The following is a 57,671-nucleotide window of genomic DNA, read 5'->3' on the forward strand; positions in this document are numbered from 1 at the left end:
TCCGGAGTTAATACCTGATCCGGAGCATATGTATGAACCGTTTCCGCTAACGGATGTGCAAATGGCTTATCTGATGGGACGCGAGGACCATTTTGAAATGGGCGGAGTGTCAACTCATGTATATATTGAGTTAGAAACTTCATTGGACATGGATCGGTTTAATCGAGCCCTACAAAAAGTTATTGAACGCCATGCTATGTTGCGAACGATTATCTTGCCGAGCGGACAGCAACAAATATTAAATTATGTTCCAGAATATCATATTGAGATTATCCAGATGAAGGATCTCTCCAAGGAAGCCCAGGAACAGAGAATACTGACGGAAAGAGAGCGCATGTCTCACTATATTTTCAAGACCGATCAGTGGCCTCTATTTGAGTATAAGGCTTATCAATGTTCTGCAGAAATGTTTTACCTTTTTATTGGTTATGACATGTTAATAACGGATGGGGCAAGCTTTCAATTCATTCATCAGGAAATTATGAAATTTTACCATGATCCAGATTTAGATTTGGAAGGCGTGGACATTACTTTTAGAGACTACATGATGGCTTATACGGGTTTCAAATCCTCGGAAATATATAAGAGGGATCGGCAATACTGGATGGATAAACTGGAATGTTTTCCTGATCCTCCTGCTTTACCGTATATTTCCTCACCAAGCCTGATTGTACAACCGCGATTCAAAAGGGTAACCAAACACTGCAATAGGGAACTTTACGAAAAGCTAAAGCAAGTTTCACAAAAAAATCACCTGACACCAACTGCAGTGCTGTGTACTGTATTTGCCAAAGTGTTGTCATACTGGAGTAATCAATCCCAATTGGCGCTCAATTGTACTATTTTTAATCGTTATCCATTTCATAAAGATGTATATAAGATGATTGGGGACTTTACATCCGTTATGTTGCTTGACATTACGCTTGAAGGAGGGAAATCTTTCTGGGAACAGGCTGAATCCGTGCAAAACGTGTTGATGGAGGCGCTCGAACATAGGCACTACGACGGAATTCAATTCATCAGAGAGATTATACGTCAACGTGGTGTTGAAACCCATAAGGCAGCGATGCCCATTGTATTCACAAGCATGTTACTGGATACAGGAAAAGGTACAGATGATTCTGTTTATTATATGGGGGATGTAAAGACAGCGGTTTCTCAAACTTCCCAAGTGTTTTTAGATTATCAGGTTCTGGAAGTAGATGGCGGACTCACGGTCACTTGGGATTATGTTGAACAACTGTTTGATTCGGTATTAATTAAAGCGATGTTTGACCAGTACTTTATGCTGCTGGAATTTTCCTTAAACTCAGATGCAGGAAATAGGTTCCCATGGGGACGTGAAAATCATCTGCTGATCTCAGCTTTTAATGATACTTGCGAAAAAATTCCAAGTATTACACTCCATTCCTTGTTTGAACAGCAAGTTGTTCGTTGGCCAGAGGCAATTGCAGTGATTTATAAGAATAGCCATATCACTTATCAGGAATTAAATGAACGCTCGAATAGGGTGGCTCGCTATTTACATGAATATGGCGTGTGCCGTGGTGATTTTATTAGTGTATTAGCCAATCGGAGTATTGAAACCATTGTGAATATAATAGGTATATTGAAAGCCGGAGCGGCTTATGTACCGATTGATCCTGATTATCCGGAGGAACGTTGTGAATATATTAGGGATCACAGTGGTTGTAAATTAACGTTGGAACCGGAACTATACGTTAAGAAAGGATTAGCAGTTTATTCTAGTGAAGCTCTCCAGGTCGAACATGATCCGGATGATGTAGCCTATGTGATTTATACTTCAGGCAGTACAGGCCAGCCTAAAGGAGTCATTGTTACACATGGGGCGGTAGCTAACACGGTGCAGGATATAAATCGTAAATTCAATGTGAATGAGCAGGATCGTATAATTGGATTATCATCCATGTGTTTCGATTTATCGGTTTATGATCTATTTGGAGCGTTAGCGGCTGGAGCGGCTTTAGTACTTATTGATGATCAACGTGATATTACAGAAGTCGCCAAGACACTGGAGGAACATAAAATTACAGTTTGGAACTCCGTGCCAGCTATAATGGACTTGATGTTGAACCATGTGCTTGGAGAAGAAGAGGAAAGCTGCTATTACTGGAATAGTATGCACCGGTCGTCTGGATCGCGCAAGAAAAACAGTTCTTTGCGTTTGGTCATTCTTAGTGGAGATTGGATACCTCTCAGTCTACCGGATAAAATTCGCAGACAATATATTCACGCGAATGTAGTAAGTATGGGTGGGGCAACAGAGGCTTCTATTTGGTCCATTTATTATCCTGTTTATGAAGTGCATGAAGATTGGGCCTCCATACCTTACGGAATGCCATTAGCTAACCAAACTTATTATGTATTGAATTATGATCAGGAACTTTGTCCAGTAGGTGTAAAAGGTGAGCTTTACATTGGAGGTGTTGGCCTAGCCAAAGGTTATCTTCATGAAGAAGACAAAACGGCATTTTCATTCTTAAATCATCCGAAGTTTGGCAGGTTGTATCGCACTGGAGACCAAGGAATTCTGAATTCAAAAGGATATATTGAATTTTTGGGACGTAACGATCAGCAAGTAAAAATCCGTGGTCATCGTGTAGAGCTTGGCGAAATTGAAAATCAAATTCTTCAAATTATTGGAGTAAAGGAAGCAGTGGTTTTGTATACCCCTGATTCGAGAGGAAATAAAATACTGTGCGCGTATATTGTGACCCAACCAAGTTTGAACATCCAGGATATTAAAGAAGGTATTAGTCGTGCATTGCCAAATTACATGGTGCCCACCCATTTTATTTGTCTTGAACAAATTCCTTTAACACCTAATGGGAAATTAGACCGAAAAGCACTGCCAGAGCCATCGGCTAAAACCATATTTCAAAAGAAATATGAAGCTCCAGTGACGGAGATGGAGTGCATTATGGTACGAATCTGGGAAGAGATTTTGGAGTACAGTTCCATTAGCGTAGACGATTCTTTATTTGAACTGGGGGTGGATTCGACAAGTGTAATTAAATTTGTGGCGAGACTAGCTACAGGGCACGGAATAGAGCTTCCGATTCGACAGATATTTGTGACACCGACTATTCGAGAGTTGGCCTCCCTAGTTTCTTCATATGAGATGCAGATTAGCGACCTTTCTAACGAAAGAATGTTGTTTAATCCACAGGGAGAAAGAGACCGGAACATATTTTGTTTCCCGCCGGTAGTGGCTTTAGGGGTTGTATATCAAAGGCTTGCTGAATTCCTTGGTTCCTATCGATTGTATAGTTTCAATTTTCTTGAGATCGAACAAGACCGTCTCATTGCAGAATATATCCGCCTTATAAAAGAAGTTCAGCCTGAGGGACCTTACGTATTTCTAGGGATTTCAGCGGGAGGCAATTTGGCATTTGAGATTACAAAGGCCCTTGAAAAACAGGGAGATAAGATTCGCCAGCTCATTTTATTGGACTCATTTTACATTACAGAAATAAATTCAGAGCGGCTTACAACGGAAGAGAGTCATAAATATGCGAAAGAAACGGTAGATCTTTTGTTGGAAAAATATCCACAATTGCAAAGTGAAGGAGATTTTTTTCATCTCCATGTTGGCGAGAAGATTCAAAGATACTATGCTTATTTGGATAATTTAATGAATTCTGGACAAGTTTCGGCTCATATTCATGTTATTAAATCTCTTCAGAGTCAAAGTAAACATATACGTGGAGATATCCGAATGTGGGAGCATTCTACAATTGGGGAGTATTCCATTTGTGATGGTTATGGAGATCATGAAAGCATGCTTGATGCTACATTTGTTGAACAGAATGCAGAGTTGATTCTAAACATATTGGAAAAATAAACGATAAAAAGAGGTGTTCCAGGGCTATTTTGCTTCCTGGAATACCTCTTTTTTTACTGGTTACATCCAAACAGTCTGTCAACTTGAAATCGTCTGAATAATAAGTACCACATTCAAGATGATGATGACAGCGGTCACGATCCAGGTTAATACTTTTTGCCACATTTTATTTGCAAATTCACCCATAATCTTTTTGTCACTGGTAAAGAGCAATAATGGAATGATGGCAAAGGGAAGCTGGATGGACAGAATAACCTGGCTCAGCACAAGCAGTTCTTCCGCACCTTTTTCACCTGCGATAGCAGTGACGATGACCGCTGGAATGATAGCGATAAGTCGGGTCACCAGACGACGCAACCAAGGTGAAAGACGAAGATTCAAAAAGCCCTCCATAACGATTTGTCCCGCTAACGTACCCGTTACGGTCGAATTCTGGCCTGAGGCGAGTAACGCCACGCCAAATAGTATACTCGCAAGTGTGGTTCCCAGTAGTGGCGAAAGCAGGTAGTAGGCATCACTAATTTCTGCTACATCTGTTCTTCCTGCCGTATGGAATACAGCAGCTGCCACGATCAAGATGGCGGCATTAATAAATAGAGCGAACATCAGAGCTATACTGGAATCCCAAGTTGCAAATGTAATAGCTTCCCGTTTCCCTGCTGAAGTCTGCTCAAATTTGCGAGTTTGTACAATAGAAGAATGCAGATACAGGTTATGTGGCATTACGGTTGCGCCCATAATACCGATGGCAATATACAGCATGCTTGGATTCGTCAAAATTTGCGAGTCCGGTACAAAGCCGCCCAATACGCCGCCCCATTCCGGTTGTGCCAAAATGAGATTCATGCCAAAACAGCCGGCAATCGTCGCCATCAGCACAATGACGAGTGTTTCCAATGCCCGAAAACCTTTGTTTTGCAGCAGTAAAATGAGCATAACGTCAAATGCGGTAATGATGACTCCGTATAGTAACGGTAGACCGAACAGCAATTTCAGCGCAATGGCTGAACCGATGACCTCGGCCAAATCCATGGCTGCAATGGCAATTTCGCATAAAAGCCATAAGCCGATCGCAACAGGACGACTATAGGCATCGCGGCACATTTGAGCCAAATCTTTACCTGTGGCAATACCAAGCTTGCCGGATAAGGCTTGCAGCAGGATGGCCATCAGGTTGGAGATCAGGATGACACTAAGCAGCGTGTAGCCGAATTTCGATCCGCCGGCGATGTCTGTTGCCCAGTTGCCGGGGTCCATATAGCCGACAGCGACCATATAGCCTGGTCCAGCAAAGGCGAGAAACTTCCGAAACCAGGTGCCGTCCTTCGGGACGCTCAAGGAACGATTCACTTCCGACAGTGAAGCGATTTCCGCGAAGTTGCCCTTTATATTTTTCATACGCTTCACCTTCTTTATTCATGTAGAAATATATTATTAGTGACATAACGATTGTGTTATTCCTATTGTACACCCACAATAGTTTTTGTCTAGTGCAACTTTTATGTGGTCAAGCAAGTTAATCGTATTTTTGAAGCAATAGGGCAATCTTATAAAGCTGAACAATGGAAAAAACCAAGCTATATCGCTCTAAGGAGAGCAGCTTGGTCGTTTGGGATTTTCTGAATTACATCTTTTAAATATTGCGGGAGAGCCGTGCAGCCAGTTCCTCAATTTCTTCCGAAGATAGCCCTGGGGAGAACATTTCTGGCTTTTCCTCCAGATCTGGGATAGGGGCTCCTTCGGGAGGACCGTCTTTAACATACAAAGGCTGTCCATCTTCTGGGTGTACGCCGTTCCATATTTTATCAATTTCCTTATAGTCATTCGGACTGAAACGATAAATAGCCCGGTGCAAACCTTTTTCTTCGAATTTACGTGTTTCAGAAAAGGCTTTATTCTCCAAGTTCGGAATCGGAAGCATTTTGGTCATTTCTACGCCAGTAAGCTTTTCCAACGCTTTAGCATAGGCCATCACATGGACTCCACCCCGTACCAGCAAGTAGCCTACGATCTCACGTGCGACAGGGTTGTCGGTCATTTCGTATACCCTCATTTTGTGAGTCCGAGCTCCGCATTCCAGGAAAAAGTTGTGCAGCAAGTCCAGCACCAGGTTACCACTATTAAACACATAATCCCCTGTCCAGGGTTGTCCCATCGAATTGGCAAGCATGGAAGTCTGGGCAGATGCGATAAAATGATGCGAGTTTCGCATATCCTTACCCTTCTTTAAAGGGGCGTCGTCCGGGTCTCCCGGCTTGGTGTAGCCTTCAAGACACATGTTGACGGCGGTGGTAACAAGCTCGACATGTCCCAATTCCTCAGCTGTAATATTAGCTACAAGATCATAAAATGGCCTTACCTTATTCCGTCCCCGAAAATTAAAGGATTGGTGGAGATAGTTGTTCAATGTAGACATTTCACCGAATTTACCGCCTAGCAGCTCCTGAATGGCAGCAGCCGCGTTGGGATCTGGTTCCTTAAGTCTTGGGATGTCGATCAATAAACGATCCATGCGCATGAACATAGTCTTTTACCTCCTAAATGGTGAATGTAGACGGCCCATCAAGTTAGGGGCTTATAACATATGATGTAAACACGATGAAGTGGAATTAAACGGTAAAATGCACTGGTTAACATCCATACTTCCAATGATTCATTTTGTGTGGTTCGTTTAAAGTACATACGAGAAGGAAATCATGTATTAACATGACGATGATACCGGGTATTGATCGTTCACAGGCCGAAGATTTGGCACGCCAAGCGCATGATTTTTGTCCGTACTCCAAAGCAACTCGAGGTAACATTGATGTCGAGCTCAACGTCATTTGACTGCATTGTTTATAAACTTCACACTCTGGTCGCCGATTCATAGGCAGCTTTTGCACATAGATATTGATTCGCAGAGATTCGCGACCATTTGACATCATCGCCAAAATTCATTAAGATGGCTTAGGTGATTCTGGTCATCAGGTACGAAACAAATTTGAAAAATACGGGTGATATGATGTCTTACAGACCGAATATTGTTAATTTCACGCTGGCTGGCAGCAACGAAAAAGAAGGGCTTTATGAGTTTAAAATGAGTTTGGCCGATGGAACGGAGTGCCGCGTTTTTTCTCAACGTAATCCGGAGTGGACCTTGACGAATATTAGTCGACTGCTAACGACGCCTTGCCCGGTATGCCATAAGGATTTTATCTGCAAGTGTATGGATAAGTTCCATGATGAGTTTTTAGAGCAAATTAATACGAAACAGCTGTTTGAGAAAGCATTAAGCTAGTTTTTCGAACAGGTAAAGACTAAACATTTCTAAACAAGCGTCGGATACTTTCGGCGTTTTTTTGTTTATATTCATATCGTTGTGCTGATTGTATTCATGCCGTTGATTTCCCTGGAGGTGAGATGCATTTATGAACCAGTCTGATCATTCTCATTCAGATCATTCAATTGTATTGGTGGATGGGGTATGCCACTTTTGTCAGGGAGCGGCCCGCTTCATTATCAAGCGTGACCCTAAGGGGACATTTCATTTTGGTTCCCTGCAATCCGAGGCAGGACAAGAACTTTTACGTGCAGGAGGACTATCTACAGATCAATTGGATACGTTCGTGCTGATTGAAGACGGTATGTATTATACAAGGTCAACCGCGGCTTTGCGAATTGCCAAACGTCTTCGTTTTCCATACCCCTTAGCCTATGTGTTCATCCTGGTTCCCCGCTTTGTGCGCAATGCTGTCTATAACTGGGTGGCGCGTAACCGATATCGTTGGTTTGGCAAGGATGAAGAGGATCAATGTCAGATCCCCCCACCAGAAATTAGGCAACGATTTTTTTAGTTGCTTTTTTATTTAACTCAGGATTCAGTATCGGAGGAGTCAGGCTTCTTTTTGGAGCGATGGCGTCGAATCAGTAATATCACAGTGACCACGATCAGTATCAGACCCGCAACAGCTACATACACGATATGTCGTAAATTGGGTACGTTAACGGACAATTTCAGCTCGTTAGACTCCAATGGAGCAATGTCCCAATACAGTGTTTTTCCGTCTTCCGACACACGGTCCGCATTGCTGGTAGCAGGTTGGATGGGGAAGGATAGACTAAAGTTGAGATCCAGTTGCCGCTCCAGTAATTTGCGTGCGAACACATTCATATGCTCTAATTTTTCACTCAGTCCCCGAGCTTCTTCAGGAAGCATCCGTGGCAGATCGAGCTTCATCGTAAGATCAATATTCGTTGTGAAAAAATGTTGGCTCACAGCGCGTTGTATCTCTAATCCCTCAGGCAGATTTAATCCCTGATCGGGATTTTTTTCGTTTGTACTCCAATCTCCCTGATAATGCCCCTTGATTTGATATCCCTTTCTTCCCTGTTCAGATAGTGGCTGAACGTCTACATTGTTGCTTTGAAAACGTTGGACTAATCGATCGAGCAGCCCGGGATTGTCCAACATCAACAGTGTCTGGTTGTTTACACTGAACGTTGCATCCATATCTACACTCTGATCGAGATGAACATCTACATGGATATCACCTCGAGCACAGGAAGTTAGGGCAAGTAGACAGCACACCAGCATAAAAATGAGCAGTATTTTTCGTGTTCGATATTGTCGGGGCTTGTCCCGGTAAGGGCTGTATCCTGTTGGCTTCATGACCTGCACCTTCTTTATATACATTCTTTAATTTAACGATTGGATATCTTCTATATATTACACATTCGGAGAGCCAAAATCGAACGGTATAACGAAATAGATAAGATTAATATTTTATAAAATGTTTCCTTAGGTAAAAACTTTAGTGTATACTCTAAAATATAGTACAGGTAAAAAATAATTGTCTCAAGGAAATAGTTTGTCCAAAAACGAATATTCGAAGGAGGTTTTTAAAACATGAACAAGCAGTTTAAGAAGGCTTTGCCGCGATGGGTAACGACGGTTGGAGTATTATCTCTAGTTCTGGTTCTAGCGACTGCATGTACCGATGCTAAGAAGATGGAGCAGGGAACTGAGAGAGGGGCGGGACAAAAAATAAAGGCTACGGCTACCATCGGTATGATCTCTGACATTGTCGGCAAGGTCGGCGGTGATCATGTGGAGGTCACGGGAATTATGAAATCAGGTGTTGACCCGCATTTGTACAAGGCTTCTCAGGGAGATATGCGCAAGCTGGATCAGGCCGACATTATTTTTTATAACGGGCTGCATCTGGAAGGAAAAATGCAGGACATTCTGGAGAAAATCAGCAAGCAAAAAACTGTCATACCCGTGTCCAAAAACATCGCCCAGGATCAGTTGCGTGCAGGTAGCCCGGAAATGGGGTCCGAGCATGATCCACATATCTGGTTTAACGTACAGAACTGGATGTCTGCGGTAGAAACCGTTAGAGATGAATTGTCGGCGCTTGATGCTGTTCATACGGAGGATTATAAGGCCAACGCAGAAGCCTATCTCGCTGAGCTGCGAGAGCTGGACGATTACACGAGAGAGCAGATTGCCAGTATACCGGAGGCCCAGCGCGTACTCGTCACGGCCCATGATGCTTTTGGCTACTTTGGAGACGCTTACCAGATTCAAGTAAGAGGACTTCAAGGCATGAGCACAGAATCAGAAGCAGGTTCTCAAGATGTGACCAAACTGCGAGATTATCTGGTGGAGCATAAAATCAAGGCTATATTCGTAGAATCCAGTGTTCCGAGAAAGGCCATAGATGCGGTCATACAAGGGGCGGCTCAGCAGGGCCATACAATAAAGGTTGGCGGTGAGCTGTATTCGGATGCGATGGGTGAAGAAGGCACGGAAGATGGCACCTATATTGGGATGGTCAAGCATAACGTCAATACGATTGTTAAAGCTCTTAAATAAGGAGGCAAAGATACATGGAGCATTCACCACTTGTGATTCGTGATTTATCGGTAGCGTATCAAAAAAAGCCCGTTCTGTTCGATGTTTCCTTTGAGGTGCCGGAAGGCAAGCTGATTGGTATTATCGGCCCGAACGGGGCTGGGAAATCTACACTGATCAAGGCAGCGCTTGGACTGATTCCAAAGCTCAGGGGCGAGGTGCTGGTCTATGGCAAGCCCTATAAGCAACAGCTGCTCAAGGTTGGCTATGTACCGCAGCGGGAGTCGGTGGATTGGGATTTTCCGACGAATGCACTGGATGTGGTTATGATGGGACGGTATGGCAGACTGGGCTGGTTTAAGCGTCCGGGAGCAGCAGATCGTCAGGCTGCGATGGAGAGTCTGGACAAGGTAGGTATGAGCAAATATGCAGACAGGCAGATCAGTCAGTTGTCTGGCGGCCAGCAGCAACGTGTTTTTTTAGCCAGAGCACTCGCGCAGGACGCTCAGCTTTATTTTATGGATGAACCGTTTGTCGGTGTGGACGCTGCAACAGAAAAAGCCATTATTTCATTGCTCAACGATCTGAAACAGCAGGGGAAAACCGTACTTGTCGTTCATCATGACTTATCTACGGTCACGGATTATTTTGACCAGGTTATGCTGTTGAACGGGCATCTGATGGCGTTTGGAGAGACGGCAGATATTTTTACCGAGGAAAATCTGCAACGTACGTATGGCGGACGTCTGAGTATACTCAAAACAGGCCCGGATTCGGGCACGATACTCGGAGTGAGGTGAGCGGTATGACAAGCTTGGCAACGCTTTTGACCGACCCGAATATGCAGTGGATTTTGCTGGGCTGCATTTTGCTCGGTTTAAGCAGCGGGGTGATTGGCAGCTTTATGTATTTGCGCAAGCAGTCGCTCATGGGAGATGCTTTGGCACATGCGGCTTTGCCGGGGGTATGTGTGGCTTTTATGATTACAGGTACAAAATCCGTGTTTGGATTTATGATTGGGGCCGCCATTGCAGGGATTGTTGCGACCTTTGCTATCAGTGCGTTAACTCGGTATTCGCGAATTAAAAGCGATTCAGCGATTGCAGCGGTGCTGTCCGTATTTTTTGGTTTCGGCATTATGTTGTTGACTGAAATTCAGCATAGTGGCGCAGGAAACCAAAGCGGATTGGATAAATTTTTGTTTGGCCAGGCTGCGGCAATGGTATTGTCTGATGTCTATACGATGGCGGCAATTTCGGTGGTGCTTATCGGAATATGTATATTATTTTTCAAGGAATTTAAGCTGCTTAGCTTTGATCCCGGCTTTGCCCGCGGACTTGGTTTTCCAGCAGGTTTGCTGGATAAGTTGTTGATGCTGTTGATTGTCATTGCGGTGATTGCTGGCATTCAGGCAGTGGGTGTCATTATGATGGCTGCCCTGCTGATTACCCCGGCAGTGTCGGCAAGATACTGGACAGAGAAGCTGGGTGTCATGGTGTGCCTATCAGGCTTGTTTGGTGCTATAGCGGGCCTTGGTGGGACAGTCATTAGCTCTCTGGGGCAAAATCTGCCTACAGGACCATTGTGCGTGTTGTGTGCGACTGTGGTGTTTGGTGTGAGCCTGATTTTTGCGCCGCAGCGCGGGATGATTTCCAAGGCTATCGTTCGGTTGAACGCCAGAAAAAATCTGGAGCAGGCAGTCGGAACACAGCCAAGAGAGGAGCGTGCCCTATGAGTTCATTTTATGTGATCTTGACGGGAATGTTAGTGGCAGGGGGATGTAGTATCGTTGGCTGCTTTCTCGTGCTTCGGAAAATGGCTATGATCGGTGATGCAATTAGTCATGCGGTACTGCCGGGAATTGTTATTGCCTTTCTAATCAGCGGATCAAAGGACTCGGTGTGGATGATGTTTGGCGCGGCCGTGCTGGGTCTTCTAACGGTGTACCTGATTCAGCTATTCCAACAAAGTGGTCTGCAAAGTGATGCTGCCATTGGTGTGGTGTTTACGACATTGTTTGCCATAGGTGTTTTGCTGGTCAGCGTGTTTGCTTCCAATGTCCATTTGGATATGGATCACGTTTTGTATGGGGAGATTGCTTATGTGCCGTGGAATACGTTAGAGATTGCTGGCTTCGATGTCGGTCCGAGGGCTGTGTGGATTACGGGCGCGATGTTTTTGATCAATATGCTCGTGGTAGGGGGCTTTTTCAAGCAATTTAAAATCACTTCCTTCGATCCCGCATTGGCAGCTTCGTTGGGCATTCCGGTTGTTTTTTTTCATTATCTGCTGATGAGTCTCGTCTCGTTAACGACGGTGGCGTCATTTGAGAGCGTGGGTGCGATTCTGGTGGTTGGAATGCTCGTTGTACCCCCCCTTACCGCTTATTTGCTGACGGAAAAGTTGTCTCGTATGATTGTATACAGCGTCGGATTTGGGGCCATCAGCTCGATCGTAGGCTTTTACACGGCAAGTGTGCTGGATGCCTCTATTGCGGCATGTATGCTGTGTGTATCGGGTGTGTTGTTGCTTTTGGCTTTTCTCTTTTCCCCGTCCCATGGTGTGGTATGGCAAAAGTTATTTCAACAACGGGGGATCGTTGGCGAAGATAGCAAGTGATTCCATAGCAAGTGACCCCATATGAGTTACCCAAAATAGCGTGCAGACGGGCATAAAGTGCCTGAATGCACGTTTTTTTGCGCTTATGCTATCCTATGCGGCCTTTTTTGGTGAAAGCTTGATTGATCATCTTGAATTGATTGGGACACGGGAGTACATTCATTACAACCATACAAGAATGGACGGAACGAGCTGTTACGTTGCGGGGAGGAACGAAAGTGGAGAGCTTCAAACGTAAATCACCAGAGGAAATACTGGATTCTATTAACAAACTGCATCGGGGCAGACTCAAAATATACATTGGTGCGGTCAGTGGCTCGGGCAAGACGTATCATATGCTGCAGGAGGGACAATCGCTGCAGCATGAAGGTATTGATGTTGTGATTTGTGCGGTCTCGACCATGCAGCGGCGTGAAACCGTGGAGCAGGTCGGTTCGCTAGAGCGAGTGCCCAGTATCCATTGGATGAAGGATGGCGAGGAGCAGAAGGATTTGAATGTGGAAGCTTTGGTGGCACGAAATCCCGAGGTGGTACTGGTGGATCATTTGGCACATCATAACCGGAAAGACGCCCCATTTCCAACACGGCTGGAGGATATTCGGTACTTGCTGGAGCTGGGAATTAGCGTCATTACGACGGTCAATGTTTATGAACTTGAAGGGATTACGGAGTGGGTGTATCAGCTGACAGGGTTTGAAGCGGAATATACGGTTCCGGTCGATACACTGGAGCTGGCGGATGAAATTCGTCTGATTGATGTCACACCGGAGACGATTTTGGAACGGCTGGCGAAAGGTTACATGCATACACCCAATCCTGAGATGTTTCACCGGGGAAATCTGGGTAAATTGCGTGAGCTCGCTCTGCGATTGGTAGCAGAGGATGTGAATGATTCGCTGGAACGGCATCGGGAGGAGTTAGGTTTGCACGGGGCTTCAGGAGCCGCAGAGCGTATTTTGGTGCCTGTCCAATACCATTGGAACGGGTCCATTTATATACGCAGGGGGGAACAGGTCGCCAAGCGGTTGGGTGGAGATATGCTGGTAGTCTCCTTTGTCAGCTCGAAGCGCAAACTGTCCAAGGAATCAGCAGCCTTCAAGCGTTCAATTGAACAGTTGGCTGACAAGATCGAATCGACATTTGAAGAAATCCCGCTTTTTTCCCGCAGAAGGCTGCCTCGTCAACTTATCCATTATGCGGTGGCGCATAATGTTACCCGAATTGTCATGGGGCATTCTCGACAAACTCCGTGGCAGGAGCTGGTAAGAGGATCGCTGGTGAACGGGATTTTAAAACGAATGAAAAACATGGATCTGCTGCTGATTGCGGACCGAGCCGAGCAGGAGGGGGAGCGGATTTTGCCAACGATGAGACAGGAGGAAGGAGATAATGATCCATATCATCGTTTGAGCGTTGAGGAAGCACAGGCTGAGGCAGCCAAAATCCTGCGGGGCAAGCTCAAGGTATACATTGGTGCTGCTCCGGGGGTTGGCAAAACATACACGATGCTGAGAGAGGGAAATGATCTGCTGGAGAGCGGGATTGATGTGGTTATCGGATTGCTGGAAACGCACGGAAGAGCAGAAACACTGGCACAAGTAGGCTCTCTGGAGATGATTCCCCGTCAGTCCATCGAGCGTCATGGCGCACATTTGGAAGAAATGGACACCGAAGCCATTCTCAGGCGCAATCCCGAGGTGGTACTTATTGATGAGTTGGCACATACCAACGTCCCCGGAAGTCTGAGATCCAAGCGTTATGAGGATGTGCTGACCATTTTGGAACAAGGTATTTCTGTTATATCTACAATGAATGTACAGCACCTGGAGAGCTTGAATGACGCTGTAGAACAGATTACCGGCATACGGGTGAGAGAGACTGTTCCCGACCGTATGATGCGTCTGGCCGATGAAGTACAGCTTGTTGATGTGGCTCCAAAATCGTTGCAGCAGCGTATGCGTGATGGCAAAATATACGATCCTGCGAAAGTGGAACAGGCGCTTAGCCACTTTTTTAAACTAGGTAATCTGATTGCGTTGCGTGAGCTTGCTTTGCGGGAATTGGCAGATGACGTAGATGAGCGGCTGGAATCCTGGGATCGACACGAATCACTTCGGGGACCGTGGCGCAGGGAGGAAGTGATCTTCGTAGGCGTGACGCTAAGCGAAAATGCTGAAAGGCTGATTCGCCGCGGTTTTCGTATCGCTTTTCGTCTGAAGGCTGTGTGGATTGTGACTTATGTTCATGTCGGTGAGAGTATACCCGAGAGGCTGAACCCTCGTCTGGAACAGCTAAAGATGCTGACCCACCGACTGGGAGGAACCTTTGTAATTCGGCTTGTTTCCAGCCGACGGGAGATTGCCGACATTTTGATTGCTCCGGTGGAAGGATATACAGGTACGCAGCTCATCGTGGGGCAGTCTTCCCGAAGTAGCCGTTGGGGGAAGGTTGCGGTTGTGCCAAGGATTCTCCGCCAAGCACGTCATATGGATGTTTTAATCGTGGCGGATTATGATCCGTATATCAAGCTGGAGGCAGATCGTTAAAATGCCCAATTCATTCATAAATAGTCATATGTTGGTTTCCGGTTGTTCAGTGCTTCCATAGTATATTCTATCTCAAAGAATTGGAGGCGAAGTTAAACATGTATAAACATTGTCATTTTTCAAAGCCAAAAAAACGTGTATTTAAGAAGATCATTAAGGTGACTGTCATTAAGTTTAAACCTAAATTTAAACGTGATCACTTTAAACATGAAGATTTTGATAAGAAATGTCATTGCCGGAAACGTCGCCATCATCGCCATCATGACTGTCATCGTCGTCACCACAAATTCTACTAAGATGAAGATAGTAGGAGGCGGGGCTAGACTGCCCGCCTTCTCCTAGTACGAAGATTTTGGGAAGATACTTGCACAAAAAATACTTGCTCTAATATAGGCGCTATGCTATTCTACCAGTAAATAGATTGCACGTGACGGAAGCACCGTTCACCAACCGTATGTACTTACGGATGGATGAACGGTGCTTTTTTGCGTTGTTGTGTTGGGAAAGGGGATGAGCGTTATGGTTCCAGTGAAAGTGGTATTGGCTGTAGAAGGCCGGGATTATATTGAGCCGCTGCTGAATTATGTTCACGGAAGCGAGTACGCCAGAAGGCTGAGAATAACGGCTTTTTCGCAGCCGGAGGCATTTCATCAATACATGATGGAAACCAGCGGAATGAAAAGACCGGATGTGGTGGTAGGTGAAGCGGCTTTTTTGAATCTATGGACAGACAGGGAAGATGCAGATATTCCTTGTTTGGTATTGCATGAGGGAGAACAAGTGAGCGAATATGGACAGCCTTTATTAAAATATCAGCCTTTATCTGAGCTGGTCGGTTTTATTTTGGAAACGGCGAGACAGAGGTCGATCGGTCGGCAAAGCGTAAACAGCCGGGAAGGTGGAATGATTATCGGCATGGTGGCAGCTTCCGGTGGATTGGGCAAGACAACGGTCGCGCTGAATATGTCTAAACAGCTGGGGAATGAAGGGTATTCGGTATTCTATTTGAATCTGGAGACGGTGGATTCAAGCTCGTTGTTCACAGGTTCAGGCGGTTCTAGCGGAGCAGAAGGAGAAGGGCTGTCCAGGCTGCTATATGATCTCAAGGCGGAGGGGAATGAGGGCATTCCATTATCTGTGGCAGCCTATTGTGTTCGTCGCCCTGAAATCCAGGCGGATACTTTTCAACCTGTCTATAATCGCAAGGAGCTGACGGACATGACTTGTGATGAAGCGAAAGAACTGATTCGAACAGTTGCCGAAAGCGGACAGTATGATGTAGTGATCGTAGATGGCGATTCTGAAAAAGGTGACCGGGCTCAAGCCGTGCTTGAAGCCAGTCATAAGCTGATCTGGCTGCTGGCAGACGATTTAATGAGCATGCACAAGTGCGGATTATGGCTAGATGTTTTAGAAACCACGCAGCCTGAAGGGCTTGAAGATATGATATGCAAAACCAGCTTTGTGGTGAACCGCTATATGGGAACTATGGTCAACTCATTACCTCGTGACTTCATGGAGCTGAACGGAGCGTTACCCTATATACCTTCATGGAAGCAGATGCAGCACCGTGAGCTGCTGCTTAGTTCACCGATTTATCAGCGAGAAATTCGTCATCTGTGCCGCGAGCTGCTGAATGTGGAGAGTGTAACACATCCGCCCGCCGTTTGGTCTTAAAAGGGGCTGATGAACATGAATGAGGAACGGTTTAAGGCATTGCGAGCGGATATCCGTAATGGGCTTGACGTAACATCCTCGGTTAAGGATGCGGATCTGGTGCGGCATATAGAAAATCGAATTTTACACGACGTAGAGCTGACGGGCTTAACTTCCCGAGAGAAGCACGCACTTGTCCGCAAGATTTTTAACTCTTTCCGTGGGCTGGATGTACTCCAGCCATTGATTGACGACCCGACCGTTACGGAAATTATGATCAACAATCACCGGGAAATCTTTGTGGAGCGGGCTGGTGAGGTGATGCAGGTACCCGATCAATTTGAGTCCCGCGAGCGGCTGGAGGATTTAATCCAGACGATTGTAGCCGGGGTGAACCGAATTGTGAATGAGGCTTCCCCCATTGTGGATGCACGATTAAAGGATGGGTCACGCGTAAATATTGTGCTGCCGCCAGTTGCTCTCAAGGGTCCGACGATGACAATACGGAAGTTTCCCGAGCGTCCCATGACGATGGATGACTTGATACGAATGGGTGCGCTGGATGCAGAAGCCGCTGCTATGCTCCAGGACTTGGTACGTAGCAAGTACAACATTTTTATAAGCGGAGGAACGGGTTCTGGTAAAACAACCTTTCTGAATGCATTATCCCAGTTTATCCCGTCGTCTGAACGGATTATTACCATTGAAGACTCGGCAGAGCTGCAAATTGTGACTGTCCCTAATCTGGTTTCCATGGAAACACGGAATGCGAACACCGAGGGGAAGGGAGAAATCACGATTCGTGATCTGATTCGTTCCTCCCTGCGTATGCGACCCAACCGTATTGTGGTGGGTGAGGTCCGGGGGAGTGAGGCATTGGATATGCTGCAAGCGATGAATACTGGCCATGATGGAAGCTTGTCAACTGGGCATGCGAATAATATCCGCGATATGGTCAGCCGGCTGGAAACGATGGTGCTCGGAGGGGCAGAGCTTCCGCTTGGAGTAGTTCGGCAGCAGATCAGCTCGGCCATTGATATATTCGTTCATCTGTCACGGTTGCGCGACAAATCCAGACGGGTGCTGGAAATTAGCGAAGTGATTGGCTTTGAAAATGGTGAGGTGACGATTAATCCTCTTTATCGCTTTCAGGAACGTGGAGAAAGTAAGGGGCGAATCGTAGGAGGTTTGGAACGTTGTGGCGAGGGTCTGCAACATACTTTGAAGCTGCAAATGGCCGGGATCAAGCCGGAAAGCTGGCACAGGGGAGGAGCATCGGCATGAAGACAGGAAAAGCGACTGCCAAGCAAGTATCACGTGAGGTCCCTTCTCTGCCAGATTATACGGTATATACATTATCGACTGTGCAAAAAAGTCTGTGTATTTTCTTTAGTGGCGTGCTGTTCGCGATGATCGGCTATCTATTTTATCACCAATGGATATTATCGTTGCTGTGCGCTGCCGGAGCTGTGGTGACGCCTCGTTATTTTAGGCAATTTTTGCTGCAACGACGCAGGTCTGCTCTAAGCATCCAATTTAAGCAAGCTTTATATTCTCTCTCGTCTTCTTTTTCAGCGGGAAGGTCGGTAGAGAATGGTTTTCGTGAGGCTGTAGAGGATTTGCGGTTGCTTAGTCCGGATGGAGATCACGATCTGATCTTTGAATTTAACATTATTACAGCCTGTCTCGAAATCGGACAGCCTGTAGAGGCTGCTTTGCAGGATTTGGCTCGTCGGGCGCAGATGGAGGATATTACGAATTTTGCGGACGTATTTGCGGCTTGCAAACGAACCGGAGGTGATCTGGTGGAAGTCGTACGACGGGCTTCAAGTGTCATTGGTGAGAAGCTGGAAATTCAGCAGGAGATCGGTGTAATGATTGCGCAGAAACGTTTTGAATCGAGGGTTATGTTTGCGGCGCCTTTTTTGTTTGTTTTGTTTATGACAATGACAGCGGGAGACTACATGATGCCCTTATACAGCGGTACAGGTATGATTTTGTCTACCTTTTGTCTGCTGGTGCTTGGCGGCTGTCTCGTGTGGATCAACCACATTATGAAGATTGAAGTGTAAGGAGAGATGGATGTGGTGATGTTGGTTTGTATGGTCATGCTGGTTCTGCAAGTGGGAGGTTGGGTGGTGCTGAACCGGATGTACGCTGCTAAGTATGCGCATTTTCGCCATATGAAGCTGGAAGGACTGCGGCTGCAAAGACTTTCGGTCCCTTTTGTACACATGATTCATGCTTCACGTGCCACCCATAGGTTGCCTTTGTTGATGTTCAAGCTCCAGCGTTCGATGCAGAAGCTGTATGGTATGCGCAACAGCGGAGAAAAAACAATGCTTTTTCTGGCAGAAATGTTGGGTTTCGGATATATGATGGCTGCTGGTGGAGCTTTAATATCGCTCATGATGGGCGGGGATGCGACCGGGCTGGTGCTCGGATTGGGGCTTGGTATTCTGGTGCCAGTCGCGCTAGTCAAGGATTTGCATGGGAAAGTACAGAAGCGGGATCAGCAAATTCTAATGGAATTGCCTGAACTGTTGAGTAAAATGATGCTTTTAGTTGGTGCAGGAGAGACGGTACAACGGGCATTGCTTCATTGCGTGGAACGTAAAGGGACGGATACGGTACATCCGTTGTATCGGGAACTACGGCAGACGGTGGGGGAATGGGAAAGCGGATATTCCTTTCAACAGGCATTTGAGCATTTGAGTAAACGTTGTGGTATTCAGGAAATGACAGTATTTACGACGACAGTTTTGTTGAATATGAGGCGCGGCGGGAGCGATTTTGTGATGGCTTTACGGGAGTTATCCCAGACGTTATGGGGCAAGCGAACTTCAATTAGTCGCACAAGAGGGGAGCAGGCTTCATCTAAGCTAGTATTCCCGATGGCACTAATTTTGCTTACGGTTATTGTGCTGGTGGGCGCTCCGGCTTTAATGATGATGAATATGTAGGAGGAATAAAACGATGATGACATTAGTAACAGGCAGTATTCGCAAATTGTACAAGGATGAGGATGGTCTGGGTACGTTAGAAATGATCTTGATCATTGCGATTCTGATTGCGGTAGCAATTATTTTCAAGGATCAGATCAAGAAAATTGTAGAAGGGTTGTTGAAAAAGGCGGATAAAAAAAGTAACGATTTTATGGATTCATAATGCTACGCAAATTGGCACAAAAAGAGGATGGGAGCTTCTCATTGGAAGCTTCCCTCGTCTTTCCCGTTCTGCTGCTGGTCATTTTTGTGATGTTATTTTTTTGCCTGTACATTTATCAAAAATCCATATTGGTGCAGGTTGCTTCTACTGCTTCGGAAAGAGCTGCTTACAGTTGGGATAACAGCTTCAAGGACCCACGTACTGGAGCATTTGCGCAAGGGCAACGGGATTCTCTCTATTGGCGCTTAAAGGATGATGTCATGTTGGGAGCCCTGTTTGGCTGGGCCGGAGCCAATCCTCAGGAAAGTTTACAGGTGCCGGACGGCAATGGGGGAGGTTCGTTACCTGCTCAGAAGCTGTCCAATGCCGAAAGAAGAATGCCTGCGGGTATGCAGGGGCAGATGACATATGAAAACAGTATGATTCACCGTAAGGTGACAACAGAGTTAAATAAGATAGTGAAGGTGCCTTTGTTGAACCAGTTTCTGGATCAGACAGATTTGCAAGGGGAAATGAGCTCGGGTGTGGTTGAACCTGTGGAATGGATTCGTACGGTGGAGCTGGTCCGATATTACGGTGCGAAGTTTATGGGCAGAGGCTCAGGTGAAAAGGTAGATCCGGCAGTGGCAGGGAAAGTATTGATGCAATATGGTCAAAACGGTCAGTAAGAAGTAGGTAACGGGAATGCAACTGGAAAGGAGGAAGCGGGTGTTTGGTAAGGAACGTAATAAAAAGGATGGGGAATCAGGTGCTGTCACGGTCTTCTTAATTCTGATTTTGGCGGTCATGTTCGGTTTTATTGCTGTATTTATTGATTACGCGAGAATTGCAGCGCTGCATGTGCAAACCGAACGGCTGACCCATGCGGCGGTTCGTTCAGTGATGTCTGCTTATGATCCGGCATTACAACAGGAGTACGGTTTGTTTGCTTATGGCGAAGGCGGCGGAGAACAAATTATGGTCAAAGTGCTGAATGACAGCGCGAGGCGTACGGCGCGTGCAGAAACGCTGCCGCTTATGAATGCGAAGCTGGATTCAAGTTCCCTGCAGATGGAAAGAGAGCTTGGTAAATATGCCATATTTAACGAGCAGATCCGTGAAGAGATGAAGTATAAAGCACCTGTCGATTTTACGTTTGAAGTGCTCGAAAAGCTGAAGCCACTCTCTCAAAATATGAAGGAGGCTTCTCATACAGTAGATTTGCTGAAACGGCTGCAAAAGCTCTACGACAGACGCGAGGCCAAACTGGATGACATGCTGGAGAAACAGCGTGAAGCAGGAGCTTATATGGAAGAGGTTCGCAAACGGATTATTAAACAGAGGGGCACATATATGCCCAATCAGTATATATGGGACCCGCTCGAGGTTGTAGCCGATATTGCCGCTCAATATAAGCATTACGTGCATGTATATGAGGACAATAAGAAGAGTGTGGACGACGTTAAAATCATGCAGATGGAGAAATATGCAAGAAGGGCAAGAACGGCACTTGATCGCCTGCGACAGGCCATGGTTCAGGCTGGAGAAGAGCATGATAAGCTGCTTCTGGAAGCTAAGGGACCGTTAAATGAAGCCCGGCAGATTAATGAAGAGATGCGAAAAGTCATTGTCCAATATAAGCAGAGGGCGGCCAATGCAGGCTACGATGAGGTTTCAGCAGCCCCTACTCCAAGCGGAGGAGGCTCCAACGCCGATCCGTCTGTAGGAAGCGCCCGGCAAAAGGCAGAGGATTTGCTGATTCCAGACAAGGAATTTGAGCAATGGGAAACAGAAATCGAAAAGCAACGGACTGCTATAAATACTGCTAACAATAGAATAACGAGTATGATGCGTACATTATCCTTTTATACAGATCCATTTTTGAATGCAGACATGCTCAAGCAAGAAGTCGCTTCAACGCTCAAGGAGATAGATAAATACTTGAATGCGTACGCTTGGTCGGGACCCGCCAATGTACTCGACGGTGAAGCCAGAATGATGGATACACGACGCGGACCTGACAAAGAACGCAAAAAAATGGAAAAAGAGGCGAAAAACAAGCTCAAGCAAGCCTATCGGATCATTGAGGTTCTTTCCAAAGGTAAACAAAGTGCTGAGCAATTCCAAAAGCTAGAGCAGTATTACAATGAAAGTATTTCGTTTAACCAGTCTACATCCAGTCCATCTGTATCCGCTGATTTGTCCTATGACACCTATGATGCAGCGGGGGCTTCCATGGATAGTATGGATGGTTTATACGGGGCGGCATCCAATTTACTGACTCAACTGGGAGACGAATTTTACCAGAATGAATACGCGCTTTCTTACTTCCATCATTTGGATTTCAGCCGATTTGGCAGTTTGGCGGGGGCAGATGGCAATGTGGGTAATGCTGCACAGATTTTGGGAGATCAGCTGGAGGTAAATAATCAGGAAGTTGAGTACATCCTGTATGGGTTCCATAATCCGACAGGTAATCTGGCATCCGCCTATGGGGAGATTTTTGCTATGAGGCTTGCCATTCGTACGATGGAGGGACTGGTCAAAAACAGCTCAAAAGGTAATCCGTTGGTCGTTTTGGCGGCAGCTTTGTTATATGGAGTAGAAAAAGCGATAGAAGATATGATTATGCTGGCACAAAAGGGGGATGTGCCTTTGTCTGATTTCCTGAAATTTCGAATGACGTACAAGGATCATTTGCGATTGTTCCTGATGCTCCATAGCAATAATGAACGAAAAATGTCCCGTATGCTTGCTCTGATCCGCCTGAATACCGATGTCAACCCTGCTGAGCGGCAAACGTATGCAAAGGGTGAGGTTAAGAATGGGATGCGTCTGTGGTTTTTACCTGGAGTAATGAAGATGCTCGGAACCGCCTCAAAAGAAGACGAGAGTATTAAGGGAAGTGTGTACTATGTCACGAAAACAGCGCATTTTTCCTATTAATCGGTATTTGAGGCAGGTTTGTGGGCAGAAGCAATGTGAACAAGGAAGCATTGTTTTAGAAGCGTCACTGGTGTTGCCGTTGTTTCTGTTTTTTATTATATTTCTCATTTATATGGTTCAGATGACGCTGGTATCCACGGCCTTGCAGACCACCGCTTCAGAAGCGGTTAAGCAGGTTTCGGCTAAAATTTACCCGGTGTCTCTAGCCGTGGAGGCCGCGTCCGCGAAAATAGATGCAACCCGCAAACCGCTGGATGAACTGCCCAAGTTATCTGTGAGTGAATATGCAAGCAAATTCGCTGCCCAGTTACCACCTCCCATTGGTGATTGGGTAGAAAGCGCTGTTCAGGGTGGTCAAAAGCCGATGGAGGAGCTACGAGGGCGCTTGACGGAAGCGGCACTTGATCCTGTTCTGAAGCCGATGCTAAAGCCTTTTATGGAGGAAAGCATTCTGGAGTATGACCGTATTCATATAACGAGCGTACATGTACCTTCTCTAACAGGAACTAAGGACCCTTATTTTAGAGTAGAGCTGTCGTATGAACTGCCGATGAAGGTCCCCTTTCTGTATCGCAGGATTGTGCTTCAGGCGGCGGCAGAGGAACGTCTCTGGATTGGCGACACAGGGGAGGGGACAGGTACAGGAGAGGCAACAGCGGATAAGAATGCGCAGCATTCCATACAGTTGCTCGTCAAGCCTGAACCTGCTGTGAAGGGTGTGTACAATTTGATCAAGGCTAAGGTTGAGCCTGGGACGACTGCTAACCTTTCTGTACTTTATAAGTCGGGTGAGAGCACAGCTCAGCACTTGGGCTGGACCTCTGCCAATGCGGAAGGGATTATTGAATGGAACTGGTTTGTGGGAACGAACACAACACCCGGTCAATGGAGCTTTGTGATTGAAACGGAGGACGGTCAACGTATAGAAGTTCCGTTTACCGTGGAAAAGCCAGCTGATGGATAGATAGGATCGACTCGACATAGACGGATAGGGATAACTACGATGGAAAATGATTTGGCAATCTGCTAGTTCTATTTTATAAAGGGGGAAGATTGCATTGACGTGGATGTATATTGTATGTGGAGTTCTGCTGGCGATTGCGTTAGTCACGGATTTACGTAGCATGAAAATTCCTAATAAGCTTACATTGCCCGGCATAGGGGTAGGCTTGGTGTTCAATACTCTGTTTGGAGGGTGGCACGGTTTTTTATTTGCTGTTACTGGACTTGGTACAGGATTTGGTTTCATGCTGATTTTGTACTGGATAGGAGCTGTTGGTGCAGGTGATGTAAAGCTGTTCGGCTTGATTGGAGCATGGACGGGTGCCGCTTTTGCCTGGCAATCAGCTCTATATTCGATTTTTTTTGCAGGTATTATTGGCATAGGGATTTTGCTATGGAGGAGGGAAACCATCATGAGACTGCGGCGCGTGGCTTTTAATTTAGGAGGATTTTTTCTATTTCGCAGCGGCAAGGCACTGACCAATGGGAGGGAAGCACACCTCAGGTTTCCTTTTATGACGGCAGTCATTCCGGGAGCGATCAGTGCTTATCTTTACTTCTTGCCATGACATGTCCACTTGGGTAGACCATGCTACCTCACGGAGATAGGAAATTGTTAAGGAGGTCATGAATTGTTTGGTTTAAGCAGGGATTTTGCCCGGAACGGCGGGACATTTATGATTCTAAACAAGGAAGGCGGGCTCAAGACCGATGATTTAAATTCCGTGCAGACCGGAATGATAACTGGTAATCGGATTTCCGGTCTGTTGGAACTTAGAATAAAGGAAGTCGATTTTCAGATTGAGTTACATTACGACATTTCAGGACAACGTATGCTTTCCCAAGTATGGAAAGGTGGGGGCGTGTCGACTTCTGATTTCTACCGGATTCTATTTGAAGTGGCAGATGCTCTCCATCGCAGCCCGCAATATATGTTAGATATCCGCCGGTTTATTTTGCATGAGGATTATATTTTTATAAGTGGTTCGGGTACAAGGGAAACCGCCAGTTTAACCTATGTTCCTTTGCGCAGTGTACAGTATGCAGGGCAAACAGGCAGTCAATTTAAGCAGATGGTTATTCGTTTGATGACTCGTGTGGCTCACTTTCAGGGAGAATATATACAACGCATACTTGAGCTATGTGATAGAAATGAATTTGAATTGGGATCGTTGAAGGAACTGCTATTGCAAGGGATGACGGCTGGTGCGCAGAGCGTTAGCGTGCAGGGTGAAGGTATGGAAAAGAGTTATAGAGATCTCTATACTCCAATAAGCACTCAGGGAGAGCGTGATGGATTACGTTCACAAGCTACATACGGAAAATCTTTTTCATCAGCCGATCTTATCTTATCTACTCATTCCTCGCATACCTCACAGGGTAACCATACAGATCGTGGAACGTACGGGCAAGAGCATCGGGAGACTCTGCAGGAGATTCAGGAGCTTAAACGGGTCAATCGGCTCAAGCAGTCTGTGAAACCAGAGGAGAATACTGAGGTAGGAGCTGAAAACGAAATGGAAGATGTGGAGCCTGGATTGCAAAAATATAAAACGTACATTGCTCTGGGATGTCTGCTCGCTTCAGCCATCGTGTGGCGTTATATTTATCTGGATCATCCAGAGACGGTGCCGTTGATCATTTCCGTTGTGCTGACCTTTGTGCTTGCCGCCGTTGCTTATACAAGCTGGACGGGGAAATGGGGGGGCACTCGAGCTTCATCTCATATCTACAGCGATTCAGTACCTGTATTGGATTCGGAATGGTTAGGGGCTACTTCCCCAGCACAGCGGAAAAATGACCGCTATCAGGTAGATAAGCTGACTGGGTTTGTAGCGGGACGTCATCATCAAGACAAGCGATCTTCCGATTCGAGTGATCAAGGGCAGGAGACCTGGCGATGGTCTTTTCCAAACTCAGAATCTAAAAGCGTGGAAAGCCAAGTTGCGGAAGATAGAGGGAAAGCTTCTGCAAATTATGACTTACACGAGCCATCGAGGAAAAGTACGGAGCGGGGAAATGAATTGGAAGCCAGTGATACCAGCGAGGCATATTATAAGTCCCTGTCCGGGGTAACGGAGCTACTAAATGCTGCCTCTAAGCAGGAAACAGTGCTGCTTCGTCCAGATCAAGAAATGCAGATTCCACCTGTTCAACAATCCCCGATTGCCTGCCTGGATCGCAAGCCACCGGGTAGTGGAGAGAGCGAGCGCATCCGGTTGCAGCTGGACCAATTCGTTGGAGGCAGCTTTTTTATCGGAAGAGATCCGCAATTGGTCCAGTTTGTGGAGCATACGGATGGAGCTTCCCGTTCTCATATTGAGCTTTGCATAGATGTAGGAGGGCAAAGCCACATCGTTAAGGATCTGTCCTCGACGAACGGAACTGTTCTGAATGGAGAGCCCATGGTGCCTTATAAGGAGTACACAATGAAGGATGGAGACACATTTAAAATTGCTGGAGTATCCTATACTTATCGGGTGGACTCTTTTAAATCCTCCAATGTATCTTAATGAAGGTTATATGGATATATGTAATAAGGAGCCTGTTGTATTTCTGGGCTTCTTTCTTTATAATCGGGGAACTATTCATAGGAATAAAATAGGCAACTTAAAGACTTGCGGTTTGCTTGATAGATGATGTCTAACCCAAAAAAATGAACCCTAAGCTCGTAGAGATACTACCTACCATCCTAGAGTTCATTTTTTAAATTCAATGCTGCTTTTGGGAAGAATGGAGTTCCTCCAGAGCGTCCTTCAGTGAAGGATAGTTAAACTTAAAACCGTTCTCCAGGGCTTTGCGCGGTATTACCTTTTGACCGTCCAATACAAGCGTGCTCATCTCACCGACTAGCTTTTGAACGAGAGGGCTGGGAACGGGAAACCAGTGCGGACGGTGATATACTGTAGCTACCGTTTTCCCAAACTGGTCGTTCGTCAAGGGGTGTGGTGATGAAGCGTTCACTACTCCGGAGATCTCCGGAGTATGGATACAGTGCGTGATCAGACGGACGATATCCGCAATATGAATCCAACTCATCCATTGATGTCCGCTGCCTATTTTGCCGCCGAATCCGAAGCTGTAAGGCATCTTCATAAGCGGGAATGCCCCTTTTTTTCTGTCCAGCACAAGGCTAATGCGTAACTTAATTAAACGGGCATCGGAAGGGAAGGCGTTGGCTGCTTCCTCCCATTGCTCGACCACCTGAGATAGGAAACTTTCCGAACGACACGGGCTCGTTTCGTCGAATGTTTCGGTCAGGGATGTACCATAGGCGGCAACAGCCGAAGCCTGAATGATAACTTTCGGTTTTTTTTGCAGAGCATTCAACGCTTGGGCCAACCGGGCAACGGATAGAAGTCGTGATTGAAGAATTCTTTGTTTGGACTTGTCCGTCCAGCGCTGATTCAGCGTTTCGCCTGCTAAATTAACGACCGCATCTGTGCCTTCTAGTAATTCAGGCTTTTGTTTTAATTCGTTCCAGCTCATATATTGCAAGCGGGGGCTCGCTTCGTGACCTACCAGCGGCTTGCGGGTAATGACTTTCACGGTGTATCCGTCGTCTAGCAGGCTTTTGACCAGTGCACTCCCCACCAATCCAGTTCCTCCGCATACGATGATGTTCATGGAGCCACTCTCCTTCCGATTCGCAAAAAAATATCTATTATAAATATAACCCTTTTTGAGAAAAAAACTTCATATGAATGTATCTGTATACGCTAAAGGATGTCAATCCATGCTTTTATTTATCCTCGTTTCACTAACATATACTCTGATGTGTACTTTGTCTGCATGTTCCCTTAATGGAGTCATCTAAGAAAGCTGCCATAAAAGCTATGTTGTTTGATTTCAATAATCACGTTAAAATGATTAAATTAAAATAAGACAAGCATAACAGGATAAGGGGATGAATCAAGATCATGCTGAAAATTGGTTCTCATGTGTCCTTCTCGGACAAGGGTCTGCTCAGCGCTACAAAAGAAGCGTCTTCTTACGGGTCCAGCTCGTTTATGATATACACGGGGGCACCGCAAAACACGCGCCGTAAGCCGATGGAGTCTATGTATTTGGAGGAAGGCAAGCAGTTAATGGCTGAAAAGGGAATGGAAGATATCGTGGTGCATGCGCCGTATATCATCAACCTTGGCTCTTACAAAGAAAATACCTATGAGCTTGCGGTCAGCTTTCTTCAGGAGGAAATTCGGCGCACACACGCGATTGGTGTGAAAAATATCGTGCTGCATCCGGGAGCTTTTACAGATAAGGATGCGGAGTACGGAATCGGGCGTATTGCCGATGGTTTGAACGAGGTACTGAACGGCGTGAAGGAGACAGATGTTAACATTGCGCTTGAAACGATGGCAGGCAAAGGTACCGAAATGGGTCGTAGCTTTGAGGAAATTGCCTCCATTATAGATAAAGTAGAGCGCAACGAGCGTCTTACGGTTTGTATGGACACCTGTCACATTCACGATGCGGGTTATGATATCGTAAATGATCTAGACGGTGTACTGGAGCAATTCGACCGTATTGTCGGCTTGAATCGCATTGCAGTCGTTCACATCAATGACAGTAAAAATCCAGTTGGCGCTCATAAAGACCGCCATACTCCGATCGGGTCAGGCTGGATTGGCTATCAGACTATTCATAATGTGGTGCATCATGAAGCACTTCAAGGACGTCCGTTTATTTTGGAGACACCATGGATTGGGAAGGAAGCCAAAACTCAGCGTCCGATGTATGAGGTTGAAATTGCCCTGCTTCGCGGAAATGTAAAGGATCGATTTGGGGATGAGTTTTTGGGTCAGGTAGAGCAGCTGCATTCGTTTTTCAAAAAACAGGATGTGGATGTCCGTAAATTTGTGCTGGACACCTGGGCTCTGCTGAAAAATGATGCCAAAGCAAGAAAAGCCGATCCACGTGAGCCGCTGGAGCGTCTGTATGACATGATAACGGAAGCAGCACTATTTCCAGAGTTGAGCGAAGAACACATTAATCAACGGTTGATTGCCTGGTTTGCCGGCAGTCATTTGCCAGTGACGGTATAAGCAAAGGGGGATTAATAGCCACATGGAACTTCACGTAAAACATCAGCCAAACAGCACTCTATCTACACATGAAAACCGCGCGCGTATGCTCGTATCTTGTCCTGATGGGCCAGGTATTGTAGCGGCCGTATCCCGCTTTTTGTACGAGCATGGGGCCAATATCGTTCAATCTGACCAATATACAATGGATCCGTCCGGCGGTATGTTTTTTATGCGGATTGAATTTGATCTGCCGAATTTGAGTGCAACCCAGCCGCAATTGGAGCAGGATTTTGCCGCTGTGGCCGAGCAATTCCGTATGGAGTGGACGATTTCTGCGGTCAGCCGCAAGAAAAAACTGGCCATTTTCGTTTCCAAAGAAGATCACTGTTTGGTAGAGCTGCTGTGGCAATGGCAGGCAGGAGATCTGGACGCGGATATTTCATTGGTGGTTAGTAATCATCCGGATATGAAGGAGTATGTGGAATCGTTTGGCATCCCATATCACCATATTCCGGTGACAGCCGATACCAAGCCGGAGGCGGAGCGCCGTCAACTGGAGGTCATTGGCGAAGACATTGACGTTATCATTTTGGCCCGGTACATGCAGATTATTTCGCCCAAGTTTATTGAGCATTATCGCAACCGGATTATCAATATCCATCATTCCTTTCTGCCTGCATTCGTGGGTGGGAAGCCATATGCTCAAGCCTATAATCGCGGTGTGAAAATTATCGGTGCTACTGCGCATTATGTAACCGAGGAATTGGACGGCGGCCCGATCATTGAGCAGGACGTACAGCGGGTAAGCCACGGAGATGATGTAAATGAGCTGAAACGGATCGGTCGCACCATTGAGCGGGTCGTTTTGGCAAGAGCCGTCAAGTGGCATGCAGAGGATCGTATTCTGGTTCATGAGAACAAAACGGTCGTTTTTAACTGATCTTAAAATTTTTTAAAAAATTGGTGAGTATACATTTTGTTAAACAAAGCCCGTCACATAACGGGCTTTGTTTTTTTTATGTGAGCTATTTGCGTTATCACCGAACAGTTCATTATATTTTTTGTGATTTTATAATTTTTTAAATGAGGTTAATACATTACGGGTATATTTATATGAGGACTCGGTACTACATTTCGACAATCATCTTTATAAACGATCTGGCAAACTTCCACGGCAAATGGTACAATACTTAAGAATGTATAAGTCATATTGAAACATTCAAGCAGATTCACTCACTTCAATAGGCGTCGTTTCTATATCGGACGGTGGTATTGGAGAGCATGACCGAATGCAATTGACATACTTTATACAATATGAGGAGGCAAACCATGACTGACCAGAATCAAGCGATTCAAAAGGATGAAAACTCCACGATCGACAATTTGTCCATCACAACTATTCGTACGTTGGCAATTGACGCCATCGAGAAAGCAAACTCGGGACATCCTGGTATGCCGATGGGCTCCGCGCCAATGGGATACCAACTTTTTGCTAAAACGATGAATCATAATCCCGATCACCCTACATGGGTTAACCGTGACCGTTTTGTACTGTCCGCAGGACACGGTTCCATGTTGCTATACAGCCTTCTGCACCTGAGCGGCTATGATCTGCCTATGGAAGAGCTGAAACAATTCCGTCAATGGGGCAGCCTTACACCGGGTCACCCTGAGTTTGGACACACTGCTGGTGTAGATGCTACAACCGGGCCTCTGGGACAAGGTTTAGCAATGTCCGTCGGGATGGCAATGGCTGAAGCTCAACTGGGTGCAACATATAATAAAGACGAATTTAAAGTTGTAGATCACTTCACGTATGCAATCTGTGGCGATGGCGATCTGATGGAAGGTATCTCCCACGAGGCCGCTTCCCTGGCTGGCCGCTTACAACTGGGTAAGCTGATTGTATTGTTTGATTCCAATGATATTACACTGGACGGCAAGCTCAATCTGTCCTCTTCCGAGAGTGTTGCCAAACGCTTTGAAGCTTACAACTGGCAAGTGCTGCGCGTAGAAGATGGTAACGACCTTCCAGCAATCCAAAAAGCAATTGAAGAAGCGCAAGGCGACTCGACACGTCCTACGTTGATTGAAGTGAAAACAGTAATCGGCTACGGAAGCCCGAACAAACAAGGTAAAGGTGGACACGGCGGTACTCATGGTTCCCCACTGGGAGCAGAAGAAGCCAAGCTGACTAAAGAATTCTACAAATGGGTATACGAAGAGGACTTCCACGTACCACAAGAGGTTCGCGAGCAATTTGCTAAAGTAAAAGAGCGCGGTATCGCGGCAAACAAAGCATGGGATGAACAATTCGCGAAATACAAAGCGGCCCATCCTGATTTGGCATCTCAGTTCGAAACAGCTGTAAACGGCGATCTTCCAGAAGGATGGGATCGTGATCTTCCGAAATACTCGACTGGAGACAAAGCCGTTTCAACTCGTGTAGCTTCTGGTAATGCACTGAACGGATTGGCTCCTAACGTACCTTTCCTGACAGGCGGATCCGCCGATCTGGAAAGCTCCACGATGACACATTTGAACAACCTGACGAACTTTACGCCAGAAGACTACGCTGGCCGTAACATCTATTTCGGTATCCGCGAGTTTGGTATGGCTGCTGCGATGAACGGTATGGCGCTGCACCAAGGTGTAAAAGTATTCGGCGGTACATTCTTCGTATTTACAGATTATCTGCGTCCGGCCGTTCGTCTGGCAGCTCTGATGGGATTGCCTGTAACCTACGTTCTGACTCACGACAGTATTGCTGTTGGTGAAGATGGTCCGACTCATGAGCCGATCGAACAATTGGCTTCCCTGCGTATTATCCCGAACCTGACAGTAATTCGTCCGGCGGACGGTAATGAAACGTCTGCAGCCTGGGCTTACACGCTGGAAAACAAGAAAAACCCGGTTGCTCTGGTATTGACTCGTCAAAACCTGCCAATCCTGGCTGCTACTGCTGAGCATGCACGCGAAGGTATCAAACGCGGTGCTTACGTGGTTGCAGATGCAACAGACGGCAAACCGGTTGCTCAAATTCTGGCTACAGGCTCCGAAGTACAACTGGCTGTTAAAGCTCAGGAAGCACTGGCAGAGCAAGGTATTCAAGTACGCGTTATCAGCTTCCCAAGCTGGGATCTGTTCGAAAAACAAGACAAAGCTTACAAAGATTCCGTTCTGCTGCCAGAAGTGAAAGCTCGTTTGGCTGTAGAAATGGCGTATCCACTGGGCTGGGAAAAATATGTTGGCGACCAAGGCGACATTCTTGGTATCAGCACATTTGGCGCATCCGCACCTGGCGACCGCGTCATTAAGGAATACGGCTTTACAGTAGAGAATGTTGTTAGCCGTGTGAAAGCTTTGTTGAAATAAAAACTGGAGCATCAGCTATTAGGAATAGTTTGTCCATAAAGCAATGATCGTGTATTGCTGGCGAACAACGTACCTGATTGTGGAAATCCATGTAAAACAGACAGTCGTAACCTGAGAAAGGCTTACGGCTGTTTGTTTCATACATTTGATTTTTTTTGCAAAAAAATCACTTTTGAATTCCACTGTATAGAACACCGTGAGGCAATGTGTATTTTCATACTGAATATGGAATCAAATCTATGTTATGATGCAAAATATTCATTCAACCATTGAGAACAGATGAGGGGATAACGAATGACACAGTTCGATGGAGTAAGCGTAGTTAAAAAAGCAAATGTTTATTACGATGGTCAGGTTACAAGCCGTACAGTCATCCTGGGTGACGGCAGTAAGGTTACACTGGGTATTATGCTGCCGGGAACGTACGAGTTCGGCACGGATTCCCGTGAGATCATGGAGATTTTGGCAGGAGATCTGCGAGTGTTGCTTCCAGGTACTGAGGAATGGCTGGAAATACAAGGGACGGCAACCTTTCACGTACCTGCGAAGTCTTCATTCAAGCTGGAAGTACGAAGTGTAACTGATTATTGCTGTTCTTATCCGGAATAATTAGCTAAAAAGGGTAAGCACACTCAGCTTCAAGCCAAGTGTGCTTACCCTAAAGCTATGCCCTATGTACAAAAGCACAGCAGTGTGGTTACAAAGGAAAGTACAGCTTATTCCAGAGGCTGACCACCAATGGTGCGACCAATCCATGCTTCGTATGTCTTCACGACAGCGGATAGGTCCTCATCGCCGTAGCCTTGCGTTTGCCCGGCTTGAAACAGGCTTTTGGCAATGGATAACATAGGTGTAGGAATGGACAGGCTGTCTGTTAGTGAGGAAGCGAGCTTCAAGTCCTTGAGCATCAAGGCAAGTGAGAACTGGTTGCTAAAATCATGCTCGATGATTTTGCGTCCTTTCAGGTCAGCGGCCTTGCTGCCTGCCGATCCGAGCTGTACCAGTTCAAGGAAGCTGTCTGCCGGAATACCAGATTTAGCCGCAATAGCAAAGCCTTCAGCCAAAGCGAGGTTATGAATACCGACCATCGTATTATGAGCGAGCTTGGCTACGGCTCCGCTGCCATTTGGCCCCATATGAAGCACTTTTTTGCCCAAGGTATCAAAAACATCTGATTGTGCCGCAATGGCTTCTGCACTACCGCCAACCATGAACACGAGTGTACCGTCTACAGCGGCAGGCTTACTGCCTGTTACGGGTGCATCAATGAAGGAGCAGCCCAGCTTGTCCGCTTCGGCGGCCAGTTGTTTGACCAGCTCAGGTGAAATCGTGCTGTTGTCCATCACGGTCATGCCAGCCGTAAGACCGGCAAACACACCGTCCTGGCCGTAATAGATGTCACGGATTGAGTGATCATCGCTGACCATAGTAATGACCAAGTGCTGACCTTCAGCCGCTTCACGAGGGGTTGAAGCTGTACGTGCACCTTGCTCTACCAGTGGTTCGCAGCGCGAAGCGGTACGATTATAAACTGTGACTCCGAATCCCTGCTTTAGCAGATTGGATGCCATCGGGGCGCCCATGGTGCCCAGTCCGATAAACCCGATGTTTTTCATTGCTAATCACCTTTCTTGTTGGTAGTTGCCGTCCAATGCAGATGCGAGTTCGGCTAGAAATGAATATTGAAACAGGTTGATCTCAGTTAATTGTAGCATGGGCATGCTACCCTATCTACAGCAGGGTCTGTCAAGGCACAGGACACACAGGTAACGCAAGCTTGTCAGGCCCAGCAAATTAAAGTATCCTATTCCTAAGTCCTTATGTTCGTATTCATGGTCTTAGTAATACCAAACAGGAGGTTCCAAACATGTCTAAAAAAGTTATTTTTGATTACACTAAAGCGCTCTCCTTTGTAGGTCAGCACGAAATTGATTATTTTGCAGAGCCCATCAAGCTGGCTCATGAGCAACTGCACAACCAAACAGGTGTAGGTTCCGATTTCTTGGGTTGGATTGACCTGCCTACCAATTATGATAAAGAAGAATTTGCGCGCATCCAAAAGGCTGCTGCTAAAATTCAAAGCGATTCCGAAGTATTGATCGTAATCGGTATCGGCGGTTCTTACCTTGGAGCACGTGCTGCGATCGAAATGCTGTCGCATTCTTTCTACAATGCGCTGCCTAAAGATCAACGCAAGGGTCCAGCTATCTATTTTGCAGGCAACAACATCAGCTCTACATATGTGAATCATCTGTTGGAACTGATTGAAGGAAAAGACTTCTCTGTGAATGTTATTTCCAAATCAGGTACCACTACTGAGCCAGCTATCGCTTTCCGCGTGTTCCGTGCGGCTCTGGAGAAAAAATACGGTAAAGAAGAAGCGCGCAAACGTATTTACGCTACAACGGATAAAGAACGCGGCGCTTTGAAAAAACTGGCTAATGAGGAAGGCTACGAATCCTTCATTATTCCTGATGATGTGGGTGGTCGTTACTCCGTGCTGACAGCAGTAGGCTTGTTACCGATTGCTACAGCAGGCATTAACATCGAGGAAATGATGCAGGGGGCGGCAGACGCTTCCAAAGAATACAGCAACCCTAATGTAGCTGAGAACGAGGCTTATCAATATGCAGCCGTTCGTAACGCTTTGTACCGCAAAGGTAAAGCGATTGAAATTCTCGTAAACTATGAGCCGTCTCTGCATTTCGTATCCGAGTGGTGGAAACAGTTGTACGGAGAAAGCGAAGGCAAGGATTACAAAGGCATTTATCCTGCTTCTGTTGATTTCTCGACAGACCTGCACTCTATGGGACAATTTATTCAGGAAGGCAGCCGTAACATTTTCGAAACGGTAATCCAAGTAGAAAATGTACCTAGTCACATCACCATCGAAGCAGATGAGGATGATCTGGACGGACTGAATTTCCTGGCAGGCAAAACTGTTGATTTTGTAAACAAAAAAGCATTCCAAGGTACATTGCTGGCTCACACAGACGGACAAGTACCGAACCTTATTGTAAATATTCCTGACTTGAGCCCTTACTCCTTTGGCTATCTTGCTTATTTCTTCGAAAAAGCTTGCGGCATCAGCGGCTACCTGTTGGGCGTAAATCCGTTTGATCAACCGGGCGTAGAAGCGTACAAGAAGAACATGTTTGCGCTGTTGGGCAAACCGGGCTTCGAAAAAGAAAAAGCTGAACTTGAAGCGAGATTGTCTGAATAAGGGAACTGTAATCTCTGATTCGAAACAGGATTTCGGTCAGAAGTGTTATAGTGTATAGCATCAATTAAAGTACAGGAAAGCAGTTCACCGGCTGCCAGAAGCGGGGGACTGCTTTCTTGTAAAATGAAGTAAGGAAGGTTATACGTGTATGTTGGAACAATACCGAACCGTACGCGGTGCCGGCAACAAGGAAATTGTAATCCGAAAATCCCGTTTTATCGGCCATATTCAGCCTGTTCAAACCGAGGAAGAGGCAACTGCTTTCATAGAGCGCATCAAAAAAGAGCATTGGAACGCAACCCATAATTGTTCTGCTTACATGATTGGGGAAAGAGACGAAATCCAGAAGCAATCGGATGACGGAGAACCGAGTGGTACGGCTGGAAAGCCTATTTTGGAGGTAATTCGTAACCAGAAGCTGAAAAATGTGGCCATTGTTGTTACCCGTTACTTTGGCGGGATTTTACTGGGAGCAGGCGGTCTGATTCGCGCCTACTCAGATGGTGCTGTTGCAGCAATCGAGGCAGGGGATGCGATTACGCGTGTGCTGCATCGTGAAGTTTTTGTGGAATTGGATTATACCTGGTTGGGCAAAGTGGAAAATGAATTACGCAATCGCAGCATCCGTACTGGAGAAACGATGTTTACGGATAAAGTTACCTTAACCTGTCTGCCGCTGGCTGGTGATGCGGAATCCTTCAGCAACTGGATAACAGACTTGACACAGGGACAATCGCTTGTGTCGGAGGGAGAGCAGCTTTACTTTATTGAAGGGGAATAAATAATATGGCTAGAAGAGCAGTAGAACAGGAGTTGTCAAGAGGGCGGATTCTGGAAGCGGCCAGGCACTTGTTTATTACCAAGGGCTACCGTGCTATTTCAATGCGCAGCATTGGCCAGCATCTGGGTTACAGTCATGGTTCGTTATATTATCATTTTAAAGAGAAGGCTGAACTATTCTACGCCATTGTGATTGAAGATTTTAATACATTGCGCGGGATTCTACTGCAAGCAGCAACAGGCACGCCTGATGATGGCTTAAGCAGACTGGAGTACTTGATGCTGGAGTTTATCCGTTTTGGTTTGGAAAATCCATATCAGTACGAAATTATGTTCATGATGCACGATGAAGAACTATTTGCATACTGTCGTACAGAGCAAAACCGTTGTGTGGAATTATTTGCGTCCATGATCCGTCAGGAATTGTTGAGTGGTCAGGGGCATTCGGTGGAAGATTGCTCAAGGGTACCGAAAAGTCTGTTTTTATCCATGCATGGCTTTGTGTCATTTTATATTCAGGACGGTTTAACATTTGAAGAGATCAGGCCTGCTGCTTTAGCACATGTAAAGCTGCTGTGCAGACACCTATGAGCGTACCTGCATTCACACGCTTCAGCCATGAACATGTAGGGCGCTTTTCTGGGTGTATGCACTTCAAGACGGTGACTTATCATTACGTTACTTTGCGAAAGCGACTAAGAATTTAACAGACGATGATGCATCCAGCAGGAGAACATCATGGTCTGTTTTTTTGCACGGTCCGTCAGTCCTTCATGATTTTTACATGGTATTGGCGTCTGCGTGGTCCGTCGAATTCACAAAAATAAAGTCCCTGCCATCGTCCGAGCAAGAGCTTTCCATCATGGATGATGATCGTTTGCGAGGGGCCTGTCGTAATGGATTTTAGGTGGGACGCCGTATTTCCCTCCATATGGCGATATTGGGGATGCTCCCACGGATAAACCTCATCCAGTCTTAACATCACATCATGTTTGACGTCTGGGTCGGCATTTTCATTAATGGCGATGCCGGCTGTCGTGTGTGGACAATAAATCAGTGCGGTTCCTTGCTGCACCCCGCTTTTTTCGATCAATGAAGCAACTTCGCGTGTAATATCGCGCATTTCATCTCGCCGTGTAGTAGATAATTCTAAAGTATGCAACATAACTCCATCTCCTTTCTTCTTATTACTTTACCCTTTTAATTCCTAAGATAATATATAGAGTTGACGAAAATTACTTTCCTTTGATAAAGTATCACATAAGAAAAACATAGTAAGGGCATTGGAATAATTAAATGATTTCAAATGAGGTACGTGCTTTGCGGTAAGCAAGGCTGCTGCTGTTCCTAAACAGGTCCAGAAGCGGAAAGGAAGTGTACGGATATGCATGTGGAAGTAAGAGGATTAAACAAGCATTTCGGTAATTTTCATGCGGTTAAGGACGTATCTTTTGGTATTCAGACGGGCCATCTTATTGGTTTACTCGGTCCAAGTGGTGGGGGCAAAACTTCCATTCTTCGCATTTTGGCGGGTCTGGAGCAACCGGATGCGGGAGAAATTCATTTTCACGGAAAAAGGGTAAACGAGCTGTCCCCGCAGGAACGCGGAATCGGATTTGTATTTCAAAACTATGCTTTGTTCAAGCACATGAGCGTGTACGACAATATTGCCTTTGGTCTGAAAGTGAAAAAAATCTCCAAAACCCGCATCAAGGAACGGGTCACAGAGTTGGTCGAACTAACGGGGCTCAAAGGTTTTGAGCATCGTTATCCGCATCAGTTGTCAGGTGGGCAGCGACAGCGGGTTGCTTTTGCGCGTGCTTTGGCACCGGAGCCACAACTGCTGCTGCTGGATGAGCCTTTTGCGGCTATTGATGCTAAGATTCGTCAGGAGCTGCGTACCTGGCTGCGAGAGTTGATTGAGCGGGTGGGCATTACTTCAATTTTCGTCACCCATGATCAGGATGAGGCGATTGAAGTAGCGGATGAAATAATGGTGATTAATCAGGGACGACTGGAGCAGAAGGGAACGCCTTGGGATATTTATAAAAAACCGGGGACCCCGTTCGTAGCTTCCTTTATTGGGGAATCTACGGTGATCGAACAGGCGGGAAGTCTCAGAGGCTTCGAAGAAGCTGCCGGAGTGGGAACACGTGCCTTGATCCGTCCGGAGTATATTGATGTCGGGCCAAGCGAGGAGTTTACGCTCCTGTCGGCGACTGAGGAAGGCATTGTGAAGCATTTGCATTTTCGTGGGAGTGAATGGATGGTTGAAGTGCAGGTCGGGGACCATCGTCTCATGACATACCGTTCGCTGGAGAAGTCTACGCTGGAACCTGGTCAGCAGGTACGAGTGTTGGTGCATCGGGCCTATCTGTATAATGACCAATCCAGCTGGATGGTGGAAAACCGCCTGAAGGAAGATCCAATGCCTATCATCATTTAAAAATAAAAACGATCACGCATGAGGGGATGTCTGGCCTGATTTCACGGCTTTGGGCATGCTCCTTTTGGCGTTGGACGCTGGAAGGATTTACGCAGACTTGATGTGTTCGTTATAATAGTAGTAAAAACACCCAGATAGATAGGAGTTAAACCATGAATCGGCTTATTTTTCTTGGCACGGGGGATGCAATGGGGGTTCCGCGTGTATATTGTGATTGTCTCGTGTGCACAGAGGCTCGCACGACAGGGGCGAATGTAAGGTTGAGATCGTCTGTGCTGATCGAAAGCGAGACGGAGGACTTTATGATTGATTGTGGCCCGGACTGGCGCAGACAGCTAGAATTACGCGGTCTGCGTTTTATCCCTACGATCCTCGTGACACATGCACATTTTGACCATATTGGAGGATTACCAGAATGGGCGGATGCCTGTCGCTGGACCGGAAACAGAGGTCGCTTGTACGCTCCACAGGAAGTGATTGACACGATCTTGCGTCAATTTTCCTGGCTCTCTGGACACTTGGATCTTATTCCAGTAGATCAAGGAGTCCAACTTGGCGGGTGGAATATCCGGGGATGGCGTGTAAATCACGGAAAGAACGGGTATGCTTACGCTTATCGTCTGGAAAAGGACGGCTTCTCGTGGGCCTACTGCTCGGATTCGATTGGATTGAATGAGGCGGAAATTCTGCCCTTGCACAATCTGAATTTGCTCGTGCTGGGAACGAGTTTTTATCATGAGGAGGCCGAGTATGCAACTCGCTCCGTATATGACATGCTGGAGGCTCAGGAGCTTATAGGAAGGCTTAAGCCCGGAAGTACAGTATTTACACATATGTCCCATGATGTGGATGTCGCACGCAACTATGGGCTTCTGGAAGGGATTAGCTTGGCACACACCGGCATGAGTTTACCGTTAGAATAAGGGTTACCCTTTACCTTTATATCGTTCGACTGATACGTAGAAGTGTGGAGATCCCTTCCTTGATTTGTAGCTCGTTGGCGTATGAATAGGACAGCCGTACATGCGTTTTACCCTCTGCGCCGATGGGATCAAACACATTGCCCGGGACAAAGGTGACTGATTCCTGCACGCATTTGGCGAGCAGTTCATTAGGTTTCAACTTAGAAGGCAGCTGGAGCCACAAGTTAAGGCCCCCCGCCGGGCTGGTCCATGTCCAGCCGGAATTGCGGAGGCTGTCTTCCATCGTTTCCTTGCGAATCTGGAGCGCGATACATAGCTTTTTTATATGCTGCTGCATGCGTGGAGATTGAAAGTATTGTAGGAACAGCTTCTGATTCAACAGTGGCGAACCGTTATCTACCAGCGCTTTGACGTTCAGCAGGCTGTTCATGAGCTGTGGTCGACAAGTCACGGCTGCGATTCGCAGACCTGGAGCGACATATTTGCTATAGCTGCGAATGTAGACGACGCTTCCCGAGACATCATAGGCGAAAATCGGAGAAGGGGGCTTTTGTCCAAAGCTGATGTCATAGGTGCTGTCATCCTCAACAATAAGACAGCCATAGCGTTCAGCCAGTTCGGGCAGCCTTTTACGCTGCTCATCGGGTACCGTGAAGCCAGTCGGATTGTGGAACGTCGGATTCATATAAAAGACACGTGGTTTTTCTGTTTTCATGCACCATTCAATCTGATCCATGTCATAACCTTCCGGTCGGATATCGGTCATGGTCAGACGTGCGCCTTGTCTGCGAAATATTTCCATGGCAGGACCGTAGGAAGGACGTTCGGTCAATACACGGTCTCCTGTACGAATTAGAGATCGGGAAATCAAGTCGATGGCTTGCTGTGCTCCGGAGGTAATCAGCACTTCATCCGATGATAAAGCAAAATGCTTATCCACACTAAAATGCTGCGCCATGGCCTCCCGAAGCTCGGCATCACCCTGTACAGAGGAATAGGTGGCCGCTACTTTCGGATGCTTTTCAAATACCTGCATCATCAGCTCTCCCCAAAATCGGTTGGGCAGGAGAGACGGGTCAATCAGCGCTTTGGAAAACTGGAAATTTGCATTCACCGATTGAACGCGACTAAGTCCATCCATTCCCCTCCAGGTTGAAACAGACGGATCATCTGCCGCATGGGCGGATTCAGAGTGAATCGTGAGGTCAATGGACGAGTGCCCCGAGTAGCCAGCATATTTCGCATGCCCAGTCGCTTGGGAAGAATGAACGTAATATCCTGATTTGTCCTTTACATAGACCATTCCCCGTTGCTTCAACTCCTGATATGCCCGGAAAACAGTTAGCCGATGCACACCCAGCTCCTGAGCCAAGCTTCGTACGGACGGCAGCTTCATGTCTGTTTGCCAATCACCGCGATCAATCCGCGCAGACACATAATGGATGACCTGCTCATACAGCTTTAAGGTATGATCGGCTGGAAAGAGTAATTCGCTGTTGTTCTTGCCCACGCTGTCCACGCTCCTTTTGTGTATTTTACTATAAAATATTTCAAAACTACATACAACTGTTCTGTGGGTACACATCTGTTCTGTTCGTCTCCCTGTATGCTTAAAAGCAACTGAAGGGAGAGGGACGTATCATGGTTGGTATCGCGTTTACGATAATGTGTCTTATTTTTGGCACAACGTTTTTGGCCATAAAAGTGGGAGTAGAAGCTGGACTTCCGCCGTTTTTATCAGCAGGTGTACGTTTTTTCGCGGCAGGGGCGATATTGTTTATTGCTATGAAGCTGGCCGGAAAGGTGCGATGGTCGTTATTATGGCGTAAGGAAATGTTGCTGATTGGAGCGGGAACGACCTTCGGAACGTTTTCAGCCTTGTATTGGGCAGAGCAATATGTCAGCTCGGGGATCGGAGCTATTTTGTCAGCTACCGGACCGATGATGATCGTCATTTTGCAATCGGTGCTGCTACGGCAAAAAACGTCACGGATTACGGTCATTGGCTGCATGATCAGCTTTCTTGGTGTGGTACTAGTCGTGCTGCCCGGATTGGCAGTTCAGATCAGCAGCCTGTGGCTGGCGGGATGCCTTGTCATTTTGCTAGGGGAGCTGTGTTATTCCGGAGGAGCTCTTTATTCCAAACGGGTAATGGATGTATTTCGTGAAACGAACCCGATTGCCCTGAATGCGGCGCAAATGATCCATGGGGGATGGATGCTGCTGGTACTGTCTGCGATCACGGAACCGTGGAGTTCTGAGGGGTGGCAGTACCTTCCTGCCATGGGGTCGTTATTTTATCTGATCCTGTTTGGTTCGATGATTGCACATACACTGTTCTACTGGCTCATGGAGCGAACGAATCCCCTTTTCCCGACAACGTGGCTGTATATTTCACCGCCGATTGCGGTGGGCTTGGGAGCGTTGTTGTATGGAGAGCATGTAAGCTGGTGGATGCTGGCAGGGGTGTTGCTCATTGTGACCGGATTAATCCTTATGAACAACGGAATTATCCGTCTGGTGAACAGGCGTAAGGTACGTTCTGCTGCCTGATATTTTGAAACCGTTAGGCATTATAGGATATGACAGTAAAAACCTCCAAGCTGCCGCATGTTACTGAGCATGCGACGTTTGGAGGTTTTGTTGTTGTGTTACTTCATTTATCTAAAATTATTCAACATTCAGTACGAATTTGTCGATGGCATGCTTGACACCGTCTTCATTATTGCTGCGAGTGATGTAATCAGCCAGCTTTTTCAAATCAGGAATGGCATTCTCCATTGCTATGCCGAGACCAGCGCATTCAAGCATTTCATGGTCGTTCCAAGAGTCGCCGATGGCAATCGTTTCCGACAGATCACAGCCAAAATGGTTTGCAAGGAAGGTAAGCGCGTGGCCCTTGGTGCCTTCATGATGCATAATTTCCAGAAAATGAGGCTTGGATTTTGTAATATGCACTTCATTGCCAAGCAATTCGCGAAGTTCGGGAATCAATTCATCCAACACTTCCGGCTCGTCGATGATCAGCAATTTAGGAGCCGGTTGCTCTATAACTTTACTGAACACAGGCTCTACAAAATATTCCGTGTTGTTCAGCTCGGTGTAATCTTTGATTTTCTGATTATCTTCACGTGTGTACAATTTGTCATCTATATACGTTTGCAGATGCAGATTGCGTTCCACGCAGAATTCATACAGGCGACGTGCAGCCACGAGTGGAACATAACGCTCATACAGCACGTTTTCGTCCAGCAGGTTTTTAACCAAAGCTCCTTGGTACGTAATGATCGGCACGTTCAAACCAGTCTGGCGAGCAATTTTGTGCGCGGAGGCATAAGCTCGTCCAGTAGCGAGGGTAACCACTACACCTTTAGCTACAGCAGCTTCTAATGCCTGTTGTGTCGCCGGAGTAACTTCTTTCTGGTCGTTAATGAGTGTATCATCAATATCAATGGCAATTAATTTATACATATCGGTATTCTCTCCTTTATCTCCATCATGGGGCATTGTTAAAATTGTATCTTATAATATTCAAAATGACAATATCGCAATGAAAAAGGGACGGCTCCCATAAGAGCCTGTCCCCCTATAACCACTGAAGTATTGGCTTGAACAATGGTAAAAAGTAGCTGTTAGTCTTCCAAAAATACAAGTCCAACAAAGTCGTCCAGCTCAATATTACCAAAATAATGCTTCAAATCGAGAGAGGATAAGGCTTGACGTACCTCACCTTCATCATAGCGCTTGCCGCGCAGGATATTTTCAATATCAGCGACGTCACCCACACCGAAGAAATCTCCATAGATTTTAATATCACGGATATAACCTTCCTTAAGATCCATGCGGATATCAATAATACCGACTGGGAATTTACGTGTGTGCTTGATATTACTCTCGGGGGATTGACCGTAGTTCCAGTCCCACGATTGATAGCGTTCTTTGGAAATTTCATGGATTTTGGCCCAATCGGCATCGGTTAGCTTATATTGAGGTACCTGATCCAATTCTGCACCGAATATGGAACGCAGTAGTTCCTCGCGAAATTGCTCTATGGTCATCTCACGGTCCATCAGTTCGCTGATATTAGCCACACGACTGCGGACGGATTTAGTGCTTTTGGATTTGAACTTTTCGGGATTGGCATGCAGCGATGCAGCCACATTGTCCAGATTCAGGTTAAACATCAATGTACCGTGGCTGAACATACGTCCGCGTGTGGCAAATTGGGCGTTTCCTGAAATTTTACGTTCTCCGACCTGCAGATCGTTGCGGCCTGTCATTTCGGCTTCTACCCCCATTTGGCGCAGGGCATCAATAACAGGTTGCGTAAATTTGAGGAAATTATGAAAGGACTCCCCGTTATCCTTGGTAATGAAGCTGAAATTTAAATTACCGAGATCATGATATACAGCACCGCCGCCGGACAGACGACGAACGACTTGAATATTGTTGTCTCTGACAAACTCGGCGTTGATTTCTTCAATGGTGTTTTGATGCTTGCCTATAATAATAGAAGGCTGATTAATGTAAAACAGCAGATAGCTGTCGTCCAGCGGAAGATGCTTGAGCGCGTACTCCTCAATGGCAAGATTAATGGCTGGATCGTGTATGCCCTGGTTGTCGATGAACAGCATGTCCATTCCTCCGTATATACAAACTGTGTAATTTTATGTGTGCCTCTTTCTATTGTAACCCAAGTGAGCCATGTACACAAAAGCTCATATGCATTGACGGGACGCAAAAAGCAGCCTCATAATGGAGCTAAATGATTGGAAACGGCCGGAAAGGATGAGAGGCAATGATAGAGGTTTACGGTCATGGCGGGGACAGGGAGACAGCTGCGGCGACATTCGGCGGAGCCGCTGCGGATTTTGTGGATTTTAGTGCAAATATTAATCCGCTCGGTCCGCCGCCGGAGGTGCTTGAGGTGCTGCAAAGCTCATTTGACACTGTGATTCGCTATCCAGACCCTGGGCACCGCAATTTTAAAAATATGCTGGCACGGCGACTGCATATTCCACCGGAGTCGTTAAGTATCGGAAACGGAGCGGCTGAAAGCATGGCGCTCCTGCTATTGGGACTGGCTCCCAAGCGTGTGGGTACAGTGGAGCCGTGTTTTTCGGAATATGCCGAGCTGGCTGGCAAATTCGGAGCTGAGATAAGTCGGGTGTACGGGAAGGCCTCGCTTCAATGGAAGGCGGACGTGGAGGACATCCTTCAGCTCATGGAGCAAGTAGATGTTTTGTTCCTGGGGCAGCCGAATAATCCAAACGGTGTGCAATATGGCGAGCAGGAGCTGTGCGAACTGGCAGAAGCGGCTGGCAAAACGGGTACCGTGCTGGTGGTGGATGAAGCATTCATTGATTTTATTCCGCTGGAACGGCAAATCTCACTACTGCCTGTGCTGGATCGGTATCCTCATGTGATTTTGATCCGATCGATGACCAAATTTTATGCCATTCCTGGCTTGCGATTGGGCTATGCGATTGCTCATCCGGACTATATCCGGCGAATGACGGCCAAACAGGTGACCTGGAGTGTGAATGGATTGGCGTTGCTGGCTGGGGAGGCATGTCTGAAAAGTGGGCAAGCATATGAGCGCCGCACACAGGAGCTGATTGCTACGGAGCGCAACCGCCTGTTGACCGCCTTGGCGGAATGGGGCTGCGGTGTCGTTCCCGGCGAAGCCAATTACGTGCTGGCAAGGGCGCCGGGTACGTGGAGCGCATCGGCGATTCAGCAGGCGCTTGGACAACGCGGAATTCTTATACGTAGCTGTGCTATGTATCCGGGGCTGACGACGAGCCATTTTCGGATTGCGGTCAAGGATGCAGAAGCCAACGACAGGCTGCTGTCTGTATTGGGTGAAGTGCTGGAGGAGGAGCAGCGGCGTGACAGTTAGCTTGATTATCCTGGCAGCCTACCTTTTGGACAGGCTGATCGGTGACCCGAGGTGGTTGCCGCATCCAGTCATCGGTATGGGACATGCCATTTCAGCATTGGAAAAAGTGATTCGCCGCCAGGCCCGAAGTGACCGGGGGTTGAAACGTGCGGGTATACTGCTTCCACTCATTGTGGCGGGAGGCTCCTTTACGCTCGCCTGGGCGCTATTGCACTTGCTTGCCTTGATTCATCCGTGGTTGTCTGTCGGCGTAGAAATGGTGCTGATTGCGACCACGATTGCTTCCAAAGGACTAAAGGACGCAGGAATGGCAGTATACCGAGCGTTGCAGGCGGATGACCTGGCTGCGGCACGGCGGGAGCTGGGCATGATAGTTGGGCGGGATACGCAACAGCTTGATGAGCCTGAGATTGTACGCGGTACCGTCGAAACGGTCGCTGAAAATATCGTGGACGCGATTATTTCCCCGCTTTTTTATGCCTTGATCGGGGGAGCACCCTTGGCGCTGGCTTATCGTGCTGTGAATACGCTCGATTCCATGGTTGGCTATAAAAATGAAAAGTATCTGCATTTAGGCTGGGCTTCAGCACGTCTGGATGATGTCGCTAACTACATACCGGCACGCCTGACAGCGGCAATGCTTGTGGTAGCGGCGTGGATGTACAAGCGAGATGCTGCAAGAAGCTGGCGCACAGTCAAGCGAGACGCTCGTCTGCACCCAAGCCCGAACAGTGGCTTCCCGGAATCGGCTGTTGCTGGTGCACTGGGGATTCGTCTTGGAGGCTATAATGTGTATCATGGCGTGCGCTCCTTTCGTGCATACATGGGCGATTGGATACGACCGCTAGAGTCGAAAGATATACGGCATACGATCCAGCTGATGTTCGCCGTGTCCAGTATGTTTGTAGGATTGTGTTTGTTAGGAGCCGCAGGTTGTTTTGCCTTGGGATGGGTGCGGTGAGGAGTGACACACTGAATAATGATCGAGCAGGAAGTGACATGATCTTGAAACAAGATATAGCAGCAAAAAGGACAGTAGAATACGCACAAAGTCCGAACTCACAGGAGGATAAGGTGCCGTATGATGCTAAAGAAGATCTGCAGTGGGACATGGAGCTTGTGTTAGTACGTCATGGCACAACCTTATGGAACAGAGAACGTCGATATCTGGGACACTCCGACTTGGGTTTGCTATCAGGAGCAGAGCAGGAATTAAAGCCTTTGCAGGAAAAATTGCAGGGGCAGTCCTTTGCTCGAATCTATTGCAGCGACTTGATGCGATGTCGCCAGACCTTGCAGATCATTTTGCCAAAATCAGAGTTGACGTCTGGACGTTCCCTATCTGCTATGCCTCCTATTATGGAACCACGTCTGCGAGAGCTTCATTTTGGCGAGTGGGATGGAAAAACGTATGACATGCTTAAGGATGTGGAGTTGTATCGCGCTTGGATTGATGAGCCGCAACGGATCACCCCTCCTGGAGGAGAGCCTTGGGCAGATTTTGTGAATCGTCTGCGCGAATTTCTTGACTCTCTGTATGAGTGGCGAATTGCTATGGAAGTTCAACCCATGGATTTGACTGCTGCGCCGCCCTCTGTTTTGGTCGTTACGCATGGTGGCGTAATTCGTCAATTGGCTTGCATGCTGATACCGGGCCATGATTTTTGGAGCCTGAATCCGAAGCCGGGAGAAGCATTTAGGATTCAGTTGAGGTTGGCAGGACCGCACAATTACATTGCGAAAATGCTTCCTCATTAGGTTAGACACCAGCGGATAAAGAGGCTGTTTGGGTTGTAAGCCGCCTCATTTTAACCTATAATCATCAAGTAAAAGAACGGCTTGACTACCACTACATCAAATATCCAGCAGACGAGGTCGGCGCAGTGTGATGAAACCGTTGGTTCCCTTCACTGCGCTGTTAAAAGGGAAGTCGGTGTGAGTCCGGCGCGGTCCCGCCACTGTAAATGGAAACATGCCCGTTAGTCCTGCTTTATGTGCCACCAAGCATATGAAAGAGTTTTAGGACCTGCATCTTACCATAAGTCAGGATACCTGCCCGTCCGCCTGTCACCATAATCCTTCGAGGAAAGGATGACGTGTTCGCAGTGACTGTCCATGCGGGAAGAAGCTGCCGCCTGCGCACGATCTGCGCTAACGTGACCCCTGTGTCCTGATATGAGGATGCGGGGGTTTTTTGATAGGAAAAGAAGGCTGGGTTAGAAGATATCGGATGATGTTCAAGTGACGCTCTTAACGATTTTTTTATGAAGGGGTGCTAATCATGGCAGGAAAAAAAATAAAGGTTTGGACAACAGGTCTATTGGCTCTGATTTTGGCAGTTGTGCTGAGTGCATGTGGCGCTAATGGAAAGAATGCTGAAAATAAAGAGGGGCAGGCTTCTTCCCAGCAACCGGGACAGACAGTAACCGCACAAGAGCCTCCAGGCAAAACGGTTTACCCGCTAACGGTTAAGGATGCCACAGGACAGGAATTTACATTCAAAAAAGCACCGGATAAAATCGTTTCCGTCTCCCCGGCAGAAACCGAGGCGCTGTTCGCTATCGGGCTGGATAAGGAAATTGTCGGCGTCTCCGACTACTCTGATTATCCGGAAGCAGCTACGAAAAAGCCAAAAGTGGGCGGTATTATGAAACCGAACGAAGAGGCGATCATTGCTGCAAACCCGGAAGTCGTTTTTGCAGGGATCTCACTTAGTGAACAGGCTACGACCAAGCTGCGTGATATGGGAATTATGATTTTTAAAACGGAACCGAAAACGATCGAAGATGTCATAGCTAACATCGAATTGTATGGGAAAATCACCGATCATCAGAAAGAAGCGAGAGCGGTGACTGACAAGATGAGAGCAGATGTAGCGGAAGTGAAAGAAGGAATTAAAAATATCGGTAAAGGGCAGAAGCTGCGGGTATACGTCGAGTTTTCACCAGGCTGGACGGTTGGTAAAGGCGAGTTTATGGACGAGCTGATTACGTTGGCGGGCGGCGAAAATGTAGGTGCCACGCAGAAGGGGTGGTACCAAATTAGTGAGGAAAATATTATTGCTGCGAACCCTGACGTGATTTTGTACAGCAAAAGTGTCAAGGACGACAAAACTGGTCAAACACTCGGCGAAATCATTAAAGCTCGCAGTGGATGGGATCAAATATCGGCTGTTCGCCACAACCGGGTGTTTGCCGTGGATGATAATTTGATCAGTCGTCCGGGTCCACGCGTAACGGAAGGTCTCAAGGAAGTGGCCAAGGGCGTTTATCCTGAAATTTTCAAATGAATCGTAAACTGATCGGCTTTGGAGGGACAGGTCTTGTCCTGCTGTTGCTGACGCTGCTACTCTGTCTTGGCATCGGCTCGGCCAAGCTTCCGGTCAGCCAGATCACGGGCATTCTGGTTAACCACCTTCCGTGGTTAGGCGATACGTTTACACCGGATTGGAATACATCCTCAGAGCAGATTATTTTGAAGGTCAGATTGCCACGAGTGTTACTGGGAATGTTGGTAGGCGCAGCGCTGGCGCTGGCGGGAGCCGGATTTCAGGGTGTGCTGCGCAATCCTTTGGCTGATCCATATACACTGGGGGTATCCTCAGGTGCTTCGGTAGGAGCGGCGGTGCTGATTTATTGGGGCCTTCAATTTTCATTTGTTGGCATATGGACGCTGCCGCTAGTGGCGTTTACGACCGGAATGCTGACGCTGTGGATGGTGCTGACACTGGCACGGGAAGGTGGGAAAATTCCGACACAAAGTCTCATTTTGTCGGGTGTGGTGATGCAATCTTTTCTGGGAGCGGTTGTTTCTTTTCTGACAGCCATGTCGAAGGAGACGGTCAATGAAATATTGTATTGGACGATGGGAAGTCTTAGTCTGCGTGGTTGGTCATATACAGGAATCCTTTTACCTTACGTGGTCATAGGGCTGGTGTTTTTATGGAACCGGGCACGGGTGCTGAATATTCTGGCTTTGGGTGAACGTCAGGCGGCTCACATGGGAGTTCATGTAGATGCGACGAAGCTATCCGTTCTGATCATATCCACGCTACTGACAGCTGCCGCTGTCTCGGTATGTGGAGTGATTGGCTTTGTGGGACTCGTTGTACCGCATATCATCCGTCTGGTGACAGGTCCTGATTACCGGATGATTGTTCCGTTATCTGCGCTCGGTGGAGCTATTTTTATGGCTTGGGCAGATACGGCGGCTCGCACGTTGTTAGCCCCAACGGAAATTCCTCTGGGCGTGATGACGGCCTTTGTTGGAGCACCGTTCTTCGCATATCTCCTGTACCGGAACAAGAAGCTGCGCAGGGGGGAACTGCTGTGACCGAACAAAGTGAATCACAGAAGGTGCGTAATCGGGCATTGGAGGTAGTGGGCCTGACCCGTGCCTATGGAGAGTTCCATGCGCTGAAGAATATAAGCTGGAGCGTAGACGAAGGAGCTTGGTGGGGAATCATTGGTCCGAACGGGAGTGGAAAATCGACCTTGCTGCATTTGCTTTCCGGTGTAGATCAGCCAACTTCGGGCAACGTTCATATCTATGGCAAAAGAGTCGGTAGCTACAGCAGAAAAGAGCTTTCCCGACTTGTAGCCGTACTCCAACAGGAAGGGCTTCCTCCCGTGGGATACACCGTCAGGGAAGTCGTAGAAATGGGACGTTTTCCTCATCAGGACTGGTTAGGCAGGGAAAAGGGTGTTGATGTGGAGGCGATCACGGATCGCGTGCTAGAGCGATTGGGTCTTACCTCACTGGCGGACAGAGCATTGGACCGCTTGAGCGGGGGACAGCGACAGCGTGTAGCTTTGGCAAAGGTGATGGTGCAGGAGCCACAGTTATTGCTGCTGGACGAGCCTACGACCTATTTGGATTTGCGCTATCAGCTTGAATTTATGGAACTGCTGGCAGAATGGCGCCAAGAAACGGGTGTGACGATCATTGCTGTCCTGCATGACCTTAATTTAACGGCCCAGTTTTGTGACGATTTGCTCGTACTCAAGGATGGAATGGTTGAAGGATTGGGAGCTTCATCGAAGTTATTAACTGAGGATCGGATTCGACGTGTATACGGTGTTGAGCCAGTGATGCTTCCGCATCCCGATAGCGGCGTACCGCAGCTCTTGCTGCGCAGGAGCGCTCCGGATACAGCTGATCAATAGGAGATTGTGAAACATATTATAAAAAAGAGCAGGGAGTGGAAGGTATGAACGACAAGCTGCGTCAGCTGATCGATAGCATTGCCCAGCCGGATGGAGCGGCGGCCTCGGCAGCTTCAGCACATTTGGACCAATTAACGAAGCCACCGGGAAGTCTGGGAAAGTTGGAGAGTTTGGCCATTCAGCTAGCAGGAATAACAGGAGTGGACAAGCCTGAATTTGATCGTAAAACGGTTATGGTCATGGCTGCGGATCACGGGGTGTGTGAAGAGGGAGTCAGCGCCTTTCCGGCTGAGGTTACGCAGCAAATGCTGTATAACATGTTGTCAGGTGGCGCGGCAATTAATGTGCTGGCACGTCATGCGGGCGCAGATGTCAAGGTGGTAGATGTTGGCGTGAATGCGGATGTCGCTCACGCGAATCTGGTGGACCGTAAGGTGCGCATGGGTACTTCGAATATAGCTAAAGGGCCAGCGATGCTGCGTACGGAAGCGGAACAGGCGGTTTTGGCCGGAGCTGAAGCCGTAGCAGAAGCGGTCAAAGGTGGCACACGGCTATTCGTTACCGGAGAGCTGGGCATCGGGAATACGACAGCCAGCGCTGCGGTCGTATGTGCTCTTACCGGGCTAGAGCCGGAAGTTATCGTAGGCCGGGGGACGGGTGTAGATATGGCGGGGCTTACCCGTAAAATATCGGTTGTCTGCCGCGCATTGGAGGTGAACCAGCCAGATGCAAATGATGCGCTCGACGTGCTCACTAAGGTTGGCGGTCTGGAGATTGCCGCCTTGGCAGGCGTCATCCTCGGCGCAGCCGCACATCGCTGTCCAGTTGTGCTGGACGGCTTTATTTCAGGCGCAGCTGCCCTCGCAGCGCGTGCACTTGCGCCTGCAAGCGCTGCGTACATGCTTGCTTCGCACGCTTCGGACGAGCGCGGACACGCGGCGGTGCTCCGCCAGCTCAAGCTGGAGCCCATGCTTCATTTGGACATGCGGCTCGGGGAGGGCACAGGCGGTGCGCTTAGCTTGCACCTGATTGATGCGGCGTGCCGCATTATGCGCGAAATGGCGACCTTTGCCGATGCAGGCGTATCGGACGGTCAGGGAGCCGCGCAGCGATGAAAGCGCTCGTGACCGGCGGGGCACGCAGCGGGAAAAGCGACTTTGCCGAGCGATTATGCATGTCGCGCGCGCCTGGCGCCTGCTACATTGCAACGGCGCAAGCCTATGACATGGAGATGAAGGAGCGCATCGCCCTTCATCGGGTCCAGCGCGAGTCTGCCGGGTACGACTGGCAGACGCTGGAGGAAGCGCAGGCGCTGCCTGAGCTGCTGCGACGGCTTGGCGGTGATCAAGCGTCGCAGCCATCATCCTCGCCTATGGTGCTGGTCGACTGCCTGACCCTGTGGCTGTCGAACGTGCTGCTGGCCGCAGGCGAGGACGGCGAAGCTGCGTCCAGAGCCGCCATTGATGAACTGGCGTCAGCTGTGGAGCAGTATCCAGGGCCGCTCGTCATCGTAACCAACGAGGTCGGTGACGGTATTGTGCCCGAATATCCGCTCGGTAGGCTGTACCGGGATTTGAGCGGGGTTATGAATCAGCGGATTGCCCGTCTTTGTGATGAAGTATTTTTGGTGACGGCGGGCATTCCCGTAGAACTCAAACAGTTGGAATATAAGCTATGAGCCGCGAACGTCAGGCTGTTGCTGCGGCATTTCAATTTTTATCCCGTCTCCCGGTCAAGGCGGAACTGGATTTTTCCCCGCATTTGCTTAAACGCAGTGCAAGCTATTATCCGCTGGTTGGAGCGGTCATTGGCATCATCGTCTGGGGCTCTGCGGCGCTTACTTCTATGGTGCTGCCGCCGTTGCCGTGTGCGATTCTTACTCTTGTTGTCTGGGTCTGGTTGACGGGCGGATTGCATTTGGACGGGTGGATGGATGCGGCTGATGCCTTGTTCAGCTACCGATCCCGTGAGCGGATGCTGGAGATTATGAAGGATAGCCGTGTAGGAGCGATGGGCGTTATTGCTTGTGTGTTGCTACTCATGTTTAAGGCTTCTTTGCTGTATACGGTGCTGGTTGAACGGGATCTGTCCGGCTTGTTGCTGCTTCCGATGGTTTGGAGCCGCTGGTTTATGGTGCATGCGATGAAGCGCTGGCCTAAAGCCCGTAACGATGATGGACTGGCCTCGCGTTTTGCTGATATGAGTGGTGGCCGCGTCGGATTGGCCGTATTCTGGGCTGTTCTGGTGACTATGGGTGCGACCTTAGGACAATATTTCCTTGCTGCGTTGCCTATGGGAACAGGTGGCATAGGGGATTCGTCGATGGCAGGAGCATACATACGAACGTTCCTTTTGTATTCCGAGGACCTTCCAATCTGGATAGGCTTTGTGCTGCTACCCTTGTTGGCTTATGGTGCTGGAACCTTCGCGGCAAATCGTGTTAACCGCCGTTTAGGCGGGCTGACGGGTGATATTTACGGAGCCTTGAACGAATTGCTGGAGACTGTTTTGTTGCTGTTTATTGTAATTTTGTACGGGTTGTGATCAGATTTGAAATGAATTCGTTAAAGGGGAAGAGGCAATTGTCAACTTTCGAACCGCCCTGCACGAACCCGGGAGCCGTATTGATGCTTCAAGGAACAGCGTCGGATGTGGGCAAAAGTGTGGTGACGACTGTGCTGTGCCGTATCTTTACGCAGGACGGCTATCGTCCAGCACCGTTTAAGTCACAAAATATGGCGTTAAACTCTTATGTTACCGAGGACGGCAAGGAAATTGGACGTGCTCAGGGTGTACAGGCCGAAGCCTGCGGTATTGAGGCGACGACCGACATGAATCCGATTCTGATTAAGCCGGTCAAGGATATGCACTCACAAATTGTTGTACACGGTGTACCTTATGCCTATATGAGCGCCTCCGATTATCGGAAGGATTTTTTGCCAAAAGCCAAGCAGACCGTCATGGATGCTCTGAATCGGTTGCGTGATACCTATGATATTGTACTTATGGAAGGGGCAGGCAGCCCGGCAGAGATTAATTTAAAGGACCGCGATATTGTAAATATGAACCTTGCAGGCTGGGCGGATGCTCCAGTGTTGCTTATTTCAGATATCGACCGTGGCGGTGTTTTTGCCTCTCTGGTAGGAACCATCGAGTTGCTGGAACCACATGAAGTACAGCGTATACGCGGATTTGTCATTAACAAATTCAGAGGCGATCTGTCTCTGCTTCAACCGGGATTAGACTGGCTGGAAGAACGGACAGGCATTCCTGTACTCGGTGTATTGCCCTATTTACCAGACATTCGCATTGAAGCAGAGGATTCGGTAGTACTGGACAAGAAGCCCAAGCGATCAGCAAAGGATAAAGAACTGGATATTGCGGTGATTCGATATCCGCGGATTTCCAATTTTACGGACACGGATGCTTTGGCCGCAGAGCCGGATGTGAGCGTTCGTTATGTCACAGAAGCCGGACAATTGGGCGTGCCGGACGCCATTATTTTACCGGGAACCAAAGACACCATCGGAGACCTGCTGGAATTGCGTGAAAGAGGTCTGGAGGAGGACATTCGGCAGGCAATGAAGACGGGACGCACGCAGCTGGTCGGCATTTGTGGAGGCTATCAGATGCTGGGTACAGCGCTATTTGATCCCGAAGCGGTCGAATCTGGGTTGCCGCAGCAGGCAGAAGGGTTAGGTTGGCTGGCTCTATCCACGACCTTCTTAAAGGAAAAGCAAACCGTACGCGTACAAGGGATTCTGTCTAATCATTGCCCGCTTTTGCTAAGCACTGCGTCTGATTCGGGTTCTGCCTCCGAGCCAATCATTGAAGGCTATGAAATACATATGGGCGTTACGGAGTATGTTATGGAACCACACACACCTACAGATAGGACTTTAGACTCAAAAGAAATGAAAACATTATTCCATATCCGGCGTGGCGAAGGAACCGCTTTTGAGGAAGGCTGGGGTACGACAGACGGTAAAGTATGGGGAACCTATTTGCACGGTGTGTTTGATAATGACCGTTTTCGCCGGTCCTGGTTGGATGGATTGAGACAAGCCAAGGGCTTGGCACCTTTGGATAGCACTTTTACTGTACGTGAAGCCAAGGAACGAGAGTTTGACCGTGTCGCAGAGGTGGTACGGGCTCATTTGGATATGGAGCAAATTTATCGTATTATGGGGATGAATTAAACTTCATGGATGATCATTTAAATCGCTTTTAAAAATAAAGAGGTATCTCTACAGCCATTTTCGTGACGGAGAGATACCTCTTTTATTGTATTAGCTTACGTAATTTTAAATTTTTGAACCGCTTTTTGCAGTTCGGTTGCTTGTTTGCTTAATTGGCGAACAACCTCGCTGTGGCTTTCCATTTCATTCAGTTGCTCTTCGGCATTTAAACCGATTTCCTGAATCATATGCTGTGCATTGGCAGCGATAAGAGCTGTCTCTTCCACGGAAGCAGATACTTCCTCCGAGCTGGCGGATACTTGCTCCGTTGCTGCGGATACTGTTTGAATTGTAGCATTGATCTTTTGCATGAGCTCACTTAACTGGTTAAAGGCTGAGCTCGCTTGTTGAACTATTTCCGTTCCCGAATGAATTTCACGACTAACTTGGGTCACAGAGTCCACGGATTGCTGCGATACTTCCTGAATGGTAACCAAATAGTCGGAAATTTCCTGCGTGGCTTCTTTAGATTGCTCAGCGAGCTTGCGTACTTCTCCGGCTACTACGGCGAAGCCCCGTCCATGTTCGCCCGCGCGTGCAGCCTCAATGGAGGCATTCAGGGACAACATTTGAATCTGCTTCGTAATATCGAAAATAGCAGAAACGATGCTACCAATGGCTTCTGAGCGTTCATTCATACTATGGATGTATCGAAGCGACTCATCGGCAGCATGTCCTACCTGTGACATTTGAGCTACAGCTTTTTGAGCGAGCGTATTACCGTTAACGGTTTCTTTCGTCGCTTCACTGATTTGATCGGATACATCATTGGCAGAGGAGGCGATGTGCTGAACACCTTGAGCGATTTCCTCCATAGCCTGTGCATTTTCAGCAGCAGCAGAAGCTATGCTGGTACTGCCCTTTGCTACTTCCTCAGCGGCAACCGTAGAGTCCTGCACTTTTACACTCATAGCTTCAGTCCGACGAAGCAGCTCGTCCGAGCCTTTTACAACCGCACCGGATGTAGAAAGCACATGTCCGATCATTTCTTTCAGGTTATGAGACATAGATTGGAAGCTGCGAGCAAGTTGCGCAATTTCATTGACCCCATGAATCTTCGCTTCTTGTGAAAGATCACCTTGAGCAATTTTTTCACTATGACGAACCAATTCAGCAATGGGCTCCACAACTTTACGTATGACGAGGGTAGAAATAATTCCGCCCAGCAGGAGCGTTGCCAGTGTAATACCTATGCAAATCCATAAAATTTGTTGGGATTTTTCCTGTACGAATCCGACATCTTCGTTCACACCAAGAACCAGATTACTGCCCGATATGGCAAAGAAGGCGGTTTTGTGTACTCCGTACGAGTCGCTATAAATGTCACTGATATTCATCTCGCCTTGTTTTGCTTTTTTAATATGCTCTACAGGAACGAGTACATCCTTGACCTTATATACTGATTTTACATTTCGTGTGACAACTTCGGCCTTACCATCCTTTACTACCGCGATATATGCCGATTCTAATTTGAGGGTGTCGACCTTGTCCTGAAGATAAGATTCCATCTGTATAGCGGAGCCGGAATCAGAACCGCTTCCTTGCCCAGCCTGAACAGCTAAGGAAATATTGAGATCCTGATACACATTTTTGGCTCCAGTTTCTAGCAATTGGTCTACTTGAGGCATGACACTGTTATTAATGATACTCATGGATACTGCATAAAAACTGATGCTGAACAGAAGGGACGCAAAGAGCTGAATTAATAAAAACATAACTCTCAATCTCGCGCCAATGGAACGATTAAAACGCTTCATGAAAATTCTCCTCTCACATGATGGTAATAAAAAATAGACGAATTCCCCTGCTTGATATAGGCAGCTTGTCCGTTGCGATACTAGACACGCCATGATCTACTTGTTTTCCTTTCTTTGCTTGAAGGAAAGACTGAAAATGTTCGGATTCTATGTATAATTTCAGCTGTACTCAAGAGACAAGAATGAGAAAGGGAAGTAATCCATGATTTACTAAAAAGTAGGTTAGACCTATTTTACATAATTAACGGGCGGTTGAATAGTCATATTTGCCCAAAAACAAACAAAAAATATACAACTATGGTCTTGGGTATTTAGATGTAAGTTTGATGTGAATTATTAAAGCACGAAAACGAGTATCTCACGCCTACTTTTAAAACTATTGTAAAAAAGAAGTAATATAAGTAGTATAAGGAATGGTGCGTTTTACATGCTTCTTTTAAGCTTGTTTTAGTAAGTTCGAATGAAGTCTTCAACATACATATAAAAGGAGAAAAAGGCTGTTATGAATCAGGAACTACTTTCCAAACAAATAATTTCGCAGGTAGAAGGAGAAGATAAAAAGGTACCGACTTCCGGTAGCCCCAAAGCTGCCACAAGGAGAAATCCGATAAGTCGCCTATTAGATTTTGTATCAGGCGTATTCACCCCAATCTTGCCGGCAATGATTGGTGCGGGAATGATTAAGGTAATTATATTAGTTTTAATGTCCTTCGGTTTATTGTTGTCTGATCCGCAGGTATATACTATTTTAATGGCTATCAGCGATGGGATATTTTATTTTCTACCTATTTTTGTTGCGGCAAGTGCGGCAAGAAGGCTGCGCAGCAATGTGTTTGTTGCGGCAGCCATCGCAGCATCCGTATTCCATCCCCAACTAACAAGTTTGCTCCAGTCCGGTGAGGAGGTCCGTTTTGCTGGTCTGTCAGTTATAGACCCGCAATCTGCTTCATCTATAATACTAATACTTGTTGTCGTCTGGATAGCATCGTATGTCGAAAAATGGTTCGACAGATATATCCCTTATTCACTTAAATTAATGGCTGTCCCGACTTTGACACTGATGATCACTATACCTTTGATGGTGTTCGCTTTCGGACCACTGTGGAGTTATCTCGGTCAACATTTATCCGAAGGACTAGGCTGGTTGTTTGACAATGCAGGAGTGTTTGCAGGGCTGTTGCTCGGAGGCACGATGTCTTTGCTTATTATTGC

General features: G+C 47.3%; 49 protein-coding genes, 1 pseudogene and 1 riboswitch (1 of these 51 running past the window's edge). Of the genes and pseudogenes, 40 read left to right on the forward strand and 10 right to left on the reverse strand.

Going from position 1 to position 57,671, the window contains the following annotated elements:
• Positions 1–28 precede the first annotated feature (28 nt).
• Positions 29–3,865, forward strand: a complete 3,837-nt coding sequence (locus AC6EJC_RS10435; RefSeq protein ID WP_444953902.1) for a non-ribosomal peptide synthetase — start codon at positions 29–31, stop codon at positions 3,863–3,865.
• 78 nt (positions 3,866–3,943) lie between these two features.
• Here AC6EJC_RS10435 and AC6EJC_RS10440 read toward each other — a convergent pair whose 3' ends face one another.
• Both AC6EJC_RS10440 and AC6EJC_RS10445 read right to left on the reverse strand, forming a co-directional pair.
• Positions 3,944–5,263: an Nramp family divalent metal transporter gene (locus tag AC6EJC_RS10440; RefSeq protein WP_444953903.1), complete on the reverse strand. Its 1,320-nt coding sequence runs from the start codon at positions 5,261–5,263 to the stop codon at positions 3,944–3,946.
• A gap of 235 nt (positions 5,264–5,498) precedes the next feature.
• Positions 5,499–6,389, reverse strand: a complete 891-nt coding sequence (locus AC6EJC_RS10445; RefSeq protein ID WP_444953904.1) for a manganese catalase family protein — start codon at positions 6,387–6,389, stop codon at positions 5,499–5,501.
• A gap of 191 nt (positions 6,390–6,580) precedes the next feature.
• Here AC6EJC_RS10445 and AC6EJC_RS10450 point away from each other — a divergent pair.
• The 3 genes and pseudogenes from AC6EJC_RS10450 to AC6EJC_RS10460 form a co-directional block, all read left to right on the forward strand.
• Positions 6,581–6,694 (forward strand): annotated as a pseudogene (locus AC6EJC_RS10450) (Ohr subfamily peroxiredoxin); the annotation flags it as partial.
• 124 nt (positions 6,695–6,818) lie between these two features.
• A complete protein-coding gene (locus AC6EJC_RS10455) occupies positions 6,819–7,145 on the forward strand; it encodes a hypothetical protein (protein ID WP_444953905.1) in 327 nt (108 codons plus the stop codon).
• 130 nt (positions 7,146–7,275) lie between these two features.
• Positions 7,276–7,701, forward strand: a complete 426-nt coding sequence (locus AC6EJC_RS10460; RefSeq protein ID WP_444953906.1) for a thiol-disulfide oxidoreductase DCC family protein — start codon at positions 7,276–7,278, stop codon at positions 7,699–7,701.
• Between the two features lie 17 nt (positions 7,702–7,718).
• Here AC6EJC_RS10460 and AC6EJC_RS10465 read toward each other — a convergent pair whose 3' ends face one another.
• On the reverse strand, positions 7,719–8,516 hold the full coding sequence (locus AC6EJC_RS10465) for a DUF3153 domain-containing protein (protein WP_444953907.1): 798 nt from the start codon (positions 8,514–8,516) through the stop codon (positions 7,719–7,721).
• 237 nt (positions 8,517–8,753) lie between these two features.
• On the opposite strand from AC6EJC_RS10465, the gene AC6EJC_RS10470 reads away from it, so the two are divergent.
• From AC6EJC_RS10470 to AC6EJC_RS10540, 15 genes are all read left to right on the forward strand, one after another.
• Entirely contained in the window at positions 8,754–9,725 is a 972-nt protein-coding gene (locus tag AC6EJC_RS10470; RefSeq protein ID WP_444953908.1) for a metal ABC transporter solute-binding protein, Zn/Mn family, read from the forward strand.
• 14 nt (positions 9,726–9,739) lie between these two features.
• Positions 9,740–10,504 carry a metal ABC transporter ATP-binding protein gene (locus tag AC6EJC_RS10475; protein WP_444953909.1) on the forward strand — a complete coding sequence of 255 codons (765 nt, stop codon included), beginning with the start codon at positions 9,740–9,742 and terminating at the stop codon, positions 10,502–10,504.
• 5 nt (positions 10,505–10,509) lie between these two features.
• Positions 10,510–11,439 carry a metal ABC transporter permease gene (locus AC6EJC_RS10480; protein ID WP_444953910.1) on the forward strand — a complete coding sequence of 310 codons (930 nt, stop codon included), beginning with the start codon at positions 10,510–10,512 and terminating at the stop codon, positions 11,437–11,439.
• Positions 11,436–12,323 (forward strand): metal ABC transporter permease, encoded by an 888-nt coding sequence (locus tag AC6EJC_RS10485; RefSeq protein ID WP_444953911.1) that lies wholly within the window; start codon positions 11,436–11,438, stop codon positions 12,321–12,323. Before AC6EJC_RS10480 ends, AC6EJC_RS10485 begins: the two co-directional genes overlap by 4 nt.
• A 218-nt stretch (positions 12,324–12,541) precedes the next feature.
• The gene (locus AC6EJC_RS10490; protein WP_444953912.1) at positions 12,542–14,869 is read left to right on the forward strand and encodes a histidine kinase; all 2,328 of its coding nucleotides are present in this window, start codon (positions 12,542–12,544) and stop codon (positions 14,867–14,869) included.
• Positions 14,870–15,388: 519 nt separating this feature from the next.
• The gene (locus AC6EJC_RS10495) at positions 15,389–16,546 is read left to right on the forward strand and encodes a P-loop NTPase family protein (protein ID WP_444953913.1); all 1,158 of its coding nucleotides are present in this window, start codon (positions 15,389–15,391) and stop codon (positions 16,544–16,546) included.
• 15 nt (positions 16,547–16,561) lie between these two features.
• Positions 16,562–17,809 (forward strand): TadA family conjugal transfer-associated ATPase, encoded by a 1,248-nt coding sequence (locus tag AC6EJC_RS10500; protein ID WP_444953914.1) that lies wholly within the window; start codon positions 16,562–16,564, stop codon positions 17,807–17,809.
• A complete protein-coding gene (locus AC6EJC_RS10505) occupies positions 17,806–18,597 on the forward strand; it encodes a type II secretion system F family protein (RefSeq protein WP_444953915.1) in 792 nt (263 codons plus the stop codon). Before AC6EJC_RS10500 ends, AC6EJC_RS10505 begins: the two co-directional genes overlap by 4 nt.
• A 6-nt stretch (positions 18,598–18,603) precedes the next feature.
• On the forward strand, positions 18,604–19,488 hold the full coding sequence (locus AC6EJC_RS10510; protein WP_444953916.1) for a type II secretion system F family protein: 885 nt from the start codon (positions 18,604–18,606) through the stop codon (positions 19,486–19,488).
• A 13-nt stretch (positions 19,489–19,501) separates the two neighbouring features.
• Positions 19,502–19,693: a Flp1 family type IVb pilin gene (locus AC6EJC_RS10515; protein WP_013309278.1), complete on the forward strand. Its 192-nt coding sequence runs from the start codon at positions 19,502–19,504 to the stop codon at positions 19,691–19,693.
• Positions 19,693–20,361 (forward strand): TadE/TadG family type IV pilus assembly protein, encoded by a 669-nt coding sequence (locus AC6EJC_RS10520; RefSeq protein WP_444953917.1) that lies wholly within the window; start codon positions 19,693–19,695, stop codon positions 20,359–20,361. The genes AC6EJC_RS10515 and AC6EJC_RS10520 overlap by 1 nt, the downstream gene beginning before the upstream one ends.
• 40 nt (positions 20,362–20,401) lie before the next feature.
• A complete protein-coding gene (locus AC6EJC_RS10525; RefSeq protein ID WP_444953918.1) occupies positions 20,402–22,618 on the forward strand; it encodes a hypothetical protein in 2,217 nt (738 codons plus the stop codon).
• Positions 22,587–23,582: a pilus assembly protein gene (locus tag AC6EJC_RS10530; RefSeq protein ID WP_444953919.1), complete on the forward strand. Its 996-nt coding sequence runs from the start codon at positions 22,587–22,589 to the stop codon at positions 23,580–23,582. The genes AC6EJC_RS10525 and AC6EJC_RS10530 overlap by 32 nt, the downstream gene beginning before the upstream one ends.
• A 94-nt stretch (positions 23,583–23,676) precedes the next feature.
• Positions 23,677–24,189 (forward strand): A24 family peptidase, encoded by a 513-nt coding sequence (locus tag AC6EJC_RS10535; RefSeq protein ID WP_444953920.1) that lies wholly within the window; start codon positions 23,677–23,679, stop codon positions 24,187–24,189.
• Between the two features lie 63 nt (positions 24,190–24,252).
• Positions 24,253–26,133, forward strand: a complete 1,881-nt coding sequence (locus AC6EJC_RS10540; protein WP_444953921.1) for a DUF6382 domain-containing protein — start codon at positions 24,253–24,255, stop codon at positions 26,131–26,133.
• A gap of 199 nt (positions 26,134–26,332) precedes the next feature.
• On the opposite strand, the gene AC6EJC_RS10545 is transcribed toward AC6EJC_RS10540, so the two are convergent.
• A complete protein-coding gene (locus AC6EJC_RS10545; protein WP_444953922.1) occupies positions 26,333–27,247 on the reverse strand; it encodes a TIGR01777 family oxidoreductase in 915 nt (304 codons plus the stop codon).
• Between the two features lie 293 nt (positions 27,248–27,540).
• Between AC6EJC_RS10545 and AC6EJC_RS10550 the strand changes: the two genes are divergently transcribed.
• The 4 genes from AC6EJC_RS10550 to ppnP all read left to right on the forward strand — a co-directional run bounded on the left by AC6EJC_RS10550 (position 27,541) and on the right by ppnP (position 32,634).
• Positions 27,541–28,668, forward strand: coding sequence for a deoxyribonuclease IV (locus tag AC6EJC_RS10550; protein ID WP_444953923.1), 1,128 nt, complete (start codon positions 27,541–27,543; stop codon positions 28,666–28,668).
• 22 nt (positions 28,669–28,690) lie between these two features.
• Positions 28,691–29,590 (forward strand): formyltetrahydrofolate deformylase, encoded by a 900-nt coding sequence (purU, locus tag AC6EJC_RS10555; RefSeq protein WP_444953924.1) that lies wholly within the window; start codon positions 28,691–28,693, stop codon positions 29,588–29,590.
• 389 nt (positions 29,591–29,979) lie between these two features.
• Positions 29,980–32,025 carry a transketolase gene (tkt, locus tag AC6EJC_RS10560; RefSeq protein WP_444953925.1) on the forward strand — a complete coding sequence of 682 codons (2,046 nt, stop codon included), beginning with the start codon at positions 29,980–29,982 and terminating at the stop codon, positions 32,023–32,025.
• 294 nt (positions 32,026–32,319) lie between these two features.
• Entirely contained in the window at positions 32,320–32,634 is a 315-nt protein-coding gene (gene ppnP / locus AC6EJC_RS10565; protein ID WP_013309288.1) for a pyrimidine/purine nucleoside phosphorylase, read from the forward strand.
• Between the two features lie 107 nt (positions 32,635–32,741).
• On the opposite strand, the gene AC6EJC_RS10570 is transcribed toward ppnP, so the two are convergent.
• A complete protein-coding gene (locus tag AC6EJC_RS10570; RefSeq protein ID WP_444953926.1) occupies positions 32,742–33,641 on the reverse strand; it encodes an NAD(P)-dependent oxidoreductase in 900 nt (299 codons plus the stop codon).
• Positions 33,642–33,892: 251 nt separating this feature from the next.
• Between AC6EJC_RS10570 and AC6EJC_RS10575 the strand changes: the two genes are divergently transcribed.
• The 3 genes from AC6EJC_RS10575 (at position 33,893) to AC6EJC_RS10585 (ending at position 36,619) form a co-directional block, all read left to right on the forward strand.
• Positions 33,893–35,248, forward strand: coding sequence for a glucose-6-phosphate isomerase (locus AC6EJC_RS10575; RefSeq protein ID WP_013369975.1), 1,356 nt, complete (start codon positions 33,893–33,895; stop codon positions 35,246–35,248).
• A 148-nt stretch (positions 35,249–35,396) separates the two neighbouring features.
• Positions 35,397–36,029, forward strand: coding sequence for a YigZ family protein (locus tag AC6EJC_RS10580; protein WP_023987635.1), 633 nt, complete (start codon positions 35,397–35,399; stop codon positions 36,027–36,029).
• Positions 36,030–36,034: 5 nt separating this feature from the next.
• Positions 36,035–36,619, forward strand: a complete 585-nt coding sequence (locus AC6EJC_RS10585; RefSeq protein WP_442434305.1) for a TetR/AcrR family transcriptional regulator — start codon at positions 36,035–36,037, stop codon at positions 36,617–36,619.
• A 172-nt stretch (positions 36,620–36,791) separates the two neighbouring features.
• Here the strand turns inward: AC6EJC_RS10585 and AC6EJC_RS10590 are convergent, their stop codons facing one another.
• A complete protein-coding gene (locus AC6EJC_RS10590; protein ID WP_444953927.1) occupies positions 36,792–37,193 on the reverse strand; it encodes a secondary thiamine-phosphate synthase enzyme YjbQ in 402 nt (133 codons plus the stop codon).
• Between the two features lie 219 nt (positions 37,194–37,412).
• Between AC6EJC_RS10590 and AC6EJC_RS10595 the strand changes: the two genes are divergently transcribed.
• Both AC6EJC_RS10595 and AC6EJC_RS10600 read left to right on the forward strand, forming a co-directional pair.
• Complete coding sequence (locus tag AC6EJC_RS10595) at positions 37,413–38,474, forward strand: sulfate/molybdate ABC transporter ATP-binding protein (RefSeq protein ID WP_444953928.1); 1,062 nt, start codon at positions 37,413–37,415, stop codon at positions 38,472–38,474.
• A 152-nt stretch (positions 38,475–38,626) separates the two neighbouring features.
• Entirely contained in the window at positions 38,627–39,397 is a 771-nt protein-coding gene (locus AC6EJC_RS10600; protein ID WP_444953929.1) for an MBL fold metallo-hydrolase, read from the forward strand.
• Between the two features lie 16 nt (positions 39,398–39,413).
• Here AC6EJC_RS10600 and AC6EJC_RS10605 read toward each other — a convergent pair whose 3' ends face one another.
• Entirely contained in the window at positions 39,414–40,907 is a 1,494-nt protein-coding gene (locus tag AC6EJC_RS10605) for an aminotransferase-like domain-containing protein (RefSeq protein WP_444953930.1), read from the reverse strand.
• A gap of 131 nt (positions 40,908–41,038) precedes the next feature.
• Between AC6EJC_RS10605 and AC6EJC_RS10610 the strand changes: the two genes are divergently transcribed.
• Positions 41,039–41,950: a DMT family transporter gene (locus tag AC6EJC_RS10610; RefSeq protein ID WP_444953931.1), complete on the forward strand. Its 912-nt coding sequence runs from the start codon at positions 41,039–41,041 to the stop codon at positions 41,948–41,950.
• Positions 41,951–42,067: 117 nt separating this feature from the next.
• Here the strand turns inward: AC6EJC_RS10610 and AC6EJC_RS10615 are convergent, their stop codons facing one another.
• Together AC6EJC_RS10615 and lplA are read right to left on the reverse strand one after the other, a co-directional pair.
• Positions 42,068–42,868: a Cof-type HAD-IIB family hydrolase gene (locus AC6EJC_RS10615; RefSeq protein ID WP_444953932.1), complete on the reverse strand. Its 801-nt coding sequence runs from the start codon at positions 42,866–42,868 to the stop codon at positions 42,068–42,070.
• Between the two features lie 161 nt (positions 42,869–43,029).
• On the reverse strand, positions 43,030–44,031 hold the full coding sequence (lplA, locus tag AC6EJC_RS10620; RefSeq protein ID WP_444953933.1) for a lipoate--protein ligase: 1,002 nt from the start codon (positions 44,029–44,031) through the stop codon (positions 43,030–43,032).
• A gap of 164 nt (positions 44,032–44,195) precedes the next feature.
• On the opposite strand from lplA, the gene cobD reads away from it, so the two are divergent.
• The 10 genes from cobD to AC6EJC_RS10670 all read left to right on the forward strand — a co-directional run bounded on the left by cobD (position 44,196) and on the right by AC6EJC_RS10670 (position 54,663).
• Positions 44,196–45,299, forward strand: coding sequence for a threonine-phosphate decarboxylase CobD (gene cobD / locus AC6EJC_RS10625; RefSeq protein ID WP_444953934.1), 1,104 nt, complete (start codon positions 44,196–44,198; stop codon positions 45,297–45,299).
• The gene (gene cbiB / locus AC6EJC_RS10630) at positions 45,289–46,260 is read left to right on the forward strand and encodes an adenosylcobinamide-phosphate synthase CbiB (protein ID WP_103047602.1); all 972 of its coding nucleotides are present in this window, start codon (positions 45,289–45,291) and stop codon (positions 46,258–46,260) included. The genes cobD and cbiB overlap by 11 nt, the downstream gene beginning before the upstream one ends.
• A gap of 38 nt (positions 46,261–46,298) precedes the next feature.
• Positions 46,299–47,057 (forward strand): histidine phosphatase family protein, encoded by a 759-nt coding sequence (locus AC6EJC_RS10635; protein ID WP_444953935.1) that lies wholly within the window; start codon positions 46,299–46,301, stop codon positions 47,055–47,057.
• 128 nt (positions 47,058–47,185) lie between these two features.
• Positions 47,186–47,373: riboswitch (cobalamin riboswitch) on the forward strand.
• A 207-nt stretch (positions 47,374–47,580) separates the two neighbouring features.
• The gene (locus tag AC6EJC_RS10640) at positions 47,581–48,588 is read left to right on the forward strand and encodes an ABC transporter substrate-binding protein (RefSeq protein ID WP_444953936.1); all 1,008 of its coding nucleotides are present in this window, start codon (positions 47,581–47,583) and stop codon (positions 48,586–48,588) included.
• Complete coding sequence (locus AC6EJC_RS10645) at positions 48,585–49,631, forward strand: FecCD family ABC transporter permease (protein WP_103047604.1); 1,047 nt, start codon at positions 48,585–48,587, stop codon at positions 49,629–49,631. Before AC6EJC_RS10640 ends, AC6EJC_RS10645 begins: the two co-directional genes overlap by 4 nt.
• Entirely contained in the window at positions 49,628–50,464 is an 837-nt protein-coding gene (locus AC6EJC_RS10650; RefSeq protein ID WP_444953937.1) for an ABC transporter ATP-binding protein, read from the forward strand. The genes AC6EJC_RS10645 and AC6EJC_RS10650 overlap by 4 nt, the downstream gene beginning before the upstream one ends.
• Positions 50,465–50,508: 44 nt before the next feature.
• Positions 50,509–51,579 carry a nicotinate-nucleotide--dimethylbenzimidazole phosphoribosyltransferase gene (gene cobT, locus AC6EJC_RS10655; protein ID WP_444953938.1) on the forward strand — a complete coding sequence of 357 codons (1,071 nt, stop codon included), beginning with the start codon at positions 50,509–50,511 and terminating at the stop codon, positions 51,577–51,579.
• Positions 51,576–52,142: a bifunctional adenosylcobinamide kinase/adenosylcobinamide-phosphate guanylyltransferase gene (gene cobU / locus AC6EJC_RS10660; protein WP_444953939.1), complete on the forward strand. Its 567-nt coding sequence runs from the start codon at positions 51,576–51,578 to the stop codon at positions 52,140–52,142. Before cobT ends, cobU begins: the two co-directional genes overlap by 4 nt.
• Positions 52,139–53,008 (forward strand): adenosylcobinamide-GDP ribazoletransferase, encoded by an 870-nt coding sequence (cobS, locus tag AC6EJC_RS10665; protein ID WP_444953940.1) that lies wholly within the window; start codon positions 52,139–52,141, stop codon positions 53,006–53,008. Before cobU ends, cobS begins: the two co-directional genes overlap by 4 nt.
• Before the next feature lie 38 nt (positions 53,009–53,046).
• The gene (locus AC6EJC_RS10670) at positions 53,047–54,663 is read left to right on the forward strand and encodes a cobyric acid synthase (protein WP_444953941.1); all 1,617 of its coding nucleotides are present in this window, start codon (positions 53,047–53,049) and stop codon (positions 54,661–54,663) included.
• A 95-nt stretch (positions 54,664–54,758) separates the two neighbouring features.
• Here the strand turns inward: AC6EJC_RS10670 and AC6EJC_RS10675 are convergent, their stop codons facing one another.
• Positions 54,759–56,459, reverse strand: a complete 1,701-nt coding sequence (locus AC6EJC_RS10675; RefSeq protein WP_444953942.1) for a methyl-accepting chemotaxis protein — start codon at positions 56,457–56,459, stop codon at positions 54,759–54,761.
• 502 nt (positions 56,460–56,961) lie between these two features.
• Here AC6EJC_RS10675 and AC6EJC_RS10680 point away from each other — a divergent pair.
• A protein-coding gene (locus tag AC6EJC_RS10680) for a PTS transporter subunit EIIC (RefSeq protein WP_444953943.1) crosses the window boundary here: on the forward strand, positions 56,962–57,671 show its 5' portion. The gene runs 517 nt beyond the window's last position; only the first 710 of its 1,227 coding nucleotides appear in the window; its start codon is at positions 56,962–56,964; the stop codon falls past the right edge of the window.

The organism is Paenibacillus sp. TY11 (genome assembly GCF_059772165.1).

Excerpts from the sequence above, each read along its gene's own strand:
- AC6EJC_RS10480 (WP_444953910.1), top strand. The coding sequence starts at position 10,510 with ATGACAAGCTTGGCAACGCTTTTGACCGACCCGAATATGCAGTGGATT.
- ppnP (WP_013309288.1), top strand. The coding sequence starts at position 32,320 with ATGACACAGTTCGATGGAGTAAGCGTAGTTAAAAAAGCAAATGTTTAT.
- AC6EJC_RS10530 (WP_444953919.1), top strand. The coding sequence starts at position 22,587 with ATGTCACGAAAACAGCGCATTTTTCCTATTAATCGGTATTTGAGGCAG.
- cobU (WP_444953939.1), top strand. The coding sequence starts at position 51,576 with ATGAAAGCGCTCGTGACCGGCGGGGCACGCAGCGGGAAAAGCGACTTT.
- AC6EJC_RS10500 (WP_444953914.1), top strand. The coding sequence starts at position 16,562 with ATGAATGAGGAACGGTTTAAGGCATTGCGAGCGGATATCCGTAATGGG.
- AC6EJC_RS10635 (WP_444953935.1), top strand. The coding sequence starts at position 46,299 with ATGATCTTGAAACAAGATATAGCAGCAAAAAGGACAGTAGAATACGCA.
- cobD (WP_444953934.1), top strand. The coding sequence starts at position 44,196 with ATGATAGAGGTTTACGGTCATGGCGGGGACAGGGAGACAGCTGCGGCG.
- AC6EJC_RS10515 (WP_013309278.1), top strand. The coding sequence starts at position 19,502 with ATGATGACATTAGTAACAGGCAGTATTCGCAAATTGTACAAGGATGAG.
- purU (WP_444953924.1), top strand. The coding sequence starts at position 28,691 with ATGGAACTTCACGTAAAACATCAGCCAAACAGCACTCTATCTACACAT.
- AC6EJC_RS10475 (WP_444953909.1), top strand. The coding sequence starts at position 9,740 with ATGGAGCATTCACCACTTGTGATTCGTGATTTATCGGTAGCGTATCAA.
- AC6EJC_RS10550 (WP_444953923.1), top strand. The coding sequence starts at position 27,541 with ATGCTGAAAATTGGTTCTCATGTGTCCTTCTCGGACAAGGGTCTGCTC.
- AC6EJC_RS10465 (WP_444953907.1), bottom strand. The coding sequence starts at position 8,516 with ATGAAGCCAACAGGATACAGCCCTTACCGGGACAAGCCCCGACAATAT.
- lplA (WP_444953933.1), bottom strand. The coding sequence starts at position 44,031 with ATGCTGTTCATCGACAACCAGGGCATACACGATCCAGCCATTAATCTT.
- AC6EJC_RS10520 (WP_444953917.1), top strand. The coding sequence starts at position 19,693 with ATGCTACGCAAATTGGCACAAAAAGAGGATGGGAGCTTCTCATTGGAA.
- AC6EJC_RS10615 (WP_444953932.1), bottom strand. The coding sequence starts at position 42,868 with ATGTATAAATTAATTGCCATTGATATTGATGATACACTCATTAACGAC.
- AC6EJC_RS10510 (WP_444953916.1), top strand. The coding sequence starts at position 18,604 with ATGGATGTGGTGATGTTGGTTTGTATGGTCATGCTGGTTCTGCAAGTG.
- AC6EJC_RS10545 (WP_444953922.1), bottom strand. The coding sequence starts at position 27,247 with ATGAACATCATCGTATGCGGAGGAACTGGATTGGTGGGGAGTGCACTG.
- AC6EJC_RS10570 (WP_444953926.1), bottom strand. The coding sequence starts at position 33,641 with ATGAAAAACATCGGGTTTATCGGACTGGGCACCATGGGCGCCCCGATG.
- tkt (WP_444953925.1), top strand. The coding sequence starts at position 29,980 with ATGACTGACCAGAATCAAGCGATTCAAAAGGATGAAAACTCCACGATC.
- AC6EJC_RS10505 (WP_444953915.1), top strand. The coding sequence starts at position 17,806 with ATGAAGACAGGAAAAGCGACTGCCAAGCAAGTATCACGTGAGGTCCCT.
- AC6EJC_RS10645 (WP_103047604.1), top strand. The coding sequence starts at position 48,585 with ATGAATCGTAAACTGATCGGCTTTGGAGGGACAGGTCTTGTCCTGCTG.
- AC6EJC_RS10435 (WP_444953902.1), top strand. The coding sequence starts at position 29 with ATGTATGAACCGTTTCCGCTAACGGATGTGCAAATGGCTTATCTGATG.
- AC6EJC_RS10580 (WP_023987635.1), top strand. The coding sequence starts at position 35,397 with ATGTTGGAACAATACCGAACCGTACGCGGTGCCGGCAACAAGGAAATT.
- cobT (WP_444953938.1), top strand. The coding sequence starts at position 50,509 with ATGAACGACAAGCTGCGTCAGCTGATCGATAGCATTGCCCAGCCGGAT.
- AC6EJC_RS10575 (WP_013369975.1), top strand. The coding sequence starts at position 33,893 with ATGTCTAAAAAAGTTATTTTTGATTACACTAAAGCGCTCTCCTTTGTA.
- AC6EJC_RS10460 (WP_444953906.1), top strand. The coding sequence starts at position 7,276 with ATGAACCAGTCTGATCATTCTCATTCAGATCATTCAATTGTATTGGTG.
- AC6EJC_RS10470 (WP_444953908.1), top strand. The coding sequence starts at position 8,754 with ATGAACAAGCAGTTTAAGAAGGCTTTGCCGCGATGGGTAACGACGGTT.
- AC6EJC_RS10675 (WP_444953942.1), bottom strand. The coding sequence starts at position 56,459 with ATGAAGCGTTTTAATCGTTCCATTGGCGCGAGATTGAGAGTTATGTTT.
- AC6EJC_RS10610 (WP_444953931.1), top strand. The coding sequence starts at position 41,039 with ATGGTTGGTATCGCGTTTACGATAATGTGTCTTATTTTTGGCACAACG.
- cobS (WP_444953940.1), top strand. The coding sequence starts at position 52,139 with ATGAGCCGCGAACGTCAGGCTGTTGCTGCGGCATTTCAATTTTTATCC.
- AC6EJC_RS10445 (WP_444953904.1), bottom strand. The coding sequence starts at position 6,389 with ATGTTCATGCGCATGGATCGTTTATTGATCGACATCCCAAGACTTAAG.
- AC6EJC_RS10495 (WP_444953913.1), top strand. The coding sequence starts at position 15,389 with ATGGTTCCAGTGAAAGTGGTATTGGCTGTAGAAGGCCGGGATTATATT.
- AC6EJC_RS10585 (WP_442434305.1), top strand. The coding sequence starts at position 36,035 with ATGGCTAGAAGAGCAGTAGAACAGGAGTTGTCAAGAGGGCGGATTCTG.
- AC6EJC_RS10640 (WP_444953936.1), top strand. The coding sequence starts at position 47,581 with ATGGCAGGAAAAAAAATAAAGGTTTGGACAACAGGTCTATTGGCTCTG.
- AC6EJC_RS10485 (WP_444953911.1), top strand. The coding sequence starts at position 11,436 with ATGAGTTCATTTTATGTGATCTTGACGGGAATGTTAGTGGCAGGGGGA.
- AC6EJC_RS10595 (WP_444953928.1), top strand. The coding sequence starts at position 37,413 with ATGCATGTGGAAGTAAGAGGATTAAACAAGCATTTCGGTAATTTTCAT.
- AC6EJC_RS10600 (WP_444953929.1), top strand. The coding sequence starts at position 38,627 with ATGAATCGGCTTATTTTTCTTGGCACGGGGGATGCAATGGGGGTTCCG.
- AC6EJC_RS10440 (WP_444953903.1), bottom strand. The coding sequence starts at position 5,263 with ATGAAAAATATAAAGGGCAACTTCGCGGAAATCGCTTCACTGTCGGAA.
- AC6EJC_RS10590 (WP_444953927.1), bottom strand. The coding sequence starts at position 37,193 with ATGTTGCATACTTTAGAATTATCTACTACACGGCGAGATGAAATGCGC.